This window comes from Luteimonas changyuni (assembly GCF_039548395.1).
Lineage (GTDB): Bacteria > Pseudomonadota > Gammaproteobacteria > Xanthomonadales > Xanthomonadaceae > Luteimonas.
This window is the reverse complement of the sequence record NZ_JBCLUZ010000031.1, coordinates 1-45,307: the sequence shown is the minus strand read 5'-3', so window position 1 is coordinate 45,307 and position 45,307 is coordinate 1. Positions and strand designations below refer to the sequence as shown.

Below are 45,307 nucleotides of genomic sequence, written 5' to 3'. Positions count from 1 at the left end.
CGGGCCCGGACCTTTTGCGCGGTGGTGGACGAGGGCAACGTCGACGCAGATGTCGCAACCGGGCGGTAGTCACCGGATCAAGCCGCACGGCCACGCCACGTCACACCACGGCCACGGCCACGGCCACGATCGCGAGCGCGCCCGCTCTTGATCTCCGTCCCGAAGCCAAGAAACTCCACGGCCCGTCCCGTGCACAGGGGGTGTGCGGAGAGCAGGCCATGGATGGCCGGCGCCCGGCCGCTGGGAGCAGGACGCGGAGACGGCCGGCGCAGCACACCCCCTGTGCGCGGGACGGGCAGCGCGGACCAGAACGGAGAAACGCACGGAACGGGCAGCGCGGACCAGAACGGAGCAGCTCCCGGCGCAACAACACTCCACCTGTCACATCATTGCTTTCGATGGTCGGCGCGGTAGCGCTCGAAGGCCGCGACCGCGTCTTCCACGCTGATCAGGTCCATCACCCCCTCGCGCTCGATCTTCGTGCCCCAGCGCAGGCCGGACGCCGGCTTGCCGAGGAAGCGTCGCGCCGCATCGTCATACCTGTCCACGCAGTAGCGCCGGTCCGAATACGGCCCGCTGCGCGCGGGATTGGTTGCCGCGTGCAGGCCCAGCACCTTGGTGCCCATGGCGTTGGCGATGTGGGTCGGGCCGGAATCCGGCGTCATCACTAGGTCGGCGCGCTCCAGCAGCGCCGGAAGCTGCTTGAGCGTGTCCTTGCCGACCAGGTCCAGCAGCGGGACGCCGGCATTGGCGATGATGGCGTCGGCAGTGGCGCGTTCCAGCTCGCTGCGGCCACCGCAGAGCACCACGCGCCAGCCCTGGGCCACGGCGTGCGCGGCCACTGCAGCGTTGCGCCCTGCGCTCCAGTTGCGCAGCGCGTGGCTGGAACAGGGCGAGACCACCAGGGTCGGCCGGCCGTCGTCGGGCCACTGCGCCCGTGCCCATGCGCGGGCGTCGTCGGGTACTGGAAGCGCCCACTCGACGCGCTCCTGGCGCAGCCCGAGCGGACGCGCGAACGCGCCAAGCACGTCCAGCACGTGCGGGCCGGCATCGGCCGGAATGCGTTCGTTCACGAACATCCCGTGCAGCTCCTTCGAGCGTGCGCGGTCGTAGCCGATCCGCCGCCGCGCGCGCACCGCGCGTGACAGCAGGTTGGCGCGCAGCGCGAGCTGCATCAGCAGCAGGGCGTCGAATTCGCGGCCCGCCAGCTCCCGGCGCAGCGCCCTCGCGCCCTCGCGCCCGGTCTTCTTGTCGTAGACCACGAACTCCACGCCCGGCAGGCCCTCGAGCAGGCGCTGCTCGCCCTTGGCGATGATCCAGGTCAGCGCAACGCCGGGCCAGGCCCGCTGCAGCGTGTGCACCAGGGGCAGGACATGGGTCACGTCGCCCAGCGCCGACAGGCGCAGCAGGCAGATCGAACGTGGTGGAGCGGTATCAGGCTGCGACAAGCTTGTTAGACTCGGAAGGATGGCAATTTTCGACGCCGCAGAGAGCCTGACGCCGTTCCGCGCCGGACCCGGCGCGAGCGGGTTCGGCTCGATTCTGTTCGACCAGACGCAGCTGCGGCAAGCGGATCCGCGCTGGTTCGATCCCGAGGCCTGGGGACCGCGTGCCACGCCGGTGTCGGGCAGTGGCCGCGGCGGGGCCTGGTTCATCGATGACACCAGCAACGGGCCCTGCGTGCTGCGGCATTACCTGCGCGGCGGGCTGGTTGCCGGCTTCAACCGTGATCGCCATCTCTGGCGCGGCGCCGACCGCGTGCGCAGCTTCGCCGAGTTCCGACTGCTGCGCGAACTGCGCAAGCGCGGCCTGCCGGTGCCGGAGCCGATCGCGGCCTCGTACGTACGCAGCGGCGCCACCTATCGCGCGGCGATCCTGATGCAGCGGCTGATGGACGTGCGTTCGCTGGCGGAGTGGGCGGGCGGCGATCCGGCAACGACGCCGTGGGAGGAGACCGGTCGCCTGCTGGCGCGCTTCCATCGCGAAGGCTTCGACCACGCGGACCTCAACGCCCACAACATCCTTTATGACGCCACCGGTCAGGGCTGGCTGATCGATCTCGACCGCGGCCGCATGCATATCCCGGCCACCGGCTGGCGCATGGGCAACCTGGCGCGGCTGGAGCGTTCGCTGCTGAAGCTCCGGGGCGCGCGCAGCGAGGCCGAGGTCCGGGAGGACTTCGCGCGCCTGCGCCGCAGCTACGACAAGCGCTGGGATCGGGGCACCTGAGCATGGCCTGGACGCTGAGGTTCCAGGGCGTGGGCAGCGCCTCGGCGGTGGCCCTGGGCTCGCCGATGGCGACCATCGAACGCGATGGCGCGCCGTGGCTTGCCATCGACTGCGGCGCCGAAGGCCTGACCAGCTACCTCGCGCACTACGGCGCGCCGCCGCCGGCGCTGTTCGTCACCCATGTGCACCTGGACCACGTCGCCGGCTTCGAGCGGCTGTTCGTGGCGAATTATTTCGATCCCGCGCGGCGCGGGCGCACGCCCCTGTACGTGCCGGTGGACGTGCTTCCGCTGCTGCACCGGCGCGTGGCCGATTACCCGAACGCGCTGGCCGAGGGCGGCGCGAATTTCTGGGACGCGTTCCGCGTGGTCCCGGTGGGCGACGCGTTCTGGCACGACGGCGTGCGCCTGGAAGTCTTCGAATCCCGCCATCACTGGCCGCGCACCGCCTTCGGACTGCGCCTGCGTGGCAGCCTGGTCTGGAGCGGCGACACGCGGCCGATCCCCGGGGTGCTGGCCGCGGTCGCAAGCGAGGGCGAACTCATCGCCCATGACTGCGGTCTGCTCGGCAATCCCTCGCACAGCGGCATCGATGACCTGGAGCGCGAATACGCGCCGGAGCTTCTGGCCCGCTGCGTGCTTTACCACTACGCAAGCGAGGCCGATGGCGAGGCCATCCGCGCGCGCGGCCACCGCGTGGCGCGCCCCGGCGAGGCGATCGCGCTGGCCGATCCGGTGCCGCATCCGGCATTGGTGCCCTGAATGGAGGCGGCCCCGCCAACTTGCCTCGGCACCCGCGTCGATCAATACCGTTGCTGCCTTCCGGCCCTGGCGGAGTTTTCGATCTAGCGTCGCGAGGGGCCGACGGGGCCACCATGGAAACCTGCGAACGCGGCCGATGCGCGGCGCGCGCTTGGAACTGGCGGAGAGAGGGGGATTCGAACCCCCGAAGCGCGGTTTAGACGCTTACACACTTTCCAGGCGTGCTCCTTCAACCACTCGGACACCTCTCCGCACCTGCCCTTGCGTCCTGCCTGCCTTGGCACGACCGCATGGGACCGGCAATTCTAGCCCTCCGCTGGCTGTATCGACAAGGAACATCGGCGCATTGGCGGAGGTCGGGACGGGACATGGCTCTCAACCCGCCTTGGCGCTGACACGAAGCCCTGTGGGAGCAGCTACAGCTGCGATCCGGCCGCGGCGATGGTGGCAGCGGGGGGGGGGGGGGGGGGGGGGGGGGGGGGGGGAGGGGGGGGGGGAGGGAGGGAGAAAAGAACAAACCCCCCCCCCCCCCCCCCCCCCCCCCCCCCCCCCCCCCCCCCCCCCCGCCCCCAGACCCATCGGCCGCCTCCGCCCGCATGGCAGAATGGCGGCATGTCCTACCTCGTCCTCGCCCGCAAGTGGCGCCCGAAGCGTTTCGCCGAACTGGTGGGCCAGGAGCACGTGGTCCGCGCCCTGGTCAACGCGCTCGATTCCGGCCGCGTCCACCACGCCTTCCTGTTCACCGGCACCCGCGGCGTGGGCAAGACCACGATCGCGCGCATCTTCGCCAAGAGCCTCAACTGCGAGCGTGGCGCGTCCAGCGACCCCTGCGGCGAGTGCGAGACCTGCCAGGCCATCGACGCCGGCCGCTACATCGACCTGCTGGAGATCGACGCCGCCTCGAACACCGGCGTCGACAACGTCCGCGACCTGATCGACAACGCGCAGTACATGCCCTCGCGCGGGCGCTACAAGGTGTACCTGGTCGACGAGGTGCACATGCTGTCGAAGCAGGCGTTCAACGCGCTGTTGAAGACGCTCGAAGAGCCGCCGGAGCACGTCAAGTTCCTGTTCGCGACCACCGATCCGCAAAAGCTGCTGGTGACGGTGCTGTCGCGCTGCCTGCAGTTCAACCTCAAGCGCCTGGACGAGGAGCAGATCGGCGGGCAGATCACAAAGATCCTTGCCGCCGAAGGCATCGACGCCGAGCCCGGCGCGGTGCGCCAGATGGCGAAGGCCGCCGATGGCAGCCTGCGTGACGGGCTGTCGCTGCTTGACCAAGCGATTGCCTACTGCGGCGCCGGCGAAGGCGTTGCGCTGACCGACCGGGCCGTGGCGACGATGCTCGGTTCGGTCGACCGGACCCAGGTGGCAGGGCTGCTCGCGTCGCTTGCCGACGACGATGGCACCGCGCTGATGGCGACGATCGACGTCCTGGCCGGCTTCTCGCCCGACTGGGCGGGCGTGCTCGACGCGATGGCCGAGGCCCTGCATCGCATCCAGGTCAGGCAGCTCGTGCCCGGCAGCGAAGGCGAGGCCGATGGTGTCGACGTCGACGCGCTGGCCTCGACGCTGCGCCCCGAGCTGGTCCAGCTCTGGTACCAGATGGCGGTCGGTGGCCGTCGCGATATCGACCTCGCGCCGAGTGCGCGCGTGGGCTTTGAAATGAGCCTGCTGCGCATGCTGGCGTTCCGGCCCGGCGAGGGCGGCGCGGCATCCGGCGCTGGCACCGGTGGCCAAGCGGGTACGGCCGCGCCGGGCGCGGGGCGGTCGGCCGCGGCAGCGGCCCGCGCGGCGCTGCAGGGAGCTGCGGTGGTGCCGGCCGCCGGTGACGCCAGGGCGACGGCCGCAGACGTGGCGCCCGCAGCCGCATCGGCTCCGACACCGGCATCCAGGCCCGTGCCGAGCGCGTCGACCCGCGCTCCGGCTCCGGCTCCGCGGCAGGCAAAAGCACCGGTGATGCCTGTTGACGCCCCGCCGTGGCCGGAAGCGCCATCGGTGGCGCCATCCCCGGCTACGTCCGTGGTCCCAGCCGCGGCTCCCGCAGCCATTCCGGTGGCCGCACCCCGGGCAAGCGTGTCGCCGGCCGCGGTCGACGCTGCGTCATGGCCCGACTTCGTCGCCGGGCTCGGACTCCGCGGCCCGGCGCGCGAACTTGCGGCCAGCTCCGCCTTCGTGGGCATGGGCGACGGCGTGCTGCGCCTGTCGCTGCCCGCGGCCGACGACCATCTCCGCGCCCCGCTCCTGGTGCAGCAGCTCGCCGACGCCCTGGCTCCCACCTGGGGCGCTGCGCCGCAGATCCGCTTCGAGTCCGCCGCCGCCGCCGCCGGCGAAACCCTGCACGCGCGCAACGAACGCGCGCGCGACGAGCGCCAAGGCGCCGCGGAATCGACCTTCCTCAATGATCCGGACGTGCAGCGCCTGATGGAGCGCCAGGGCGCACGCGTGGTCCCGGACTCGATCCGTCCCATACAAGAACAGGAGCACTGACATGCGCGGGAACATCGCCCAGCTGATGCAGCAGGCACAGAAGATGCAGGAGAACCTGCAGAAGGCCCAGGCCGAACTGGCCAATATCGAAGTCACCGGCAGCGCCGGCGGCGGCATGGTCACGGTCACGCTGACCGGCCGCAAGGAGTGCCGGAAGGTGCGCATCGACCCCAGCGTGCTGGCCGATCCGGAGATGGCCGAGGACCTGGTGGCCGCTGCGTTCAACGACGCCAGCAACAAGGTCGACAGCGAATCGCAGGCGAAGATGGGCGCCGCCACCGCCGGCATGCCGCTGCCCCCCGGCATGCAGATGCCGTTCTGAACCGGCGCGCCGCGACATCGTGAGCGTGCCCCTGATCGAGCAGCTGGTCGAGGCCTTCCGGGTGCTGCCCGGCGTGGGCCAGAAGACCGCGCAGCGCATGGCCTACCACGTGCTTGAACGCGGGCGCGACGGCGGCAGGCGGCTGGCCGGGGTGCTGGCCGAAGCGGTGGAGAAGATCGGCCACTGCGAGCGCTGCCGCGACTTCAGCGAGACGCCGCTGTGCGCGACCTGCGCCAGCGCGTCGCGCGACGGCCAGCTGCTGTGCGCGGTGGAATCGCCCGCCGACCGCCTGGCGATCGAGCAGGCCACCGGCTATCGCGGCCTGTACTTCGTGCTGCAGGGGCGGTTGAGCCCGCTCGATGGAATCGGCCCGCGCGAGCTTGGCCTGCACGTACTGGGCGAGCGCCTCGCGCAGGGCGAGGTGCAGGAGCTGATCATCGCCACCAATCCCACCGTCGAGGGCGAGGCCACCGCGCATTACCTGGCGCAGCTCGCGCGCCAGCACGGCGTGCGCCCGAGTCGCCCCGCCCACGGCCTGCCGCTGGGCGGTGAACTCGAGTACGTCGATCGTGGCACGCTGTCCCACGCCTTCGGCAGCCGCGGCGAGATGGCCTAGGAGCCCCCATGACCATTTTCCACAAGATCATCAAGCGCGAGATCCCCGCCGACGTCGTCTACGAGGATGAACACCTCATCGCCTTCCGCGACATCGCGCCGCAGGCACCGGTGCACGTGCTGTTCGTGCCCAAGGTCGACGTCGCCACGCTCAACGACCTGCAGGCCGACCAGGCCGCGGTCGTGGGCCGACTGGCGCTGGCCGCGGCGGCGTATGCCAAGCGGGAGGGGTTCGATGAGGACGGCTATCGCGTCGTCATGAACTGCAACGAAGACGGCGGGCAGACCGTGTTCCAGATCCACCTGCACCTGCTGGCCGGCGCCCCCCTCGGCCGTTTCGGTACGCCCGAATAGGGTTCTTCTCCTGATTGCGTGGGGCTTCCGGGTGATTGCTCCGGGAGGGGGCGCGCTGCCCGCCGTGGACGCAGGGGGGGATACCCAGCCGGATTATGCGCGTCCTGCTCCCAGATCCGGCCGCCGGCCATCCATGGCCGGCTCTGGGTATCCCCCCCTACATCCACGGCGGGCCCGGACCTTTGTTGCGGTCGGGGACGAAGGCAACGTCGACGCCCACGCCCACGTCGAAACCGGGTGGACCGTCACCGGATCAAGCGGCACCGCCACGGCCACGGCCACGCCGGCGAGCGCGACGCTCTTGATCTTCGACCCGAAGCAGGAAAACGCCACGGCCCGTCCCGCGCACAGGGGGTGTGCGGAGAGCCGGCCATGGATGGCCGGCGCCCGGCCGCTGGGAGCAGGACGCGGAGACGGCCGGCGCAGCACACCCCCTGTGCGCGGGACGGGCAGCGAGAATCAGGACGGAGTAGCTGCGGACGTAACAACGCGCTCCAACTGCCACATCAGCACCCCGGAGCCTCGACAAGACCCAGCACTCCGCCGGGTCGGCCGTACGTCTCTCCTCAGTCGGAACAAGAGCCCCGAACAACCCCTACCAGTAACCCCACCACGGCCACGGCGCGGGTCGCGTGAGCAGATTGCGCGGCCGTTCGGGCCAGAGGTAGACCACGTCGGCATCCACCAGCGGGAAGCGGTAGCTGTAGCCGCCGATGTCGCGGCTCTCGTGCCCGGCCAGCCGTCCGGTGAACGTCACCTCGCGGTTCTGTTCGAATACCGCCGGGTCGTAGAAGCCGGAGCGGCAGGCAATGAAGCGTCCGCCGGTGTCGTCGTCGGCCCAGTAGGGGCGGCCGTAGTGGTCCAGGCGGGTCGAGACCATTTCAAAGCAGGTGCTGTCGGCGCGCGGCTCGACCTGGACGATGCGCCCGCCCCAGCGCACCAGGCTGCCGGTGGCGTCGGATTCGGCGGCGACGCGCGGGGTGAGCGGGGTGTACTCCCCCTGCAGCGGCTTGGGCTGTGAGGCACAGGCGGCCATCAGTGCCGTTGAAGCCAGTGCGAGAAGGATGTGCTTGCGCATGGATGTCTCCGGAATGTCGGCGTGCGCCGGGCGTCAGGGGCGGTGCGCGCACAGGTCGCGCAGCAGGGCGCGGTGTTCGCCCTCCTGCCCGGGAGCGTAGCGCCAATTGTCGAAACGCGTGCCGAGGGTGAGGAGCGCGGCCGACTGCGGGCGGGTCGCCACCACGCGCTTCGTCCAGTCGCTCGTGGTCTCATGCCGGTGCCGCCCCAGGCCCATCCGCGCGTAGCGCGCGGCCAGCCGGTGCCAGGCGCGCAGGACCGGGTCGCGTTCGCGTTCGCCGCGCGCCACCAGCCAGAGCATCGCCGCAAGCGCCAGTCCCGCCATCAGCGCGAACAGCAGCGCCAGCTGGCCGGCACCGAGGTCACGTCCGCCAAGCGCATGCAGGATGCGCTGCTGTCGATCGGCGTCGAAGCCGAGCACGAGATCGTTCCAGCCGCGCCGCATCCAGTCGCCCACGTCCAGCATCGGGCCCAGGGCCTGCAGGCCGCCGGGGCTGCGCGAGGCGCGGTCGGCGATGGTGTCGTAGATGCGTTCGGGCGCGACGGCCGCGGTCGGGTCGACGCGCACCCAGCCGCGCCCTGGCAGCCAGGCTTCTGCCCAGGCGTGGGCATCGGAGTTGCGCACGATCCAGTAGTCGCCCACGGGATTGCGGTAGCCGCCGACATAGCCGGTGACCACGCGCGCCGGGATGCCGGACGCGCGCATCAGCACCACGAAGGCCTGGCTGAAGTGCTCGCAGAAGCCCTCCTTCTGTTCGAAGAGGAATTCATCGACGGCATGGCGGCCGGGCAGGGGCGTGCTCAGGGTGTAGCCGAATTCGGCGCGGATCCAGGACAGTGCGCGGTTGACGATGGCCGCATCGGCGGCGGCGCCTTCGCCGGCTTCGGCGCGCCACTGCTCCGCCAGGGCGTGGGTGCGTGGGTTGAAACCATCGGGCAGGCGCAGCGCGGCGCTGTGCAGGATCGGCCGGAGCTCGGGCTCGAACGTGGTGGGCGCGGCCGATGTCATCCGCCAGCGCGTCACCGACGTCAGCGGGCGGCGCGTGGCCAGGGTGTGGTCGTATGCCCGCTGCACGCCCTCGGGCGTCGCCACCGGAAGCTCCAGCGCGACCAGCGTCCGGCGCTCCGTGGGCTCGACGTCGACCTGGTAGCTGTAGCGCGTCGCGCCGTGTTCGATGGCGGCCGGCGGCAGCGCGCTGAACCAGCGTGACGCCGTCCACTCGCGGCCGTCGTAGTTCCACAGCACCGGGCCACGCCAGTACATCTCCGACGTCGGCGGCGTGGCACCGTCGAAGGTGACGCGCAGCGCGGGGCTGTCGTCGACCAGCATGTCGATCCATTCGCCGGGCGACATGCTGTCCGACAGCCCGGTGCGGGCGATCGTGCGCTCCGGCACGCCCCACAGCGGCGTGGCCATGCGCGGGAACAGCCAGAACGCGGCCAAGGCCAGCGGCAGGCCGATGGCGATCATGCCGCCCACCCGTCGCAGGCGTTCGCGCGGCGGCATGCCGGCGTCATCCCCGCTCTCGAATTCCGCCAGGCGCAGCATGGACGCGAGCGCCAGCAGCGCGGCGCCGAGCCCGAGCAGCAGGCTCAGCGGCCCCTGGTCGAGGAGGAAGGTCGCGAACGGCGCGAACAGGGCGAAGCCGAGCAGGCTGCGCGCATCGCGCAGGGTCACCAGCTCCATCGGTTTGAGCGCGAGCATGGCGGCCAGGAGCGCGCAGCCGGTGTCGCGGCCGAAGTGGAAGCCGGAGTTGGCAAGCACCAGCGCCACCAGCGCCACCGACAGCACCAGGCGCAGCGCGGCCGGCAGCCGGCGGCGCCACGACAGTGCGCTGACCACGGCTGCGACCGCGGCCAGCCCGGCGGCGAGCGGCCCGGGCAGCTGCAGCAGCAGCGGCAGCAGGCACGCGGCCGCGGCGGCCAGGGTCCAGCCCCGCGCCTGCGGATCAAGCACCGGGCTGCGGCGGCGCGCCTCAGCCACGGCGGCCACCGGATTCGACGGTCGACGACGGCAGCAGGGCCAGCGCGCGCAGGCAGGCGTGCCGGTGCACCGCGCCGCGGCCCGGGCCGATCGCCTGCTGTGGCAGCTGCAGCTGATAGCGACGGCCTTCGCGCTCGGCCTCGTCCACCCAGCGCGCCAGGCGCTGGATGCGGTCCTCGTAGGCGAGCGGCACCAGTGACCAGTCCAGCACCACGTCCGCGCCCTGCGCCTGCTCGTACTCGCGCACCAGCAGCGAGCCGCGCCGCGCCGACGGCTTCCACGCGATCGCCCGCCGCGAATCGCCGCGGCGATAGGCACGCAGGTGGTGGACGTCGTCACCGGCCGGATGCAGCCGCGCCTGCGGCGCGTCGCCGGCACCGTGCGGAAGCGGCGGCCCATCGGCTTCCGGGCGCGGATAGACCAGCAGCGGTTCGGCCGGCCAGGCATAGGCCCAGGCGCGGGCGATGCCGAGCGGTCGCGTGGTCGATATCGTGATGCGTTCCGGATGCAGCCAGCCCCGGCGCTGCGTCGGCAGCACCAGGCGCGCCTCGCCGGCGCCGTCGACCAGCGAGCTGGTGGCTTCGGCGCCGCCCGCGCGCAGGCGCAGGCCGCGCCGCGGGCGCGCGGCGTCGGCGCGCAGGTGGACGCGCAGCGTGATCGGCGCACCGGCCGGCACGGGTTCGGCATCGACCGCCGCCACCCGCAGCCCGGAAAGCTGCAGGTGCGCCGCGAACAGGCTGGCATTGCCGGCGCCCGCCAGCAGCAGTGCCAGCAGCAGGGCGGGATTGTTGTTGTAGTTCAGGGCGCCGAGCAGCATCACCGCCAGCAGGGCGGCGAAGAATGCACCGAAGGCGGTCGGCAGGACGTAGATGCGGCGGCGGTTGAAGATGACCGGCAGGGACTCCGGTCGCCGCGGCCGCGCCAGCGACCCGAGGCGTGCGCGCAGGCCGGACAGCCGCCCGCCCGCCACGCTCAGTCGACCGCGACGGCGTGCAGGATCGCCTGCGCCAGCGCGGCCGCGTCGCCGGCGTCGGCGTCGGCCACCAGCCGATGCGCGGCCACCGCCGCGAACAGCGCCTGGATGTCGTCCGGCAGGACGTGTCCGCGCCCGAGCAGCAGGGCGTGCGCGCGTGAGGCGCGCAGCAGGGCGATGCCCGCGCGCGGCGACAGCCCCACGCGGACCCCGGCGTGGTGGCGGCTGCGTTCAAGCAGCGCCTGCACGTAGCGCACCAGGGCATCACTGGCGTGCACCGACAGCACCGCTTCGCGCAGGCGCAGCACGTCATCGCCGCCCAGCATCGGCAGCGCCTGGGCGATCAGGTGGCGGCGGTCGCTGCCGGCCAGCAGCGCGCGCTCGGCCTCGGCGTCGGGATAGCCCAGCTGCAGGCGCAGCAGGAAACGATCGAGCTGCGAGTCCGGCAGCGGATAGGTGCCGGCAAGGTCGACCGGATTCTGGGTGGCGATCACGAAGAACGGGTCGGGCAGCAGGTGCGTGGTGCCGTCGACGGTGACCTGGTGCTCGGCCATGGCTTCAAGCAGCGCGCTCTGCGTGCGCGGCGGCGCGCGGTTGATCTCGTCGGCCAGCAGCACGTGCGCGAACACCGGCCCGGGGTGGAAGGTGAAGCTCGCGGCCTGCGCGTCGTACACCGACACGCCGACGATGTCCGAGGGCAGCAGGTCGGAGGTGAACTGCACCCGCTGGAAGCCGAGGCCCAGCGTTGCCGCCAGCGCATGCGCCAGCGTGGTCTTGCCGAGGCCGGGCAGGTCCTCGATCAGCAGGTGGCCATCGGAGAGCAGCGCGGTGAGCGCGAAGCGGACCGCCTGCGCCTTGCCCAGTACCAGTGAGTTCACCTGCGCTTCGGCATCATGCAGCGACTTGCGCAGGGCGTCGGGTAGCATGTCCTGTTGTGCGGACTGGGCAGTCATGCCGGGCTCCGTAAGGGTCCATTGAAGTGTAACGAGGTCGCTGCCGGATGCGGGAAAAGATCGACGCACGTGCGACCTTCGTCGCCCTGTGGTGTGCGCTGCTGCTGCTCAAGGCGGCGGTGGCTGCACGCCTGCCGCTGTTCGTGGACGAGGCCTTCTATTGGCAGGAGAGCCGGCACCTTGCATGGGCCTACTCGGACCTGCCGGGGCTGACCGCGTGGCTGATCCGCATCGGCACCGCGGTGTTCGGCGAAGGCACGCTGGCGCTGCGCATGCCCTTCCTGCTGCTGGCATCGCTGGTGCCCTGGCTGGTGGTGCGGATCACCGCGCGCGAGTTCGGTGAACGACAAGGCTGGGTGGCCGGCATCGCCGCGCTGCTGCTTCCGCTGTCGGGCACCCTGGGCCTGATGGCGCTGCCGGACGCGGCCATGGTGGTCGCCACGCTGCTGTGCCTGGATGCAGGCACGCGCCTGCTGCGGGGCGTCGGCTACGGCGCCGCGCTGCAGCTGGCCGTGGGCCTGGCGATCGGCGCGCTCAGCCATTACCGCTTCGCCGCGGTGATCGGCGTCGGCGTGGTGGCGCTGCTTGCACTGCCGCAGGGCCGCCAGGCGCTGCGCGACCCGCGCTTGTGGATCGCGATCGCCTTCGGCGCGGCTGCCTGGACACCGCTCCTGGCCTGGAACTTCGAGAACGCCGAAGCCGGCCTGCGCTTCCAACTGGTCGATCGCCACCCGTGGGCGTGGCATCCGGAGGGCAGCTGGTTCATCGCCATCCAGACCCTGTTGGCAACGCCGCTGCTGTTCGCGGCGCTGCTGTGGGCGGGCTGGCGCGGCGCGCGCGATACCAGCGAGCCGGTGCGCTTCATCGCGCTGTCGGGAGGGCTGATCGTGCTCGGATTCTTCGTGCTCGGCTTTTTCGCCGATACCGAGCGGGTGAGCTTCCACTGGCCGCTGCCGGGCCTGGTGGCGCTGCTGCCGCTGCTGCCGGCGCTGCTCGTGCGATGGCCGCGCTGGTTGCGCGTGATGACATGGGCGACCGCCGGCGTCGGGCTGGCCGCGGTCCTGGGTTACCACGCACTGGTTTCGGTGCCGGAGCTGCGCGCGCGGACCGCTTCGCTGAAATGGTATCCGTCCAACTTCGCCGGCTGGGACGTGCTTGCCGATGCCGTGCGCGAGCTGCGCGAGGACATGCCGGAAGGCACGCGGCTGGTGGCGGACAACTTCAAGATCGGCGCCGAGCTCGGCTTTGCGCTCGGCGACGCTTCGATCGAGGTGCTCGAGCATCCGGCCAACCGCCAGCACGGGCGTGCGCCGCAGCTGCGCCTGTGGGGCCTGGAGGCGACCGGTGCGACCGACCCCGGCGGCCCCGTATTGCTGGTGATCGCGGCCAGCGAGGTGGAGTACAAGCACCTGCTGCTGCGCTACCACGCACTGTGCCGGCGCTTCGGCGCGCTGCCGCCGCCCCGCGTGCTCAACGTCGACCACGGGCGCACGCGCTTCCTGCTGTTTGCGATCGAGGAGCGGAGCGCGGACGCGGACTGCACGCTTCCGGCCATGGCCTGGATCGACACGCCCGCCGCCGATGCACGGGTCGGCACCGCGTTCGATATCCGCGGCTGGGCGTTCAAGGATGGCGTCGGCGTCGAGCGGGTCGAGGTGCTGCTGGACGGCACGCTGGTGGCTGAGGCCGACTACGGCATCGACAGTCCGGGCGTGGCGACGTATTGGGGCATCTCGACCGATGCCAGCCACCCTGCAGTCGGCTTCTCCGCCCGCGTCGAGCTGCCGGTCGGCAGCTCTGGAGTGCATTGGCTGGGCCTGCGGCTCCATGGCCGGGACGGCAGCGTCGAGGACTGGTCGGAACAGCGCATCATCGTGGATGCGGCCGCGGGTGATGCCGCTGTCGGAGCGGTTCCGGTGGACGCCGAACGCTGAGGCATCAGGGCAGGACGAGTCCCGACTCGCGCAGCAGGCGCAGGGTGTCCAGCAGCGGCAGGCCGACCAGGGCCGTGGGATCGCGGGTTTCGATGGCCTCGAACAGGGTGATGCCGAGGCCTTCGGACTTGAAGCTGCCGGCGCAGTCGAAGGGCTGCTCGCGGTCGATGTAGCGTTCGATCTCGCCGCGGCCAAGCTGGCGGAAGCGCACCACGGTGGTGTCGAGCGCCGTGGCCACGCCACCCGTACTGGCCACCGCCACGGCGGTGCGGAAAGCGACCGCGCGCCCCGACATCGCCTGCAACTGCGCGATTGCCGCATCGCGGCCGCCGGGCTTGCCCAGGGCGACGCCGTCGAAATCCGCGACCTGGTCGGAGCCGATCACGCGGGCGCCGGGGCGCAGCGCTGCAACCGCCAGGGCCTTGGCTTCGGCCAGGCGCAGGGCCAGCGCGGACGGGGTTTCGCCCGCCAGCGGCGTTTCGTCGACCTCGGGGCGGACGGTATCGAACGGCAGCCCAAGCCTGGCAAGCAGTTCGCGGCGGTAGGGCGAGGTCGAGGCCAGTACCAGGCCGGTATCACTGCTCACAGCGGTGTTGCCCGGGCGCGCTCGATCTGTCGGAGCTGCTGGTCGATGCGCACGCGCGCGGCATCGATCGATGCGCGGACGGCGTCAAGCTGACCGGCGGACGCGGTGGATCCGTGCTGCTGCAGCCACAGGCGCTGGCGCAGCATCTCCTGCAGCGCTTCGCGCACCGGGTCGTCGCCTTCACCGGCCACGGCCTCGATTTCGCTGCGCGCGGTGCGCAGCCTGGTTTCCAGGGCGTCGGCGGCATCCAGGACCCCGGCCATCGCCCGCCGGTGCCGGTTGCGGCCGGCGCGGCGGCGAAGAACGAGTCCGGCCGCGAGGGCCAGGAGTACCAGGAACGCGATCAACAGCAGTGTGGGCGTCAAACCGGGGGCCTCGCGTGCGGGCCCGCAGTCTGCCGGGGAACCGGAGCCGGTGGCAAACTGTCACCGCGCGGCGGCCGCGGCACCGGTTTCCGGGCGTAGCCGGGTTTGACACGGGCGAGTCCGAGGCCTAACATTTTGCGGCTTATGTCCGTAGACGTGCCCGAGGTAGTGGACGCTTGGCGCATGGTTGCGGCCCGGCGGGAGTTCGTGGGCCGCCTGCCGCTGTCCGCGCTCCCGCGCCTGCGCGAGGCACTGGCAGACGACGAAGGCGAGGTGGCGTACACCGTCTCGTTTGGCCGCGACGAGTTGCAGGTGCCCTACGTCGAACTGGGGATCCAGGCGCAGTTGCCGCTGCAATGCCAGCGTACGCTGCAGCGCTTCGTGTTCCCGGTGTCGCTGGTGCAGCGGCTGGGGCTGCTGCGGGCCGAGGACGATGAAGGCGAGGCTGCCGAAGCCGCGCTGCCGCCAGGGTATGAAGCCCTGGTCGTAGCCGACGACGGCGCCATCCGCCCGGTCGACCTGGTCGAGGATGAGCTGATCCTGGCGGTGCCGGTGGTACCGGTGTCGCCCGGGTCGGAAAGCGTCGAACGCGACTGGCCGGTCGCCGCCGACGAAGAGGCGCAGATCAACCCGTTCGCGGCGTTGTCGGCGCTGAAGAAAAAAGAGTGATCAAGCTGATCCGATCGACCCTGGTCGGATCAGCCCTGGTTTCCGATTGACCCTGGATCCTGATTGACCGGGATCCTGAATGACTATTCCTGCTGCTGGAGCACTCCCATGGCTGTACAGAAATCCCGCGTTTCCCCCTCGCGCCGCGGCATGCGCCGCGCCCACGACGCGCTGAGCGCCAAGCAGCTGGCGACCGACCCGGTGTCGGGCGAGACCCACCTGCGCCACCACATGACCGCCGACGGCTTCTACCGCGGCCGCCAGGTGATCGTGCCCAAGACCCGCGTGGCCGAGGAAGACTGATCCTCAGCGCGCCCGCGTCCATCGCGGGCGATGCCCTGGCCGTGGCGCCTCCGTGCGCCACGCAGCCGCCGGCGCCATTCGTGGCGCCCAGCAACTCGCGAGGTCCGTCTTCGTAATGAGTGAGTCCGCCGCACCGCGCACCTACGCGCGCATTGCAGGGACCGGCAGCTACCTGCCGGCCAAGGTCCTGACCAACGACGACCTCGCGAAGTTCGTCGACACGTCCGACGAATGGATCGCGGCGCGCACCGGCATCCGCCAGCGCCACATCGCCGCCGAGGGCGAGACCACCGGGGATCTGGCCTTCCATGCCGCCGTGCGCGCGCTGGAAGCCGCGGGTATCGAAGCCTCCGAGGTCGAGCTGATCATCGTCGGCACGACCACGCCCGATCTCATCTTCCCGTCCACCGCCTGCCTGGTGCAGGCGCGCCTGGGCGTGGCCGGCTGCCCGGCCTTCGACGTCAACGCCGCCTGTTCGGGCTTCATTTTCGCGCTCAGCGTGGCCGAGAAGTTCATCGCGTCGGGCTCGGTCAAGACCGCGCTGGTGATCGGCTCTGAAACGCTGACCCGCATGATCGACTGGAGTGACCGCACCACCAGCGTGCTGTTCGGCGACGGCGCCGGCGCGGTGGTGCTCAAGGCCGATACGGAAGCCGGCATCCTCAGCACCCATCTGCACGCCGACGGCGCCAAGAAGGAGCTGCTGTGGAACCCGGTCGGGGTCTCGGTCGGCTTCAAGGAAAACGAAAAGAACGCCGGCGTGCGCATCCAGATGGCGGGCAGCGATGTCTTCAAGCACGCCGTCAAGGCGCTCGACAGCATCGTCGAGGAGACGCTCGAGGCCAACGGCATCGACCGCAGCGAGATCGACTGGCTGATCCCGCACCAGGCGAACCTGCGCATCATCGAGGCCACCGCCAAGCGCCTCGACCTGCCGATGGACCGCGTCATCGTCACCGTCGACAGGCACGGCAACACTTCGTCGGGCTCGGTGCCGCTGGCGCTCGACGAAGCGGTGCGTTCGGGCAAGGTCGAACGCGGCCAGCTGCTGCTGCTCGAAGCCTTCGGCGGCGGCTTTACCTGGGGCTCGGCGCTGCTGCGCTACTGAGTCACGGCAACCGCATGTCGCATCACGAAAGGGTCGCGGGAAACCGCGGCCCTTTTGCGTTCCGGGGAATCCCTCCCGGCCGGGTCGAGGGTGGCGAGGAGCGAGCGGACCGGGTCGCTGCTGCTTGCAGGCCCGGCTCAATACGGGCGGGTACAGACGAAGCAGGGAGTTCGGGCTTATCATCGCCCGGCTTTTTGATCTGGACCATCACTTGACCGCTCCGCAGCTCGCATTCGTGTTTCCGGGCCAGGGCTCGCAGTCGTCGGGCATGCTTGCCGACCTCGCCGCGCGCGGCGACGTGGTGCGCGCGACCTTCGACGAAGCGTCCGAAGGCGCAGGGATCGATCTCTGGGCGCTGTCGCAGGATGCCGATGCCGCGCAGCTCAACCGCACCGAGTTCACCCAGCCGGCGCTGCTGGCCGCGGGCGTGGCCGTGTGGCGCGCCTGGCAGGCCGCGGGCGGGCCGGCGCCGTCGCTGCTGGCCGGCCACAGCCTGGGCGAGTATTCGGCGCTGGTCGCGGCCGGCGCGCTGCCGCTGGCCGACGCCGCGCGCCTGGTGCGCCTGCGTGGCCAGCTGATGCAGACCGCGGCCCCGGCCGGTACGGGCGCCATGGCTGCCGTCATCGGCGCCGAAGACGCGCTGGTGCGCGAGACCTGCACCGAGGCGTCGGGTGACGAGGTGGTGGTGCCCGCCAACTTCAACTCGCCGGGCCAGGTGGTGATCGGTGGCCACGCGGCCGCGGTCGACCGCGCGCTGGAACTGCTTGCCGCCAAGGGCGTGCGCAAGACGGTGAAGCTCGCCGTCAGCGTGCCCTCGCACACGCCGCTGATGCGCGAGGCCGCCAACCGCCTGTCCGAAGCGATGGCGGGGCTGGCGTGGAGCGAGCCTTCGCTGCCGGTGGTGCAGAACGTCGATGCCGAAGTCCACGACGGCGTGCAGGCGATCCGCGACGCCCTGGTGCGCCAGCTCTACCTGCCCGTGCAGTGGACCGATTGCGTGCAGGCCCTCGCCGCCCGTGGCGCCACCCGCCTCGGTGAATGCGGCCCCGGCAAGGTCCTCAGCGGCCTGGCCCGCCGCATCGACAAATCCCTCGACGCCCGCGCCCTTGGTACCGTCGCAGACTTCGACGCGGCTTTGGCAGAATGGAACAGCTGATTCTTGCCACGGATTCACGCGGATAAGGGCGGATCCACGCGGACAGGGCGAGTGCAGATGAAAAGGCACACGCGAGGGACCGCTGCGGCCCATTCCTGTAAGTCCGTGAACAATCCGCGTAAATCCGTGGCAAAAGCTCTTACTGATACAGGCAGAAGCAGAATGACCCAGGAACTGAAAGGCGAGATCGTGCTGGTGACCGGCGCAAGCCGTGGCATCGGGGCGGCGATCGCGGACGAACTGGCCGCGCGTGGCGCGACGGTCGTCGGCACGGCCACCAGCGAGGGCGGCGCCGCGGCGATCGGCGAGCGGCTTGCGGCGCGGAGCGGCCATGGCCGCGTGCTCGACGTGACCACGCCTGGTGCGATCGAGGCCCTGGTCGATTCGATTGCGAAGGACATCGGCCCGATCTCGATCCTGGTCAACAACGCCGGCATCACCCGCGACAACCTGCTGATGCGCATGAAGGATGAGGACTGGCAGGCCATCCTCGACACCAACCTGACCAGCGTCTACCGCGCCTCCAAGGCGGTCATGCGCGGCATGATGAAGGCCCGCCGCGGCCGCATCGTCAGCATCGCTTCGGTGATCGGCGTGATGGGCAACGCCGGCCAGGCCAACTACGCCGCCGCCAAGGCCGGCATCATCGCCTTCTCGAAGTCGCTGGCGAAGGAGATCGGCAGCCGCGGGGTGACCGTGAACGTGGTCGCGCCGGGCTTCATCACTACCGACATGACCCGGGACCTGCCCGAGGACGCCAAGACGGCCATGGCGGCGCAGATCGCACTGGGCCGCCTGGGCGAGCCCGCTGACATCGCCCGCGCCGTCGCCTTCCTGGCCGGCCCGGACGCCGGCTACATCACCGGCGAAACCCTGCACGTCAACGGCGGCATGTACATGCCGTGACGGAAGCGGCCGCCACGCCCCTGAACGGAAGGGGGCGGAACCGGCCGGTACCACCTCCACCCGAATCCCTTACACTACCCACCGCAACAGCCTCCACCGGAGCCGGATACCTATGAGCAGCATCGAAGAGCGCGTCAAGAAGATCGTCGTCGAACAACTGGGCGTCAAGGAAGACGAGGTCAGCGCCAGCGCCTCCTTCGTCGACGACCTGGGTGCGGATTCCCTCGACACCGTCGAGCTGGTGATGGCACTCGAAGAAGAATTCGAGTGCGAGATCCCCGACGAAGAAGCCGAAAAGATCACTTCGGTGCAGCAGGCGATCGACTACGTCAAGACGCACGTCAAGGCCTGACTCGCCAGGCGGCGCACCGCGCCGCAACGAGTACAAAACCCGGGGCCGCTGATGCGGCCTCGGGCGTTTCCGGCACGCCGCTCGGCGGCGTGCACAACCGTCCAGGAGCTCCCATGTCCAAGCGTCGCGTCGTCATCTCCGGCCTCGGCATCCTGTCGCCGCTTGGCAATGACCTGGCCTCGTCATGGCAGGGCATCGTGGACGGTCGTTCGGGCATCGGCCCGATCACCAATTTCGACGCTTCGGCCTTCGCCACCCGCATTTCGGGCGAGGTGAAGGGCTTCGATCCCACGCAGTGGATCGCGCCGAAGGACGTCAAGAAGATGGACCCCTTCGTGCACTACGGCGTCGCCGCCGCGATGATGGCGCTTGCCGACGCCGGGCTGGACGTCGCGGCCGACGATCCCGAGCGCATCGGCGTCGCCATCGGCGCCGGCATCGGCGGCCTGAAGGGCATCGAGGAAACCACCATCAGGTTCCACGAGGGCGGCCCGCGCAAGATTTCGCCGTTCTACGTGCCGAGCACCATCATCAACATGATCGCCGGCCAGGTCTCGATGATGACCGGCGCCAAGGGGCCGAACATCGCAGCGGTTACCGCCTGCACCACGGCCACGCACAACATCGGCCTGGCGATGCGCATGATCCAGTACGGCGACGCCGACGCGATGATCGCCGGCGGCGCCGAGTTCGCCACCACCCCGACTTCGCTCGGCGGCTTCTGCGCGATGAAGGCGCTGTCGACCCGCAACGACGACCCGCAGCGCGCCTCGCGCCCCTGGGACGAGGGCCGCGACGGCTTCGTCATGGGCGACGGCGCCGGCGTGCTGGTGATCGAAGAGTATGAGCGCGCAAAGGCGCGTGGCGCGCGCATCTACGCCGAACTCGCCGGCTTCGGCATGAGCGGCGATGCGTACCACATGACCGCGCCCAGCGAGAACGGCGAGGGTGGCGCGCGCTGCATGGTGGCCGCGATCCGTGATGCCGGCATCGACCCGTCCGCGGTCGGCTACATCAACGCCCACGGCACCTCCACGCCGGCCGGCGATCTGGCCGAAACCATGGGCATCAAGAGCGTGCTCGGCGCGCACGCGCGCAAGGTGATGGTCAGCTCGACCAAGTCGATGACCGGCCACCTCCTGGGCGCCGCTGGCGGCGTGGAGGCGGTGTTCTCGGCGATGGCGCTGCATACCGGCGTGATCCCGCCGACCATCAACCTCGACAATCCGTCCGAAGGCTGCGACCTCGACTACGTGCCGCACACCGCGCGCGAGCAGCAGGTCGAGGTGGCGATGTCGAATTCGTTCGGCTTCGGCGGCACCAACGGCAGCCTCGTCTTCCGCCGCATCTGAGCACGGTGCCGCCGCAGGGCGGCGGAACCCGCATATGACCAACGTCCGCGCGCTGGCGCACGGCCTCGACCTGCTCGCGCTGCAGCGCCGTGCGCCCGCACGCTATCCGCTGCTGCTCGAATCCGTGGCCTCGGGCACCGCACTCGGGCGCTGGGACATGCTGCTCGTGGCCGACGGCGCGCGCATCACGCTCGGTCGCGACGGCAGCACGCGGCGCAGCGACGGCACGCCTGCCGAGGGCACGTCTGCTGAGGACGTGCCTGCGGACGGAACGCTCGCAGGCAGCACGCCCGCGGGTGATGACTTCCTGCGTACCCTCGACGCCGACTGGGGCGCATTGCGCCGGCCGCGCGCGCCTTCGCCGTGGCCCTTCCAGGGCGGTTGGGCGCTGCTGCTGGGCTATGAGCTTGGCGCGCAGGTGGAGCCGGTGCTGCGCCTGCCGCCCGCGCCGGGTGTGCTGCCCGTGGCCGTGGCCTGCCGCTGCCCGGCTGCGGTGCTGCGCGACCGGGTCAGCGGCGACACCGTGCTGCTGGCGGAAGCCGGCGCGGAGGCGTTGCTGGAGGACGTGCTGGCCGACATCGCGGCGGCCCCGCATCCGCTCGCACCGCATGCCGACGCCACCGCCACCGCGCCGCACTGGCCGGCGCTGCTCGAGTGCCGCGAAGACCCCGATGCCGACTACCTCGCCGCCGTCGCCCGCGCGCTCGAATACATCCGCGCCGGCGACGTGTTCCAGGTGAACCTCTCGCGGGGCTGGCTGGCGCGTTTCGACGCGCCGCTGGCACCCGCCGCGCTGTACGAACGCCTGCGCCGCGCCAACCCGGCGCCGTTCGCCGGCCTGTTCGATCTCGGCGATGACGGCGCGGTGGTCAGCGCCTCGCCCGAGCGACTGGTGTCGGTGCGCGGCGACCTGGTCGAGACCCGGCCGATCGCCGGCACCCGGCCGCGGCTTCCGGGTGACGACGATGCCGAGCGCATCCGCGAGATGGTCGGCCATGCCAAGGAGCGCGCCGAGCACGTGATGCTGGTCGACCTCGAGCGCAACGACCTCGGCCGCGTCAGCCGCGCCGGCAGCGTCGAGGTCGACGAACTGATGGTGGTGGAGAGCTATGCCCACGTGCACCACATCGTGAGCAACGTACGCGGCCGCCTGCGCGCCGATGCCACGCCCGGGGAGGTGCTGCGCGCGGTGTTCCCCGGCGGCACGATCACCGGCGCGCCGAAGGTGCGCTGCATGGAGATCATCGCCGGGCTGGAGGGCGTCGGCCGCGGCGCCTATACCGGCGCCATGGGCTGGCTCGACCGCAGCGGCGACATGGACCTCAACATCCTGATCCGCAGCGCCGAGGTCGGCGGCGACGTGCTGCGCTTCCGCACCGGCGCCGGGATCGTGGCCGATTCGGATCCCGCGCACGAACTCGACGAGACCCGCGCCAAGGCCCGCGGCATGCTGCAGGCCATCGGTGCCTGACCGGCGCCGCGGCGGGCACGGTATCCTTCGGCGCATGCATTCCGACCGCCATCGCCACACCGCCGGGCGCGCGCCATGAAGGCGTTCAAGCGCATCGTCCTCGTCCTGTTCCTGCTCTCGGCCATCGTCGCCGGCGCGGTGGGCTACCAGGCCTGGAGCAGCTACCAGCGCTTCGCCACCGGGCCGCTGCCGGGCGTTGCCGAGGGCGGCAACCTGATGGTCGAGCGCGGCGACACGCTGCGCAGCGTGGTCACGCGCCTGCGCGGGCAGGGCATCGACGCCGGCCGCGACCTCGAATGGCGCCTGCTGGCGCGGCAGCTCGGCACCGACGGCCATATCCAGGTGGGCGAGTACGCGCTGGAGCCCGGCATCACCGCCAGGCAGCTGCTCGAGCACATGCGCGACGGCAAGGTGGTGCACCACCGCTTCACCATCGTCGAGGGCTGGAACATCCGCGAGCTGCGCGCCGCGCTGGCCCGCGCCACGCCGCTGGTGCAGACCCTGCACGAGGTCGATGACGCCGCGCTGATGGCGACGCTGGGCCGCGAGGGCGTGCATCCCGAGGGCCGCTTCCTGCCCGAAACCTACGCCTATGACCGCGGCGACAGCGACGTCGACCTGCTGCGCCGCGCCGCCGCCGACCTCGACCGCTCGCTCGCTGCCGCCTGGCAGGCGCGCGCCGACGACCTGCCGATCGACACGGCTGACGAGGCGCTGGTGCTGGCCTCGATCGTGGAGAAGGAAACCGGCATCGCCGAAGAGCGGCCGATGATCGCCGGCGTGTTCACCCGCCGGCTTCGCATCGGCATGCGCATGCAGACCGACCCGACCGTGATCTACGGCATGGGCAGCGGCTACGACGGCAACATCCGCCGCCGCGACCTGCTTGCCGACACGCCCTACAACACCTATACCCGCGACGGCCTGCCGCCGACGCCGATCGCGATGGTCGGCGCCGCCGCGCTGCGGGCGGCCACGCAGCCGGAGGAGACCGACGCGCTGTACTTCGTCGCCATCGGCGACGGCAGCGGCCGCCACGTGTTCTCGCCCACGCTCGAGGCGCACAACGCCGCCGTGCGCCAGTACGTGCAGCGCTACCGCGAACAGCACGGGCCGCGATGAGCGGGCTGTCGATGAGCGTGGTGCCCATGCATCCGCGCCTGGTGTCGCTGGAAGGCGGCGAGGGCGCCGGCAAGACCACGGTGCTGGCCGCGCTGCGTGACGCGCTCATGGCCGACGGCGGCGAAGTGGTGGTCACGCGCGAACCCGGCGGCACGCCGCTGGCGGAGAAGATCCGCGACCTGCTGCTGCACCCCGGTGACGAGGCCGTGGCCGCGGAGACCGAGCTGCTGCTGATGTTCGCCGCCCGCGCGCAGCACGTGCGCGCGACCGTGCAGCCAGCGCTTGCGCGCGGTGCCTGGGTGCTGTGCGACCGTTTCACCGATTCCAGCTATGCCTACCAGGGCGGCGGTCGCGGCCTGGACGTGGACTTCATCGCCGACCTCGAACGCCGCGTGGTCGGCGTCCGCCCCGGACTGACGCTGCTGCTCGATATCGACGTGGCCCAGGGCCGCGCGCGCATCCGCAGCCGTGATCCGCAGCCCGACCGCATCGAGCGCGAGCGTGACGCGTTCTTCGAGCGCGTGCGCGCGACCTTCCTTGCGCGCGCCGCGGCCGAGCCAGGGCGTTTCCGCGTGGTCGACGCTTCGCGCCCGGTGGACGACGTCGTGGCGGCGGCGCTTGCCGCGCTGCGCGCATCGCGGAGCGCGGCATGAGCTTCGACGCGCCGCTCGCGCCCTGGCAGCAGCGGGTGTACGACCACGCCGCCGCCGCGCTCGATGGCGGACGCATGGGCCACGCGCTGCTGTTCACCGGGCCGGCCATGCTCGGCAAGCGCGCGGTCGCCGAACGCCTCGCCGCGCGCGTGCTGTGCCAGGCGACGGATGGCACGGCGCGGCCCTGCGGTCAGTGCCGCCCCTGCGTGCTGTACCGCTCGCGCTCGCAGAAGGATCCGCTGGAACATCGTCCCGACGGCTCGCTGTCGCAGCCTTGGGGGCACCCGGGACACCCGGACGCCATTTTCGTTGGCCATGCCTGGCGCCACACACCATCGCCGCCGCGGCAGATGGCGGTGATCCCGGTCGACCAGGTGCGCGAGCTCTCGGCGCGCCTCAACACCACGCCGCAATACGGCAGTGCGAAGGTCGCGATCATCGATCCCGCCGACGACATGAACGGTGCCGCTGCCAACGCGCTGCTCAAGACCTTGGAAGAGCCGGTGCCCGGGCGCTACCTGTGGCTGCTGAGCGCCAACCCGGCGCGCCTGCCGGCGACCATCCGCAGCCGCTGCCAGCGGCTCGAGTTCCGCCTGCCGCCGGTCGATGAAGCCGCGGCATGGCTGCAGGCGCAGGGCCATGCGCCTGCAGTCGCGACCGAAGCCCTTGGCGCGGCGCGCGGCCATCCCGGCCTGGCCGACGCATGGCTGCGCGACGGCGGCATGGCGCTGCGTCGCGAGGTTGCCGCGGACCTGGCCAAGGTCGCATCCAACGCGGCCTCGCCGCTGGAGGTCGCCAAGGCCTGGACCGCGGACGAATCGGCGATGCAGCGGCTGCTGCACGCCGCCGACCTGTCGCGCGACCACGCCGCCGGCTTGACCGATCCCGCGGGAATCCGGAAGCTGGCGGCCTGGTTCGACGCCGCCAATCGCACCCGCGAACTGCTGCGCAGCACGGTCCGCGCCGATCTCGCGGTGGTGGACCTGCTGCTCGCATGGCGCGACGCGGCGGGCGACAAGGCAAGGGGAGTCACGCGATGAGTGCAACCGGCGGCGGCGCGCGGCAGGGCATCCTGTCACTGGCAGTCAAGGACAAGGCCCAGCTGTACGCGGCCTACATGCCCTATCTCAAGCACGGCGGCATCTTCGTGCCGACCACGCGGCGCTATTTCATCGGCGACGAAGTCTTCGTGCTGCTGACCCTGCCCGAGTCCAGCGAGCGCCTGCCGGCCGCGGGCAAGGTGGTCTGGGTGACCCCGCCCGGCGCCCAGGGCAACCGCACCGCCGGCATCGGCGTGCAGTTCGCCGACACCGCCGAGGGCGAGAACGTGAAGGGCAAGATCGAAACCCTGCTCGCCGGCAGCCTCACCGCCGAGAAGCCCACGCACACCATGTAGGCGCAGCTGCAGCTGCGATCTCATACCGAAACTGTAGGAGCAGCTATAGCTGCGATCTCCGGAATCTCACAGCCCGGACCTGTAGGAGCAGCTATAGCTGCGACCCGGGTTCTGCCTGGAACCGATCGCAGCTATAGCTGCTCCTGCAGGGGATGCAGGTCGGCTTTCGCAGCTATAGCTGCTCCTACAAAAGCGGTCGGGTTCCTGTCAGCGCCGCAGGGCTGGCGAATCCCAGCCCGGCCGCGGCGCAAACCGGTCGCCGTGCGTTGCCTGCAGCGCCTTCAAGCGCAGCAACAGGGCGTCAGCCCCCGATTCGCGCACGTACTGGATCGGGCCACCCCGGAAGGGTGCGAAGCCGGTGCCGAAGATCACGCCCGCATCCAGCAGGTCGCCGTCGGCCACCACGCCTTCGTGCAGGGCCGCCACCGCCTCGTTGACCAGCGGCAGGATCAGGCGATCCTCGAGGTCGGCCGGTACCCTGTAGTCCTTCGGCACGTCCGGCTTCTTCGCCTTGCCGTTTTCCCAGGCATACAGGCCCTGGCCGTCCTTCTTGCCGCGCTTGCCCATTTCGGGCGGCGTCGCCAGCGATGCCGGGATCGGCAGGCCGAGGAAGGGCGCGAGCTCCGCGCCGACGCCTGCGGCCACGTCCAGGCCGACGGTGTCGATCAGTTCGATCGGACCCATCGGCATGCCGAACTTCACCGCCGCCCTGTCGATCACCGCGCCCGGGATGCCTTCGGAATACGCGGTCGCGGCCTCGAGCATGTACGGGAACAGCAGGCGGTTGACCAGGAAGCCCGGCGTGCCGGCCACCGGTACCGGCAGCTTGTCGATCGCCTTGCAGAACGCGGCCAGGCGGCGCTCGGTGTCGGCGTCCATCGCATCGTGGCGCACGATCTCCACCAGCGGCATCAGCGCCACCGGGTTGAAGTAGTGCAGGCCGGCGAACTGCGCCGGGCGCGCGAGACCGGTGCGCAGTTCGTCCAGCGGGATCGACGAGGTGTTGGTGGTGAGCAGGGCGTCGGCCTTGAGCTTCGGCTCCACGCCCGCGTACAGCGCGCGCTTGGCCTGCGGCTGTTCGATGATCGCCTCGATCACCAGATCAGCGCCGGCCACGCCGTCGCCGGCCAGGTCCGACTTCAGTCGCGCCGCGACCTCCGGCCGCTTCGCATCGACCTTGACCTTCTTCGCGAACAGCTCCTGCGCACGCGCCAGCGCCGTGTCGATATAGCCCTGCTCGCGATCCTGCAGCGTGACATCGAAGCCCTTCAGTGCCGCCCACGCGGCGATGTCGCCGCCCATCACCCCGGCGCCGACCACGTGCACGCGCTGGATGCCGCTGTCCTTTCCGCCAAGCGCCTTCAGCCGCTCCTGCAGGAAGAACACCCGCGTCAGGTTGCGCGCGGTCGGCGTGCCCGCCAGTTTCACCACCGATTTGCGCTCGGCGGCCAAACGGTTCTGGATGCCCCCGCCCGTGCGCCGCCAGGTCTCGATCAGCGCGTAGGGCGCGGGATAGTGCTCCTTGCGGGCCTTGCGCGCGACCTGCTTGACCAGCATCGGCGCCATCAGCTGCCGCACCGGCCCGAGGTTGGTCAGCCAACCGGTGAAGCGCTGCTTGAGCGGGCGCACCACGCCCTTGAGCGCGAGCTCGGCCGCGGCGTCCACCAGCTGCGCCGGCTCCACCACCTGGTCGACCAGGCCGATGTTCTTCGCCGCCGATGCCGACAGCGTGCGTCCGCTCAGCATCATGTCCATCGCAGCCGGCGTGCCCACCAGGCGCGGCAGGCGCACGCTGCCGCCCCAGCCGGGATAGATGCCCAGCTTCACTTCGGGCAGGCCGATGCGCGTGGAAGGGTCGTTGCTGGCCACGCGGTAGCGGCAGGCCAGCGCGATCTCGGTGCCGCCGCCCATGCAGAAGCCGTGGATCGCGGCCACCGTGGGGCAGGGCAGTTCGGCCAGGCGCTGGAAGGCCTGCTGGCCGCGGCGGATGGAATCGCCGATGGTGCCCTTGGCGTCGAACTCGGCGAACTCGCGGATGTCCGCCCCGGCGATAAAGCCCTTCGCCTTCCCCGAGCGCAGCACCAGTGCCTTGGGCGGGTCGAGCGCCAGCCGCTCGAGCAGGGCGTCGAGTTCGACCAGGACATCCTGGGCGAAGGTGTTCACCGACTCGCCCAAACGGTCGAACGTGAGCAGGACAACGCCGTCTGTGCGCTGCTCCGCCTGCCAGTGGCTGAAGCGCAGACCATCGAGGCCAGGAATCATGCGGAACCATCCGTGCGGGTACGGGGGAATTGCCTATGATCCAGAGTCTGTTTCACCGGCGTCAAATGGCCCGCGTCGGGGCATCCGGCTTGCACGCGGCTGAACGCGACCCCAGATGATCCTGCAGCAGGGAACTTTTGCCCTGCGTGAAGGTCATATCCGGTCCCTAGGGCCGGTCCCGAGGAGAGCACCGGCCGATGGCTGAAATCGACAATCCACAGCTCGACCAGGACCTTGTCCGCCGCGTCCAGGAAGGGGACATGGCGGCGTTCGACCTGCTGGTGCGCAAGTACCAGCATCGCGTGGCCGCCGTGGTGGCGCGCTACGTGCGCGACTGGAGCGAGTGCCAGGACATCGCACAGGAAACCTTCATCCGCGCCTATCGCGCGATCGGCAGCTTTCGCGGCGACGCGCAGTTCTCTACCTGGCTGCACCGGATCGCGGTCAACACCGCCAAGAACCACCTGGTCGCGCACAGCCGCCGTCCGCCCACCGATGACATCGAGGTCAGCGACGCCGAGCACTTCGACTCCGCCACCGCCCTGCGCGACAACGACACGCCGGAGCGCGAGCTGATGCGCCAGCAGATGGAACAAACGGTGCTGCGCGCGGTCCAAGCACTGCCCGAGGAGTTGCGCACGGCCATCACCCTGCGCGAAGTCGAAGGCCTGAGCTACGAGGAGATCGCCACGCGCATGGACTGCCCCATCGGTACCGTCCGCTCGCGCATCTTCCGCGCCCGCGAGGCGATCGACGTCGAGCTCGAACCCCTGATGGATACCGGATCCGCGCCCGCACGCGCGGCGCGATGAGCACACTGATGACCCACGACTACGACAACATCGATTTCGAACCGGCGCCGCCGGACAAGCTCTATGCCCACAACCGCCGGCAGCTGTCGGCGATGCTGGACGGCGAGCTGTCACCCGACCAGGCGCGCTTCATGCTGCGTCGCCTCCAGCACGACGGCGAGCTAGCCGCATGCTGGGAGCGCTGGCAGGTCAGCGGCGACGTCTTGCGCGGCCGCGGGCATGCCCTGCTGCCGGCGGACTTCTCCAAGCGGGTGGCGGCTGCCATTGCCGCGCCCGCGGCTGCAGTGACCGCGCCCGCGGCCGGGAACGCGCGGCCGCGCCCGCCGCGCCTGCTGCGCTGGGGCGGCGGCGCGCTGGCTGCCTCGGTCGCCCTGGTGGCCTTGTTCATGGCCCGGCAGATGCCCGACACCCAGGCACCGGAGCTGGCCACGGCCTCCAGTACGTCGATGTCCGCGCCGTCGCTTGTTGAAAGCGTTGCTGCAGCGGTTCCGCTCGCCCAGACCGCGGAGACAGACGGCGGCGTCGTTGAAGATCCCGCGCAGCCCGCATCCGCGACGGATGTCGGATCGGGCCTGCTCGCCGCCGCCGCGCCGCTGGCGGTCGCCGTGGCCGAGGTTCCCCGTCGCGCCGGTGATCGCGGCAGCACGCGCAGCCAGGCGCAGCGCGCCGCGCTTCGCCGCTCGCAGGCTGCCGCCGAAGCCCCGGTCCGGGCGGTTGCAACGGCACCGCGGCTGCCCGTGGCGCCGCTGGCACCCGCGATCGAGGTCCGGCAGACGCCGCAGCCGGCCGTTGATGCCGGGCTGCCGGTGCTGGCCGCAGCGCCTGCGACCACTGCGAGTGGCGACGCCCTGTTTGGCGCCCTGCCTGCCGCGGCCACGCGGCCCTGGCCCCGGGCCACGCTGCCCGGCCTGTCGGCCATGCAGCCGTTCGCGGCCGGCTACGGGCTTCAGCAGGCCGACAATTTCGCGCCGTTCCAGCCACGGCTGGAGACGCCGCGTGCGTCAGGCGTTCAACTTCCCGATCACCAAGTCGAGGCCGATCCCCGATGAAAACCCCCGTCTTTGCGCTGGCCCTGGTCGCCCTGACTGCAGCCGGTACCGCCGCGGTCGTGATTCCGGCCGCCACCGCGCAGTCACAGGGCCAGGCTCCGGCTCCGGCTGCAGTGTCCGCGCCGCCATCGGCGCCGCTGGTCACCGGCCTGCCGGACTTCACCCGCCTGGTCGATCGTGTCGCGCCGGCGGTGGTCAACATCGAAGTCACCATCGACGCCCGCGGCAGCCGCCAGGCGCAGGCGATGCCCGATGACATGCCCGAGTTCTTCCGCCGCTTCTTCGGTCCCGGCACGCCGTTCCCGGGCGCGCCGCAGGATCCGGGCGCCGGCCGTGGCGGCGTGTCGATGGGCAGCGGCTTCCTGATCTCCGGCGACGGCTATGTGATCACCAACCACCACGTGGTCGATGGCGCGAGCGATGTCCGGGTGACGCTGCCCGACCGCCGCGGATTCAGCGCCGAGGTGATCGGCAGCGACGAGCAGTCCGACGTCGCCGTGCTGAAAATCGACGCCAAGGACCTGCCCTTCCTGCGCGCCGGCGACGCCAACAGCGTCAAGCCGGGGCAGTGGGCGGTGGCGATCGGTTCGCCGTTCGGCTTCGACCAGTCGGTCACCGCCGGCATCGTCAGCGCCGTCGGCCGCGCCAACCGCTATTCCAACCAGCGCTACGTGCCCTTCATCCAGACCGACGTCGCGATCAACCGCGGCAACTCCGGCGGCCCGCTGCTCAACACCAGCGGCGAGGTGATCGGCATCAACTCGCAGATCTTCTCCAACTCCGGCGGCTACATGGGCGTCAGCTTCGCGATCCCGATCGACGTGGTGATGAACGTGGCCGAGCAGCTCAAGGACACCGGCCTGGTGCGCCGCGGCCAGATGGGCGTGCAGGTGCAGGAGATCCGGCCCGACGACGCCAAGGGCCTCGACCTGCCCGACATCCGCGGCGCGCTGGTCGCCGACGTGGTCCAGGGCGGCGCGGCCGAGAAGGCCGGCATCGAGCGCGGCGACGTGATCCGCGAGGTCGACGGCGTCCCCGTCAACCAGTCCAGCGACGTGCCGCCGATGATCGGCGCCAAGCCACCGGGCAGCAAGGTCCGGGTCAAGATCTGGCGCGAAGGGCGCACCCGCGACATCAGCCTGACCCTGGGCGAGCTTGACGAAGGCATCGCGGGGGCGGGTTCGCGCCCGACGGCGCGGCCGCCGGCGGCGCAGCAGAGCAATCCCCTGGGCCTGGTCGGCAGCGAGCTGAGCGCCGAGCAGCGCCGCCGGCTGGACCTCAAGCCGGACGAGGGCGTGGCCGTGGCGCGCGTTGAAGGACTCGCTGCGCGCAGCGCCGGCATCCAGCCGGGTGACGTGATCCTGCAGGTCGGCCGCGTGAACGTGGCCACCCCGGCCGCGCTCGACCGCGAGCTGGGCAAGGTCAAGGCCGGAGAAACGGTCATGCTGCTGGTCCGCAACCGCAGCGGCGGAACGCAGTTCATCGCGGTGACGCCCCGCGAGAGCGCGGAGTAAGGGTCGCCACGACTCCCGTGGGAGGGGCCACAGCCGCGATTGCGGGACCGACTTTGTGGGAGCGGCCATGGCCGCGATGCTTGTTGCCGCCATGGTCGCAAACCCATCGCCGCTATAGCGGCTCCCACAGGAGCCGAGTCCGGCCACTGTGGAGCGGCCCCGGCCGTAATGTGGGAAGCGGCCACGGCCGCAATCTGGGAGCGGCCACCGCCGCATTGTGGGAGCGGCTATAGCCGCGATTGCACTTTCCGGGGATTCCCCATCACGGTGCTCGCCGCCATAGCGCGCTCTGCACGGGCCGCGGCGGCTCGCAGCGGCTGTGCGACAATATCCCGTTCGACGATCCGGCCCGACGTGGGCCACCAGACTGCCGCCCATGCCCCCCGATCCGATGCGGAACATCCGCAACTTCTCCATCATCGCCCACGTCGACCACGGCAAGTCGACGCTGGCCGACCGAATCATCCAGCTCTGCGGCGGCCTCACCGCGCGCGAGATGGAAGCGCAGGTGCTCGACAACAACCCGATCGAGCGCGAGCGCGGGATCACCATCAAGGCGCAGTCGGTGTCGGTGCCGTACACGGCCCGCAACGGCGAGACCTACCACCTCAACTTCATCGACACCCCCGGCCACGTCGACTTCAGCTATGAAGTCAGCCGATCGCTGGCCGCCTGCGAGGGCGCGCTGCTGGTGGTCGACGCCGCCCAGGGCGTCGAGGCGCAGTCGGTCGCCAACTGCTACACCGCGGTCGAGCAGGGCCTGGAAGTGATCCCGGTGCTCAACAAGATCGACCTGCCCACCGCCGACATCGAGCGCGCCAAGGCCGAGATCGAAGCGGTGATCGGCATCGACGCCACCGACGCGGTGGCGGTCAGCGCCAAGACCGGCTTGAACGTGGAGGAGGTGCTGGAAGCGATCGTCCACCGCATCCCGCCGCCCGTGCCGCGCGACACCGACAAGCTGCAGGCGCTGATCATCGACTCCTGGTTCGACAACTACCTGGGCGTGGTCTCGCTGGTGCGGGTGATGCAGGGCGAGATCAAGGCCGGCGCCAAGATGCTGGTGATGTCCACAGGCCGCACCCACCAGGTCGACAAGGTCGGGGTGTTCACGCCGAAGCGCAAGGAAACCGCGGCGCTTCGCGCGGGCGAGGTGGGCTGGATCAACGCGTCCATCAAGGACGTGCACGGCGCGCCGGTCGGCGACACGCTCACGCTCGCCAACGATCCGGCGCCGCACCCGCTGCCCGGCTTCCAGGAGATGCAGCCGCGGGTGTTCTCCGGCCTGTTCCCGGTCGACGCCGACGACTATCCGGACCTGCGCGAGGCGCTGGAAAAGCTGCGCCTCAACGACGCCGCGCTGCGCTTCGAGCCGGAGAGTTCCGAGGCCATGGGCTTCGGCTTCCGCTGCGGCTTCCTCGGCATGCTGCACATGGAGATCGTGCAGGAGCGGCTCGAGCGCGAGTACGACCTCAACCTGATCAGCACCGCGCCGACCGTGGTCTACGAAGTGCTGATGACCGATGGCGAGGTGATGTCGCTCGACAATCCGGCCAAGCTGCCGCCGTCCAACAAGATCGAGGAAGTGCGCGAGCCGATCATCCGCGCCAACATCCTCACGCCGCCGGATTACGTCGGCAACGTGATCACCCTGTGCGAAGAGAAGCGCGGCAGCCAGGTCGGCATCAACTACCTCGGCAGCCAGGTGCAGATCAGCTACGAGCTGCCGATGGCGGAAGTGGTGCTGGATTTCTTCGACCGCCTGAAGTCGGTGAGCCGCGGCTACGCTTCGCTGGATTACCACTTCGTGCGCTTCGACGCCGGTCCCTTCGTGCGCGTGGACACGCTGATCAACGGCGACAAGGTCGACGCGCTGTCGATCATCGTCCACCGCAGCCACGCCGACCGCCGCGGCCGCGACCTGACCGACCGCATGAAGGACCTGATCCCGCGGCAGCAGTTCGACGTCGCGATCCAGGCCGCCATCGGCTCGCAGATCATCGCCCGCAGCTCGGTCAAGGCGCTGCGCAAGAACGTGCTGGCCAAGTGCTACGGTGGCGATATCAGCCGCAAGAAGAAGCTCCTGGAAAAGCAGAAGGAAGGCAAGAAGCGCATGAAGCAGGTCGGGCGCGTCGAGATCCCGCAGGAAGCCTTCCTCGCGGTGCTCCAGGTGGACAACAAGTGATGGCGGCCAACGGGCGTGCCACGGGCGAGGTGCGCGCATGATGAAGTGGTTCGAACTCGGGCTGGTCATCCTGACCTTCGCCTCCGGCATCATCTGGCTGCTTGACCGGCTGTTGTTCGCCAAGGCGCGCAACGCGCGTGCAGGCCTTCTGGACGAGGGCAGGGAACCGGTGGTCGTCGACTACGCGCGCGCCTTTTTCCCGATCCTGCTGGTGGTGCTGGTGCTGCGCAGCTTCATCGCCGAGCCCTTCCGCATTCCTTCCAGCTCGATGATGCCGACCCTGCTGATCGGCGACTTCATCCTGGTCAACAAGTTCGCCTACGGCCTGCGCCTGCCGGTCAACAACAAAAAGGTGGTCGAGATCGGCCTGCCCGAGCGCGGCGACGTGGTCGTGTTCCGCCCGCCTGCGCACCCGGACCAGGACTGGATCAAGCGCGTGGTCGGCCTGCCCGGTGACCGGATCGCGTATACCGACAACGTCCTGTACGTGAACGGCGAGCCGGCGGCCTACCAGCCGGTCGGCGCGTACGTGGGCAAGGGCCGGGGCGAGGAAATGACCGGTGCGACCCTGCTGGTCGAGGACCTGGGCACCGGTCCGCACGAAGTGCTGGAGATCGAGAGCCCGATGTTCGCCAACCACGGCGTCGGCGAATGGACCGTGCCCGCGGGCGAATATTTCGTGATGGGCGACAATCGTGATAGAAGCGACGACAGCCGCTTCTGGGGCACGTTGCCGGAGGCGCAGCTGCGCGGCAAGGCGTTCCTGGTGTGGATGAACTTCGACAGCGCCGCCGGTGGCGTCGACTTCAAGCGCATCGGCACCCGCCTGTGACCACGGCGGCACCGGCCGGCGCGACAATCAAGGCATCGCGGACCAAGGGGAGAGGGGCAATGAGGAATTCACAACGCGGCATCACCCTGCTCGGATTCATCATCGTGCTGGCGGTCGTGGGCCTGTTCGCCTACGTCGGCATGAAGCTGTTCCCGATGTATTCGGAGTACTACAGCGTGCGCTCGGCGATGAAGGGGCTGGCCAACGAGCCGGGCATCGCCAATACCGACCCGCGCAAGATCCAGGACCTGTTCTTCCGCCGGCTGTACATCAGCTACTCGGAGAACGTGAAGCCGGAGCACGTCAAGCTCAAGCGCGTGGGCGCCGGCTGGCAGATGGACGTCAAGTACGAGGTCCGCAAGGAGCTGATCGGAAACCTGGACGTGGTCGGCAAGTTCGAGTCCACGCAGATGCTGACCAGGGCCGGTGCGGTCGATTGATGCCCCCGCGCGCATCGCGGGACACGTGTTCCGCGATCCCGCGCTCCTGGCGCAGGCGCTGACCCACCGCAGCGCCGGCGCACCGCACAACGAACGCCTGGAGTTCCTAGGCGACGCCCTGGTCGGGCTGATCGTGGCCGAGGCGCTGTACCTGCGCTGGCCCAGGGCCGACGAAGGCGCGATGACCCGCGCCCGCGCCGAGATGGTGCGCGAGTCGTCGCTGGCGCGGATCGCGCGCACGCTTGAACTCGGCGCCCGCATCACGCTGGGCCCGGGCGAGATGAAGTCCGGCGGGCATCGCCGCGACTCGATCCTCTCCGACGCGCTCGAAGCCGTGGTCGGCGCGATCTACCTCGACGCCGGCTTCGACGCCTGCTGCGCCGCCGTGCTGCCCTGGTTCGAACCCGAGATCGACGGCCTCCCGGCCGGCGGCATCGGCAAGGACCCCAAGACCCGGCTGCAGGAGTGGCTGCAGGCGCGGCAACGTCCGCTGCCGAGCTATGAACTGCTGACCGAAGGTGGCGAGGAGCACGCGCGGATCTTCCTGGTCCGCTGCCAGCTCAGCGATCCCGCGACCGACGCCGAAGGCAGCGGCAGCTCCCGCCGCGCCGCAGAACAGGAGGCCGCGTCCGCGGTGCTCGCCCAATTGGAACCAGCAAAGCCATGAACACCCAAGCCACCAGCCGCAGCGGCGCGATCGCCATCGTCGGCCGGCCCAACGTCGGCAAGTCGACCCTGGTCAACGCGCTGGTGGGCGCCAAGGTCAGCATCGTCTCCAACCGCCCGCAGACCACGCGCCACCGGCTGCTCGGCATCGCCACGTTCCCCGGCGGCCAGCTGCAGCTGGTCGATACCCCCGGCATCCACCGCGGCGAGCGCAGGCAGTCGGCGACGGCCATGCACCGGATGATGAACCGTGCCGCGCGCGGCGCCGTGGAAGGCGTGGACGCGGCCGTGCTGGTGGTCGAGGCCGGCCGCTGGGACGATGAAGACGGCCTGGCCTACGAGGCCCTGCGCGAGGCCAACGTGCCGGTGGTGCTGGTGGTCAACCAGGTCGACCGCATCAAGGACAAGGCCAGCCTGCTGCCCTACCTGCAGAAGGCCACCGAGGGCCGCGAATTCGCCGGCGTGCATCCGGTATCCGCGCTGAAGCACACCGGCCTGGATGTGCTGGTGGCCGAGCTGTTGAAGCTGGTGCCCGAAGGCGAGCCCGCCTACGACGAGGACGCGATCACCGACAAGAGCCAGCGCTTCCTGGCAGGCGAGCTGCTGCGTGAGCAGCTGATGCGCCAGCTTGGCGCCGAGCTCCCGTATTCGACCACGGTCGAGATCGAGTCCTTCACCGAGGAGACCTCGAAGTCCGGTCCGCTGGTCCGCATCGGCGCCGTCATCTGGGTGGAGCGCGACGGCCAGAAGGCCATCGTGATCGGCAAGGGCGGCATGCGCCTGCGCGAAATCGGCACCAAGGCCCGGCTGTCGATGGAGCGCCTGTTCGATTCCAAGGTCTTCCTCGAGACCTTCGTCCGCGTACGCGCCGGCTGGTCCGACGACGAAGCCGCCCTGCGCACCCTGGGCTACGGCGACTAGCCACTCCCGCCCTGTAGGAGCAGCTATAGCTGCGATCGGCCTGGCCGAGATGCCGCCACTAAAGGCGTTCGCAGCTATAGCTGCTCCCACAAAGGCCGGAACCTACAATGGCGGGATGCGGATCCTCGGCGAACACGCCTATGTCCTCCACGCCAGGCCCTGGCGGGAAACCAGCCTGCTGGTCGAGGTCCTGTGCGCGGAGCACGGGCGCATCGGACTGGTCGCGCGCGGCGTGCGCGGGCCGAAGCGTCAGGCGCTGCGCGCGGCGCTGCAGCCGATGCAGCACATCCGCTTCGACGCGTTTCTCCGCGGCGAACTCGCCCAGCTGGCCACGGCCGAGGCGCTGGACGCCGCGCCGCGGCTGCAGGGCGACGCGATGCTGTCGGGCTTCTACGCCAACGAACTGATCCTGCGCCTGGCCCCGCGCCAGGATCCCCAGGCCGAGCTCTACGCCACCTACGGCGAGCTGCGCGCGCGCCTGGGCGCCGGCGAGCCCTTGGCCTGGACCCTGCGCCGCTTTGAACGCGACCTGCTGGATGCGCTCGGCGTTGGCATGGACTACGCGCACGAGGGCGACGGCAGCCGGGTGGATCCGGCCGCGCGCTATCGGCTGGACGCGGAGCAGGGACCGCTGCGGGTGCATGGCGATCGCGGTGGCGGCGATCGCGCGCGCAGCGCCACCGGACGCGCACTGCTGGCGCTGGCCGCGGACAGCGCGCCGCCGGCGGAGGACCTGGGCGGCCTGCGCCGGGTGATGCGCGAAGTGCTGCAGTCGCATCTCGGCGGACGGCCCCTGGCCTCGTGGCAGCTGCTGGGGGAACTCGGCCGGATGACCGCGACGCCCCTGCGTCAGGGCGACGGTGAGAGTTCCTGAGCCGCGGCGTCGAAGTGCGCGAGCGCCCCGGCCGAGGTCGGCGCGCGCTGGAGTGCGATCACCGCCTGCTCCAGCCGCGCCGCGCCGACGAATCCGCAGCTCGCGCGCAGGCGATGCAGGGCGTCCTGCATCGTCGCTTGGCCGCCGGACTGCCCCGCGGCCATGACCAGGCGATGGACGGCCGGCAGTTCGGCCAGGAACAGCTGGCGCAGGGCATCGACGTGCGCACGTTCGCCGTTGAGCGCGCGCAGCGCCGCGGCGTCGTCCCATGCCGATTCCGCGGGTCCATGTGCGGCCGCGTGTTCCGCGACCCCGGGTGCGGGCTCGGCGATGCGCGACGGCGTCCTGCCCGCCAGGGTTCCGGCAATCGCGGCGCGCAGCGCGGCCGCGGCCAGGGGCTTGACCAGCACCGCATCGAATCCCGCCTGGTGCAGGTACTGGTGGACATCGCCTTCGCGCGCGGCGGTGTGTGCGATCGCAGGCGTGGCCAGGCCCAGCGCCCGCAGGTCGGCCAGGAGGCCGGCTCCATCGCCGTCGGGCAGGTGGGCATCCACCAGCCAGAGCGCGTAGGCGATGTTGCTGGCCTGGGCGCGGGCGGCCGCGCGGGTTGCGACGATATCCACGCTGGCGGGCAGCGCTTCCGTGGCGGCCGCCAGGAAGGCGGCGGTGGTGGGGTCGTCCTCGACCAGCAGGATGCGGGGCTTCATCAAGGCGTGCACTCCTGTCGCTAATCTGACAGCCATGTCAGCGTGGATCTTACCCCTGCTTGGATTGTTCGCGCTGCTGCACGCCGGCGGCGCCGAGGCGCGCACGCTGACCGCGAGCGTGGCCGAGGTGTCGACGCCGGTCGCGACCCTGCACGACGTGGAAGTGCGGCTGGACTGGCCGGCGGGGGCGGACAGCGGCGACCTGCGCATCAGCGCCGGGCGCGCCGTGGCCCCGGATCTTGGCTATCGCTTCCACGCGCTGTCCTGGCGCTGCCCGCTGCGCCGCGACGGCGCCGAAGGCTGGCGCTGCGAGGGCGAAGTCCGCCAGGGACGTGGCGCGCCGCTGCGACTGGCGCTGGCACTGCCGCGTGGCGATATCCAGGCCGCGCTCTCCGGTGCCGGCGGCGCACGCCTGGCGCTGCTGCGCACGGAGGCGGAACCCGACCTGTTCGCCATCGACCTTGCGCGTGTTCCGGTGGCATGGGCACAGGCACTGGCGGCGCAGGCGTGGAGCGAGGTCCATCTTGGCGAGGGCCGCATCGACGGCAGCCTGCAGGCGCGCGTTCCCGACGCGGGGCCGCTGCGGCTGCAGGGTCGGCTGGCGCTTGCCGACGCCGCCTTCGACAGCACTGACGGCCGCGTTGCCGGTGCCGGGCTTGCCGCCGGCCTCGACTTCGACTGGCTGGCGCTCGATGACGGCCCGCTGCTGGCGCTCGATGGTGAGCTGCGCGGTGGCGAGCTGCTGCTGGGCAGCGGGTATTTCGTGCTCCCCGACGCAGCGTTGCCGCTGCACGCGCGTGCGCAGCGCGCAGGCGACGGCTGGGCGCTGACGGAATTTTCCGCCAGTGACCCGGGAGTACTCGAGGTCGGCGGCAGTGCGTTCCTGGGCGAAGGCGGCCTGCGCGATCTTGCGCTGTCGCTGCGCAGCGCCGACGTTTCGCTGCTGCCGGAGCGCTATCTCTCGGGCTGGCTAGGCGTCGCCGGCCTCGGCGGGCTGGCGATGTCGGGTGCCCTGGATATCGACCTGGCGCTGCGCGACGGCGTGCTGTCGACCTTCGACCTGCGGCCGCGTGCACTCGGCCTTGCCGCGCCCGCTGATCGCTTCCGCTTCGACGGCCTCGATGGTCGCGTCCACCTGGTATCCGAGGGCAGCGCGCAGAGCGAGCTGCAGTGGCGAAGCGGCGCACTCGGTGCGATCGCGCTCGGCGCGGCGCGGTTGCCGTGGCGGAGCAGCGGCGGAGAACTGCATCTGAGCGCGGCTGCCGACATCCCGCTGCTCGACGGGCGGCTCTCGGTGTCGGCGCTGCGCGTGCGCCCGCCCGGGCCGCACGGACCGTTGTTGATCGAAGGAGCACTCTCGGTCGAAACGCTGGACATGGCGCGGCTGATGCCGGCCCTCGGTCTGCCGGCGTTCCCGGGCACGCTGTCGGGCAGCATTCCAGGCGTGCGCTATGTCGGCGAGCGCCTGGATTTCGATGGCGGCCTGGTCATGCATGCGTTCGACGGCGAAGTGCGGGTGTCTTCGCTGGCGATGGAGCGGCCCTTCGGCGTCGCGCCCACACTGCTGGCCGACATCGGCTTCGACGGCCTGGACCTGCAGGCGCTGACCGGCGTGTTCGAAGTCGGCGGCATCAGCGGGCGGCTGCACGGCCAGGTCGAGGGCCTGCGCCTGGTCGACTGGGAGCCGGTGGCCTTCGATGCCGAGCTGCACACCGAGCCGCGCCGCGGCGTCCGCCAGCGGATCAGCCAGCGCGCGGTGCAGGACATCTCCAGCGTCGGCGATGCCTCGTTCACCGCCAGCCTGCAGGGCCAGCTGCTGGGGCTGTTCGACGACTTCGGCTACCGCCGCATCGGCCTGTCGTGCCGGCTGGTGAACGGCGTCTGCACGATGGCCGGCCTGCAGCCGCGCGGCAGCGGGTTTGTTATCGTCGAAGGGTCCGGGCTGCCGCGGCTGGACATCGTTGGTTTCAACCGGAGCGTCGACTGGGAAACCCTGGTCGAGCGCCTGGCCGCAGCAGGTTCCGGCGAGGTCTCGCCGGTGTTCGATTGACCCGTCCCAGGAGGACTGCATGCGTTCGTACACTTTGCCAATCGCCGCTGCGCTGGTGCTCACCGCCTGCGTCACCATCAACGTGTATTTTCCCGCGGCCGAGGCGCGCGAAGCCGCGCGCGAATTCGTGGAGAAGGTGATCGGGGACGAAGGCGCGACGCCGGCCGTTCCGGAGAGCGAGGGCCCCGCGAACGACGCCTCGGGCAATGACGTTCCCGGCGAGGGCGCGGGCGGCATGGCGCTGCTTCCGGCCGACGGGCCGCGCCGGGTCGCCTTCGACCCGTGGATGCTGCTGGGCATCGCGCCAGCGCACGCACAGGCGCCGGACATCAGCATCCGCACCCCGGCGATCCAGGCGATCCAGCAGCGGATGGAATCGCGCTTCACATCGACCCTGCGCCCGCACTTCGACAGCGGCGCGCTCGGCTTCGGCAGCGACGGCCTGCTGGTGGTGCGTGACGCGGCCAGGCTGCCGCTCAAGGACCGCGTGGCGGTGAACGCAGCGGTGGCCGACGACAACCGCGACCGCAACGCCGTCTATCGCGAGATCGCCGTGGCCAACGGCCATCCCGAATGGGAGTCGCAGATCCGCGACGTGTTCGCGAAGCAGTGGGTCGCGAGCGCGCGCTCTGGCTGGTGGTATCAGCAGGGCGGCTCCTGGCGGCAGAAGTAACACCTTGTGGGAGCGGCTATAGCCGCGATCATCCTCCAACCGGCCATGCCCTTGATCGCGGCCATAGCCGCTCCCACGACAGCGGTCGCGGCTATGGCCGCGCCCGCAAGGTCAGAATGGGGGTTCGATAAACTGTTCCGGGTATTTTTCATTGGCACGCATTGACAGGACTCCGTTCGAGGCCGACATCCTCGAACTTGGCGCCGACGGCCGCGGCATTGCCCGCCGGCCCGAAGGACATCCGCACGCCGGCAAGCTCGTGCATATCGCCGGCACGCTGGCCGGCGAGCGGGTGCTGGCGGTGCAGACGCGTCGCGCGCGCCGCTTCGACGAGGCCGAAGTCGTGGAGGTGCTGCTGGCCGCGCCCGAACGCGTCAAGCCGGCCTGCCCGCACTTCGGCACATGCGGCGCCTGCAGCCTGCAGCACATGGCCGGGGACCAGCAGATCGCCACCAAGGCGCGGATGCTGGCCGCGGACTTCGAGCACATCGGGCAGGTGCGGCCGGAGACGACGCTGCCGCCGCTCACCGCGAGCCCCTGGGGCTATCGCAGGAAGGGGCGGTTCTCGGTGCGGCGCGTGGAGAAGAAGGACAGGACCCTGGTCGGCTTCCGCGAGCGCGATGCGCGCTTTGTCGCCGAACTGGGCGAATGCCACACCCTGGTTCCGCAGCTCGGCAGCCGCCTCGGGGCGCTCGCCGCCCTGGTCGACGGCATGGACGCGCGCAGTGCGATCCCGCAGATCGAGTTCGCGGCCGGCGACGAGGCCACCGCGCTGGTGTTCCGCCACCTTGAGCCGCTCGGCGAGCGTGACCGCTCGGCGATCGCGGCGTTTGCGCAGGAGCACGATTTCGCCGTGTACCTGCAGCCGGGCGGGCTCGACACCGTGGCGCCGCTGTGGCCGGAAAATCCGAGGCTGTCGTTCCGTCTCGCCCCCTGGGACGTCGAGCTCGACTTCCAGCCGCTGGACTTCATCCAGGTCAACGCCGCGCTCAACGAATCGATGATCGCGCATGCGCTCGAACTGCTCGACGTGCAGCCGGGCGAGCGCGTGCTCGACCTGTTCTGCGGGCTGGGCAATTTCAGCCTGCCGCTGGGGCGGGTTGCCGATGAAGTCGTGGGTGTGGAGGGCGACGCCGGGCTGGTGGAGCGCGCGCGCGGCAATGCGGCGCGCAACGGCATGGCGCACGTGCATTTCCACATGGCCGACCTGACCACCGACCTGCGGGAGCAGCCCTGGATGAAGGCCGGCTTCGACAGGCTGCTGCTCGACCCGGCCCGCGCCGGCGCGCTGGAAGTGCTGCAGCAGCTGCCGCTGGACGGCCTGGAGCGGATCGTCTACGTCAGCTGCCATCCCGGATCGCTGGCACGCGACGCCGGCTACCTCGTCAACGAGCGCGGCTGGCAGCTGCGCGCCGCCGGCGTCATGGACATGTTCCCGCACACCGCCCACGTCGAATCCATCGCCGTCTTCGACCCGCCAGCTCCCGCCCAGCCCCTGCAGGAGCAGCCATAGCTGCGACCAGCCTCACCCCCCGCACCTGTGGGAGCGGCTATAGCCGCGATAAGCCTCACCCCCAACCTGTGGGAGCGGCTATAGCCGCGATAAGCCTCACCTTCACCTGTGGGAGCGGCTATAGCCGCGATAAGCTGTCTGGCCGGGATCGCAGCTATAGCTGCTCCTACAGAGGCGGGTCGCGGCTATAGCCGCTCCTACAAAGGCAGGTCGCGGCCATGGCTGCTCCTACAGAGGGTTGTGAAGGTTCATGGGCATCGAGATCGAACGGAAATTCATGGTGACCGGTGAGGCTTGGCGCGATGCGGCTCACGCGGTGATACCCATGGCCCAGGGTTACCTCAACGACCAGTCGTCGATGGACGAAGGGCGGCAGCGCGCTTCGGTGCGCGTGCGGCTCGAGGGCGATGGAGCATTCCTCAACATCAAGTCGCGCGAGCTAGGCCACACCCGGCAGGAGTTCGAATACCCGCTGCCCGTGAGCGAAGCCCGCGAGCTGCTCGCGCTGTGCGTCGGTGGCCTGGTGGAGAAGCACCGCCACCTGGTGCGCCACGGCGACCACCTGTGGGAAGTCGACGAGTTCCTCGGTGACAACGCCGGCCTGGTCGTGGCCGAGATCGAGCTCGAATCCGCCGGCGAGGCCTTCGAACACCCGCCGTGGCTGGGCGTCGAGGCCACCGACTGCCCCCGCTATTACAATCTGGCACTGGCCGCGCGGCCGTACTCGCTGTGGAGCGATGCGGAACGCGCGGGGCCGGCCGCCTGAGGAGAACCACCATGCTTGTCATCGGCATCGCCGGTACCGGATTGACCGCACAGGAACGCGACTGGCTGCAGCACGATGCCTGCGCCGGCGTGATCCTGTTCACCCGCAACTTCGCCTCGCGCGCGCAGGTGGCCGAACTGTCCGCCGCAATCCGCGAGGCCGCGCCGCGTCCGCAGCTCATCTGCGTCGACCAGGAAGGCGGCCGCGTGCAGCGCTTCCGCGAGGGCTACAGCGCGCTGCCGCCGCTGAATACCTTCGGCCGCGACTACGCACGCGACCCCGGGGCCGCGCTGCAGCGCGCCCGCGAACACGCCTGGCTGATGGCCAGCGAAATCCGTGCCTCGGGCGTGGACCTCAGCTTCGCCCCGGTGGTCGATCTCGGGCGCGGCAACCTCGCCATCGGCGACCGTGCTTTTTCCGACGATCCGCAGGTGGTTGCCGCCTTCACCCGCGCCTACGTCGAAGGCATGCACGAGGCCGGCATGGCCGCCACGCTCAAGCACTTCCCCGGCCACGGCTCGGTGCGCGAGGACACCCACTTCGACGACGCCGTCGACGACCGCCCGCTGGACGTGATCCGCGCCCAGGACCTGGTGCCCTTCGTCGCCGGGATCGACGCCGGTGCCGACGCGGTGATGCTTGCGCACGTGGTCTATCCGCAGGTGGCGCCCGAGCCCGCCGGCTACTCGCCGCTGTGGATCAACGACATCCTGCGTACCGAAATGGGCTTCCGCGGCGTGGTCTTTTCCGACGACATCGGCATGGCCGCAGCGCACGGCGTCGGCGGCATCAAGGCGCGCGTCGATGCGCATCTCGATGCCGGCTGCGACGTGGTCCTGGTCTGCCATCCCGAGCTCGTGGAAGAGTCGCTGGCCGCGGTCGAAGGCCGCAGCCTCAACACCATGGCGCTGGCCGGGCTCATCGGCCGCGGCGCACTGGGCTGGGACGGCCTGCTGGCCGACGCGCGCCACGGCGCCGCATCCGCGCGCCAGGGCGGCGGGGTGGCTGCATGAACGCGCCGTCGCTTGCCACCGTGATGGCCGATGCCGACGTCATCCACGACCGCGCCACGCTGGAAGCGGTGATCCAGACCATGGCCGATGCCATCCACGCCGAATACGCCGGCGACGAACGCGCGCCGCTGTTCGTGACCATCATGAACGGCGGCATGCCCTTCGCCGTGCAGCTCGGCTTCGCGCTGGGCGAACGCGGCCTCGACCTCGAGTTCGACTACCTGCACGCCACCCGCTACCGCGGCAGCACCAGCGGTTCCCGCCTGGCCTGGCTGCACCGCCCGGCAACGCCGATGCGCGGCCGCCGCGTGATCCTGGTCGACGACATCCTCGACGAAGGCCACACGCTGAAGGCCGTCACCCGCTGGTGCGAAGACGAAGGCGCCGCCGACGTGCGCGTGGCTGTGCTGGCCACCAAGGCGCACGACCGCTGCATTGACGGTGTCTGCGCCGACTGGTCCGGCATCGACGTACCCGACCGCTACGTGTTCGGCTACGGCATGGACTACAACGAACAGGGCCGCAACCTGCCCGCCATCTACGCGCTGGCCGAATAGGCCGCGCACACCGCAGGGAACGGACATGTCGCCCGAAGCCAATCCGCTACCGCCGCCCGTTGAGCCCATCGCCCTGGCGGTGATCGGCGGCACCGGGCTGTACCAGCTCGCCGGCCTCGAGGACGTCGAAACGCACCAGCCGCCCACGCGCTACGGCGCGCTCTCGGGCCCGGTGCGCATCGGCCGCATCGCCGGCAGGCAGGTCGCCTTCCTGGCCCGCCATGGCGAAGGCCATTCCGTGCCGCCGCACCTGGTCAACTACCGCGCCAACCTCTCCGCGCTGCATGCGCTGGGCGCGCGCCGGGTGCTGGCGCTCAACACCGTGGGCGGCATCACCGAGGCCTTCGGCCCGCGCGTGCTCGCCTGTCCCGACCAGCTGATCGACTACACCTGGGGCCGCATCTCGACCTTCTGCGAAGAGCCGGGCACCGAGGTGCTGCACGTGGACATGGGCGATCCCTATACGCCCTCGCTGCGCCGTGACGTGCTGGCCGCGGCGCAACACGCCGGCGTCGCGCTGGTCGATGGCGGCTGCTACGGCGCCACCCAGGGCCCGCGCCTGGAGACCCGCGCCGAGATCGCGCGCATGCGTCGCGACGGCTGCAACCTGGTCGGCATGACCGGCATGCCCGAGGCCGGGCTCGCGCGCGAACTGGGCCTGGAGTACGCCAGCCTGGCCATCGTTGCCAACTGGGCGGCGGGTGCGGGACCGCAGATGGAAGAAGTGATCACGCTTGATGACGTTCTTGCCAACGTCACCGCGGCGTCCTCGGGACTGCCAGCACTGGTCGAGGCGCTGCTCGCCGGCTGATTTGCACCGCGGCGCCGGGCTTTGCATACTCGGGACGCGCGTGTCCGGTCCCTTGCAGGTCGGCATGCGCAATCGCAACCAGACAAGGTAGGACGAGTCATGCAATACGGCACAGTGAAGTGGTTCAACGACGCCAAGGGTTTCGGCTTCATCGCTCCCGAAGACGGCAGCTCGGACGTGTTCGTGCACTATTCGGCGATCTCTTCCGAAGGCTTCCGCAGCCTGCAGGAAGGCCAGCGCGTCAGCTATGAAGTCACCCAGGGCCCGAAGGGCGCACAGGCGGCAGGGGTGGCGCCTGTCGCATAAGCGGCATCGCGACAGTATTTTCCTGTTCCAGGGCCCCGGAGTGTTTTCGGGGCCCTTTTTTTGGTTCTTCTTCCGACTGCGTGGAGCTTGCGGGTGATTGCTCCGGGAGGGTGCGCGCTGCCCGCCGTGGAGGCAGGGGGGATGCCCAGCCGGAATATGCGCATCCTGCTCCCAGTTCCGGCCGCCGGCCATCCATGGCCGGCTCTGGGCATCCCCCCTGCCTCC

At 70.6% G+C, this 45,307-nt stretch carries 45 protein-coding genes, 1 tRNA gene and 1 other RNA gene; 36 read left to right on the top strand and 11 right to left on the bottom strand.

The window, feature by feature from the left end; translation table 11 throughout:
* Positions 1–386: 386 nt before the first annotated feature.
* Positions 387–1,448: a glycosyltransferase family 9 protein gene (locus tag WCD84_RS11565; protein ID WP_343281463.1), complete on the bottom strand. Its 1,062-nt coding sequence runs from the start codon at positions 1,446–1,448 to the stop codon at positions 387–389.
* 19 nt (positions 1,449–1,467) lie between these two features.
* Here WCD84_RS11565 and WCD84_RS11560 point away from each other — a divergent pair, with 19 nt between their 5' ends.
* Positions 1,468–2,229 (top strand): 3-deoxy-D-manno-octulosonic acid kinase, encoded by a 762-nt coding sequence (locus WCD84_RS11560; protein ID WP_343281462.1) that lies wholly within the window; start codon positions 1,468–1,470, stop codon positions 2,227–2,229.
* A gap of 2 nt (positions 2,230–2,231) precedes the next feature.
* A complete protein-coding gene (locus WCD84_RS11555) occupies positions 2,232–2,990 on the top strand; it encodes an MBL fold metallo-hydrolase (protein ID WP_343281461.1) in 759 nt (252 codons plus the stop codon).
* Between the two features lie 9 nt (positions 2,991–2,999).
* On the opposite strand, the gene ffs is transcribed toward WCD84_RS11555, so the two are convergent.
* Together ffs and WCD84_RS11545 are read right to left on the bottom strand one after the other, a co-directional pair.
* Positions 3,000–3,096: signal recognition particle sRNA small type (gene ffs / locus WCD84_RS11550), an RNA gene on the bottom strand.
* 52 nt (positions 3,097–3,148) lie between these two features.
* Positions 3,149–3,241, bottom strand: a tRNA-Ser gene (locus WCD84_RS11545).
* A gap of 361 nt (positions 3,242–3,602) precedes the next feature.
* On the opposite strand from WCD84_RS11545, the gene dnaX reads away from it, so the two are divergent.
* The 4 genes from dnaX to WCD84_RS11525 are packed head-to-tail and all read left to right on the top strand — an operon-like array spanning position 3,603 to position 6,771.
* Positions 3,603–5,480, top strand: a complete 1,878-nt coding sequence (dnaX, locus tag WCD84_RS11540) for a DNA polymerase III subunit gamma/tau (protein WP_343281460.1) — start codon at positions 3,603–3,605, stop codon at positions 5,478–5,480.
* Between the two features lies 1 nt (position 5,481).
* Positions 5,482–5,802: a YbaB/EbfC family nucleoid-associated protein gene (locus WCD84_RS11535; protein ID WP_343256127.1), complete on the top strand. Its 321-nt coding sequence runs from the start codon at positions 5,482–5,484 to the stop codon at positions 5,800–5,802.
* Positions 5,803–5,821: 19 nt separating this feature from the next.
* Entirely contained in the window at positions 5,822–6,418 is a 597-nt protein-coding gene (gene recR / locus WCD84_RS11530; protein WP_343256126.1) for a recombination mediator RecR, read from the top strand.
* Positions 6,419–6,426: 8 nt separating this feature from the next.
* Complete coding sequence (locus WCD84_RS11525; RefSeq protein WP_343281459.1) at positions 6,427–6,771, top strand: histidine triad nucleotide-binding protein; 345 nt, start codon at positions 6,427–6,429, stop codon at positions 6,769–6,771.
* Positions 6,772–7,366: 595 nt separating this feature from the next.
* On the opposite strand, the gene WCD84_RS11520 is transcribed toward WCD84_RS11525, so the two are convergent.
* From WCD84_RS11520 to WCD84_RS11505, 4 genes are read right to left on the bottom strand one after another with little or no spacing between them, the layout of a single operon-like run.
* A complete protein-coding gene (locus WCD84_RS11520; RefSeq protein ID WP_343281458.1) occupies positions 7,367–7,849 on the bottom strand; it encodes a Slp family lipoprotein in 483 nt (160 codons plus the stop codon).
* 33 nt (positions 7,850–7,882) lie between these two features.
* Positions 7,883–9,832: a transglutaminase TgpA family protein gene (locus tag WCD84_RS11515; protein WP_449280111.1), complete on the bottom strand. Its 1,950-nt coding sequence runs from the start codon at positions 9,830–9,832 to the stop codon at positions 7,883–7,885.
* Positions 9,825–10,808 carry a DUF58 domain-containing protein gene (locus WCD84_RS11510; protein WP_449280112.1) on the bottom strand — a complete coding sequence of 328 codons (984 nt, stop codon included), beginning with the start codon at positions 10,806–10,808 and terminating at the stop codon, positions 9,825–9,827. Before WCD84_RS11510 ends, WCD84_RS11515 begins: the two co-directional genes overlap by 8 nt.
* Positions 10,805–11,758, bottom strand: coding sequence for an AAA family ATPase (locus WCD84_RS11505; RefSeq protein WP_343255966.1), 954 nt, complete (start codon positions 11,756–11,758; stop codon positions 10,805–10,807). Before WCD84_RS11505 ends, WCD84_RS11510 begins: the two co-directional genes overlap by 4 nt.
* Before the next feature lie 47 nt (positions 11,759–11,805).
* Between WCD84_RS11505 and WCD84_RS11500 the strand changes: the two genes are divergently transcribed.
* Positions 11,806–13,692, top strand: coding sequence for a glycosyltransferase family 39 protein (locus WCD84_RS11500; RefSeq protein WP_343281457.1), 1,887 nt, complete (start codon positions 11,806–11,808; stop codon positions 13,690–13,692).
* Between the two features lie 4 nt (positions 13,693–13,696).
* Here WCD84_RS11500 and WCD84_RS11495 read toward each other — a convergent pair whose 3' ends face one another.
* Positions 13,697–14,278: a Maf family protein gene (locus WCD84_RS11495; protein WP_343281456.1), complete on the bottom strand. Its 582-nt coding sequence runs from the start codon at positions 14,276–14,278 to the stop codon at positions 13,697–13,699.
* Positions 14,275–14,625 carry a hypothetical protein gene (locus WCD84_RS11490; RefSeq protein WP_343281455.1) on the bottom strand — a complete coding sequence of 117 codons (351 nt, stop codon included), beginning with the start codon at positions 14,623–14,625 and terminating at the stop codon, positions 14,275–14,277. The genes WCD84_RS11495 and WCD84_RS11490 overlap by 4 nt, the downstream gene beginning before the upstream one ends.
* A 162-nt stretch (positions 14,626–14,787) precedes the next feature.
* On the opposite strand from WCD84_RS11490, the gene WCD84_RS11485 reads away from it, so the two are divergent.
* The 12 genes from WCD84_RS11485 to WCD84_RS11430 all read left to right on the top strand — a co-directional run bounded on the left by WCD84_RS11485 (position 14,788) and on the right by WCD84_RS11430 (position 25,131).
* A complete protein-coding gene (locus WCD84_RS11485) occupies positions 14,788–15,312 on the top strand; it encodes a YceD family protein (protein ID WP_343281454.1) in 525 nt (174 codons plus the stop codon).
* A 108-nt stretch (positions 15,313–15,420) separates the two neighbouring features.
* Positions 15,421–15,615, top strand: coding sequence for a 50S ribosomal protein L32 (rpmF, locus tag WCD84_RS11480; RefSeq protein WP_343255971.1), 195 nt, complete (start codon positions 15,421–15,423; stop codon positions 15,613–15,615).
* A 115-nt stretch (positions 15,616–15,730) separates the two neighbouring features.
* Entirely contained in the window at positions 15,731–16,723 is a 993-nt protein-coding gene (locus WCD84_RS11475) for a beta-ketoacyl-ACP synthase III (RefSeq protein ID WP_343255972.1), read from the top strand.
* A gap of 211 nt (positions 16,724–16,934) precedes the next feature.
* Positions 16,935–17,879 (top strand): ACP S-malonyltransferase, encoded by a 945-nt coding sequence (gene fabD, locus WCD84_RS11470; protein ID WP_343255973.1) that lies wholly within the window; start codon positions 16,935–16,937, stop codon positions 17,877–17,879.
* A gap of 162 nt (positions 17,880–18,041) precedes the next feature.
* Positions 18,042–18,785, top strand: a complete 744-nt coding sequence (gene fabG / locus WCD84_RS11465; RefSeq protein WP_343278581.1) for a 3-oxoacyl-ACP reductase FabG — start codon at positions 18,042–18,044, stop codon at positions 18,783–18,785.
* A 112-nt stretch (positions 18,786–18,897) separates the two neighbouring features.
* Positions 18,898–19,137: an acyl carrier protein gene (acpP, locus tag WCD84_RS11460; RefSeq protein ID WP_343255975.1), complete on the top strand. Its 240-nt coding sequence runs from the start codon at positions 18,898–18,900 to the stop codon at positions 19,135–19,137.
* 113 nt (positions 19,138–19,250) lie between these two features.
* Entirely contained in the window at positions 19,251–20,489 is a 1,239-nt protein-coding gene (gene fabF, locus WCD84_RS11455; RefSeq protein ID WP_343278580.1) for a beta-ketoacyl-ACP synthase II, read from the top strand.
* A gap of 34 nt (positions 20,490–20,523) precedes the next feature.
* Positions 20,524–21,960, top strand: a complete 1,437-nt coding sequence (locus tag WCD84_RS11450) for an aminodeoxychorismate synthase component I (protein WP_343281453.1) — start codon at positions 20,524–20,526, stop codon at positions 21,958–21,960.
* 75 nt (positions 21,961–22,035) lie between these two features.
* Complete coding sequence (mltG, locus tag WCD84_RS11445; protein ID WP_343281452.1) at positions 22,036–23,082, top strand: endolytic transglycosylase MltG; 1,047 nt, start codon at positions 22,036–22,038, stop codon at positions 23,080–23,082.
* Positions 23,079–23,735, top strand: a complete 657-nt coding sequence (gene tmk / locus WCD84_RS11440; protein ID WP_343255979.1) for a dTMP kinase — start codon at positions 23,079–23,081, stop codon at positions 23,733–23,735. The genes mltG and tmk overlap by 4 nt, the downstream gene beginning before the upstream one ends.
* The gene (locus WCD84_RS11435; RefSeq protein WP_343281451.1) at positions 23,732–24,775 is read left to right on the top strand and encodes a DNA polymerase III subunit delta'; all 1,044 of its coding nucleotides are present in this window, start codon (positions 23,732–23,734) and stop codon (positions 24,773–24,775) included. Before tmk ends, WCD84_RS11435 begins: the two co-directional genes overlap by 4 nt.
* On the top strand, positions 24,772–25,131 hold the full coding sequence (locus WCD84_RS11430) for a PilZ domain-containing protein (protein ID WP_343255981.1): 360 nt from the start codon (positions 24,772–24,774) through the stop codon (positions 25,129–25,131). Before WCD84_RS11435 ends, WCD84_RS11430 begins: the two co-directional genes overlap by 4 nt.
* Before the next feature lie 207 nt (positions 25,132–25,338).
* On the opposite strand, the gene WCD84_RS11425 is transcribed toward WCD84_RS11430, so the two are convergent.
* Complete coding sequence (locus WCD84_RS11425) at positions 25,339–27,393, bottom strand: 3-hydroxyacyl-CoA dehydrogenase NAD-binding domain-containing protein (RefSeq protein ID WP_343281450.1); 2,055 nt, start codon at positions 27,391–27,393, stop codon at positions 25,339–25,341.
* Between the two features lie 197 nt (positions 27,394–27,590).
* On the opposite strand from WCD84_RS11425, the gene rpoE reads away from it, so the two are divergent.
* The 9 genes from rpoE to recO all read left to right on the top strand — a co-directional run bounded on the left by rpoE (position 27,591) and on the right by recO (position 36,686).
* Positions 27,591–28,205: an RNA polymerase sigma factor RpoE gene (rpoE, locus tag WCD84_RS11420; protein WP_343255983.1), complete on the top strand. Its 615-nt coding sequence runs from the start codon at positions 27,591–27,593 to the stop codon at positions 28,203–28,205.
* A gap of 8 nt (positions 28,206–28,213) precedes the next feature.
* Complete coding sequence (locus tag WCD84_RS11415; protein WP_343281449.1) at positions 28,214–29,254, top strand: RseA family anti-sigma factor; 1,041 nt, start codon at positions 28,214–28,216, stop codon at positions 29,252–29,254.
* Entirely contained in the window at positions 29,251–30,768 is a 1,518-nt protein-coding gene (locus WCD84_RS11410) for a DegQ family serine endoprotease (RefSeq protein ID WP_343255985.1), read from the top strand. Before WCD84_RS11415 ends, WCD84_RS11410 begins: the two co-directional genes overlap by 4 nt.
* Positions 30,769–31,159: 391 nt before the next feature.
* Positions 31,160–32,953, top strand: coding sequence for a translation elongation factor 4 (lepA, locus tag WCD84_RS11405; protein WP_343255999.1), 1,794 nt, complete (start codon positions 31,160–31,162; stop codon positions 32,951–32,953).
* 40 nt (positions 32,954–32,993) lie between these two features.
* Positions 32,994–33,785: a signal peptidase I gene (lepB, locus tag WCD84_RS11400; protein ID WP_343256000.1), complete on the top strand. Its 792-nt coding sequence runs from the start codon at positions 32,994–32,996 to the stop codon at positions 33,783–33,785.
* 59 nt (positions 33,786–33,844) lie between these two features.
* Positions 33,845–34,225, top strand: a complete 381-nt coding sequence (locus WCD84_RS11395; protein ID WP_343255986.1) for a DUF4845 domain-containing protein — start codon at positions 33,845–33,847, stop codon at positions 34,223–34,225.
* Positions 34,212–34,892, top strand: a complete 681-nt coding sequence (rnc, locus tag WCD84_RS11390) for a ribonuclease III (RefSeq protein WP_343255987.1) — start codon at positions 34,212–34,214, stop codon at positions 34,890–34,892. The genes WCD84_RS11395 and rnc overlap by 14 nt, the downstream gene beginning before the upstream one ends.
* Entirely contained in the window at positions 34,889–35,812 is a 924-nt protein-coding gene (gene era / locus WCD84_RS11385; protein ID WP_343255988.1) for a GTPase Era, read from the top strand. The genes rnc and era overlap by 4 nt, the downstream gene beginning before the upstream one ends.
* 115 nt (positions 35,813–35,927) lie before the next feature.
* Entirely contained in the window at positions 35,928–36,686 is a 759-nt protein-coding gene (gene recO, locus WCD84_RS11380; RefSeq protein ID WP_343281464.1) for a DNA repair protein RecO, read from the top strand.
* On the opposite strand, the gene WCD84_RS11375 is transcribed toward recO, so the two are convergent.
* Positions 36,662–37,393, bottom strand: coding sequence for a response regulator (locus WCD84_RS11375; RefSeq protein ID WP_343281448.1), 732 nt, complete (start codon positions 37,391–37,393; stop codon positions 36,662–36,664). The genes recO and WCD84_RS11375 overlap by 25 nt on opposite strands.
* Positions 37,394–37,427: 34 nt before the next feature.
* Between WCD84_RS11375 and WCD84_RS11370 the strand changes: the two genes are divergently transcribed.
* The 8 genes from WCD84_RS11370 (at position 37,428) to WCD84_RS11335 (ending at position 45,082) form a co-directional block, all read left to right on the top strand.
* Complete coding sequence (locus WCD84_RS11370) at positions 37,428–39,443, top strand: hypothetical protein (RefSeq protein WP_343281447.1); 2,016 nt, start codon at positions 37,428–37,430, stop codon at positions 39,441–39,443.
* A gap of 19 nt (positions 39,444–39,462) precedes the next feature.
* Positions 39,463–40,116, top strand: coding sequence for a YdbL family protein (locus WCD84_RS11365; protein WP_343255991.1), 654 nt, complete (start codon positions 39,463–39,465; stop codon positions 40,114–40,116).
* A 151-nt stretch (positions 40,117–40,267) separates the two neighbouring features.
* Positions 40,268–41,629 (top strand): 23S rRNA (uracil(1939)-C(5))-methyltransferase RlmD, encoded by a 1,362-nt coding sequence (gene rlmD / locus WCD84_RS11360; RefSeq protein ID WP_343281446.1) that lies wholly within the window; start codon positions 40,268–40,270, stop codon positions 41,627–41,629.
* A gap of 250 nt (positions 41,630–41,879) precedes the next feature.
* Positions 41,880–42,395 carry a CYTH domain-containing protein gene (locus WCD84_RS11355; protein ID WP_343255993.1) on the top strand — a complete coding sequence of 172 codons (516 nt, stop codon included), beginning with the start codon at positions 41,880–41,882 and terminating at the stop codon, positions 42,393–42,395.
* An 11-nt stretch (positions 42,396–42,406) separates the two neighbouring features.
* Positions 42,407–43,408, top strand: coding sequence for a beta-N-acetylhexosaminidase (gene nagZ / locus WCD84_RS11350; RefSeq protein ID WP_343281445.1), 1,002 nt, complete (start codon positions 42,407–42,409; stop codon positions 43,406–43,408).
* Complete coding sequence (locus WCD84_RS11345; RefSeq protein ID WP_343255995.1) at positions 43,405–43,965, top strand: hypoxanthine-guanine phosphoribosyltransferase; 561 nt, start codon at positions 43,405–43,407, stop codon at positions 43,963–43,965. Before nagZ ends, WCD84_RS11345 begins: the two co-directional genes overlap by 4 nt.
* Positions 43,966–43,990: 25 nt before the next feature.
* Positions 43,991–44,776 carry an S-methyl-5'-thioinosine phosphorylase gene (locus tag WCD84_RS11340; protein ID WP_343255996.1) on the top strand — a complete coding sequence of 262 codons (786 nt, stop codon included), beginning with the start codon at positions 43,991–43,993 and terminating at the stop codon, positions 44,774–44,776.
* A 99-nt stretch (positions 44,777–44,875) separates the two neighbouring features.
* On the top strand, positions 44,876–45,082 hold the full coding sequence (locus WCD84_RS11335; RefSeq protein ID WP_343255997.1) for a cold-shock protein: 207 nt from the start codon (positions 44,876–44,878) through the stop codon (positions 45,080–45,082).
* Positions 45,083–45,307: the final 225 nt, after the last annotated feature.

Bases quoted from the DNA above. Each gene is read 5' to 3' on its own strand.
- WCD84_RS11560 (WP_343281462.1), top strand. From the start codon at position 1,468: ATGGCAATTTTCGACGCCGCAGAGAGCCTGACGCCGTTCCGCGCCGGA.
- WCD84_RS11555 (WP_343281461.1), top strand. From the start codon at position 2,232: ATGGCCTGGACGCTGAGGTTCCAGGGCGTGGGCAGCGCCTCGGCGGTG.
- dnaX (WP_343281460.1), top strand. From the start codon at position 3,603: ATGTCCTACCTCGTCCTCGCCCGCAAGTGGCGCCCGAAGCGTTTCGCC.
- WCD84_RS11535 (WP_343256127.1), top strand. From the start codon at position 5,482: ATGCGCGGGAACATCGCCCAGCTGATGCAGCAGGCACAGAAGATGCAG.
- WCD84_RS11525 (WP_343281459.1), top strand. From the start codon at position 6,427: ATGACCATTTTCCACAAGATCATCAAGCGCGAGATCCCCGCCGACGTC.
- WCD84_RS11520 (WP_343281458.1), bottom strand. From the start codon at position 7,849: ATGCGCAAGCACATCCTTCTCGCACTGGCTTCAACGGCACTGATGGCC.
- WCD84_RS11505 (WP_343255966.1), bottom strand. From the start codon at position 11,758: ATGACTGCCCAGTCCGCACAACAGGACATGCTACCCGACGCCCTGCGC.
- WCD84_RS11500 (WP_343281457.1), top strand. From the start codon at position 11,806: ATGCGGGAAAAGATCGACGCACGTGCGACCTTCGTCGCCCTGTGGTGT.
- WCD84_RS11485 (WP_343281454.1), top strand. From the start codon at position 14,788: ATGTCCGTAGACGTGCCCGAGGTAGTGGACGCTTGGCGCATGGTTGCG.
- rpmF (WP_343255971.1), top strand. From the start codon at position 15,421: ATGGCTGTACAGAAATCCCGCGTTTCCCCCTCGCGCCGCGGCATGCGC.
- WCD84_RS11475 (WP_343255972.1), top strand. From the start codon at position 15,731: ATGAGTGAGTCCGCCGCACCGCGCACCTACGCGCGCATTGCAGGGACC.
- fabG (WP_343278581.1), top strand. From the start codon at position 18,042: ATGACCCAGGAACTGAAAGGCGAGATCGTGCTGGTGACCGGCGCAAGC.
- acpP (WP_343255975.1), top strand. From the start codon at position 18,898: ATGAGCAGCATCGAAGAGCGCGTCAAGAAGATCGTCGTCGAACAACTG.
- fabF (WP_343278580.1), top strand. From the start codon at position 19,251: ATGTCCAAGCGTCGCGTCGTCATCTCCGGCCTCGGCATCCTGTCGCCG.
- WCD84_RS11450 (WP_343281453.1), top strand. From the start codon at position 20,524: ATGACCAACGTCCGCGCGCTGGCGCACGGCCTCGACCTGCTCGCGCTG.
- mltG (WP_343281452.1), top strand. From the start codon at position 22,036: ATGAAGGCGTTCAAGCGCATCGTCCTCGTCCTGTTCCTGCTCTCGGCC.
- tmk (WP_343255979.1), top strand. From the start codon at position 23,079: ATGAGCGGGCTGTCGATGAGCGTGGTGCCCATGCATCCGCGCCTGGTG.
- WCD84_RS11435 (WP_343281451.1), top strand. From the start codon at position 23,732: ATGAGCTTCGACGCGCCGCTCGCGCCCTGGCAGCAGCGGGTGTACGAC.
- WCD84_RS11430 (WP_343255981.1), top strand. From the start codon at position 24,772: ATGAGTGCAACCGGCGGCGGCGCGCGGCAGGGCATCCTGTCACTGGCA.
- WCD84_RS11425 (WP_343281450.1), bottom strand. From the start codon at position 27,393: ATGATTCCTGGCCTCGATGGTCTGCGCTTCAGCCACTGGCAGGCGGAG.
- rpoE (WP_343255983.1), top strand. From the start codon at position 27,591: ATGGCTGAAATCGACAATCCACAGCTCGACCAGGACCTTGTCCGCCGC.
- WCD84_RS11415 (WP_343281449.1), top strand. From the start codon at position 28,214: ATGACCCACGACTACGACAACATCGATTTCGAACCGGCGCCGCCGGAC.
- WCD84_RS11410 (WP_343255985.1), top strand. From the start codon at position 29,251: ATGAAAACCCCCGTCTTTGCGCTGGCCCTGGTCGCCCTGACTGCAGCC.
- lepA (WP_343255999.1), top strand. From the start codon at position 31,160: ATGCGGAACATCCGCAACTTCTCCATCATCGCCCACGTCGACCACGGC.
- lepB (WP_343256000.1), top strand. From the start codon at position 32,994: ATGAAGTGGTTCGAACTCGGGCTGGTCATCCTGACCTTCGCCTCCGGC.
- WCD84_RS11395 (WP_343255986.1), top strand. From the start codon at position 33,845: ATGAGGAATTCACAACGCGGCATCACCCTGCTCGGATTCATCATCGTG.
- era (WP_343255988.1), top strand. From the start codon at position 34,889: ATGAACACCCAAGCCACCAGCCGCAGCGGCGCGATCGCCATCGTCGGC.
- recO (WP_343281464.1), top strand. From the start codon at position 35,928: ATGCGGATCCTCGGCGAACACGCCTATGTCCTCCACGCCAGGCCCTGG.
- WCD84_RS11375 (WP_343281448.1), bottom strand. From the start codon at position 37,393: ATGAAGCCCCGCATCCTGCTGGTCGAGGACGACCCCACCACCGCCGCC.
- WCD84_RS11370 (WP_343281447.1), top strand. From the start codon at position 37,428: ATGTCAGCGTGGATCTTACCCCTGCTTGGATTGTTCGCGCTGCTGCAC.
- WCD84_RS11365 (WP_343255991.1), top strand. From the start codon at position 39,463: ATGCGTTCGTACACTTTGCCAATCGCCGCTGCGCTGGTGCTCACCGCC.
- WCD84_RS11355 (WP_343255993.1), top strand. From the start codon at position 41,880: ATGGGCATCGAGATCGAACGGAAATTCATGGTGACCGGTGAGGCTTGG.
- nagZ (WP_343281445.1), top strand. From the start codon at position 42,407: ATGCTTGTCATCGGCATCGCCGGTACCGGATTGACCGCACAGGAACGC.
- WCD84_RS11345 (WP_343255995.1), top strand. From the start codon at position 43,405: ATGAACGCGCCGTCGCTTGCCACCGTGATGGCCGATGCCGACGTCATC.
- WCD84_RS11340 (WP_343255996.1), top strand. From the start codon at position 43,991: ATGTCGCCCGAAGCCAATCCGCTACCGCCGCCCGTTGAGCCCATCGCC.
- WCD84_RS11335 (WP_343255997.1), top strand. From the start codon at position 44,876: ATGCAATACGGCACAGTGAAGTGGTTCAACGACGCCAAGGGTTTCGGC.